Consider the following 57,268-nt stretch of genomic DNA (forward strand, 5'->3'; position numbering starts at 1 on the left):
AAATCATCGATGGGCGTGGGCACGGTCACGATGAAGACATTCGCCTTGCCCAGCTCGGCGCGGTCCGTCGTGTAGCTCAGGTGCTTGGCCTCGGCCAGCTCCTTGTCGTCCACTTCCAACGTATGGTCGCTGCCACGGCGCAATTCTTCGATGCGGCGCGTGTTGATGTCAAACCCGATGACGGGGCGCTTCTTGCCAAACTCCACCGCCAGCGGCAGACCGACATAGCCCAGGCCCACAATGGCCAGTTTCACATCTTGAATACGCAAGATAAATCTCCCAGTTACCGTACAACGGCTACGGAATCGATAAAAGGTTCAGGAAATCGTTTGGATGTGCCCGCCGCAGCCGCGGCGGGCGTCAACTCTTCAATGCGTGCGCAGCACCGAGGGCAGCAGCAGCCACCCTGGGCGGCGCCAGGACACCAGGCGCATATACAGCCAGGTATAGACCAGCGCGAAGACCAGCAGGCTGGCGCACAGCGCCCAGGCGTTGTCCCACCAGATCGTGGCCGGCACCAGCCCGATCAGGGCCAGCACCCACATATAGGGCGAGGCCAGGGCATTGCACAGGGCCGGCACCGCGTGCCGGCTGCGCCGGCTGAACGTGACGCGGACCAGGCGGCGGAACACCAGCTGATGCAGGTGCAGCGCGTCGGGCTGATCCACCGGCACGCCGCGCTTGAAGCGGCGGCGCCAGATCGAAAAGCCCGTCTCGAATACAGGGTAGAACAGCACGGCCAGCGCATAGAAAGGCGAGACGGAAGGATTGCGCACCACCAGGAGCACCGCCAGCTCGGCCAGCATGAAGCCCAGGAAGTAAGCGCCCCCGTCACCCAGGAAGACGCGGCCAAAGGGGAAGTTCCAGACCAGGAAACCCAGCGTCGCCGAAGCCAGCGCGGCGGCGATCATGAAAATAGGCATATCGCCCACTTGCAGCGCGACCAGGCTGATGGACACCGCCATCAGCGTGGCGACCATGCCGGCCAGGCCATTCATGCCGTCGACGATGTTCAGGGCGTGCGTGCAGCCGCCCACGGCGAACACGGTAAACAGCAAGGACACGGGCCAATAGGACAGCACCCAATCCACCGGCGCGATGCCCACGCGCGAGACGCCGCCCAGCAGCCACCACGCGATGGCGGCCGAGGCAAAGGCCGCGAGCAGGCGCTTGCTGGCGCCGATGTCCTTGGTGATGTCTTCGAGCAGGCCCGCCACGAAAACCGGCAAGGCCGCCACGAAGAGCGCGGGCCACAGCCAGGTCAGGGTCATGTTGCTGGGCCCCAGCACCAGCAGGCCCGCCAGCGAGCCGGCCAGCACGGCCAGGCCGCCCACGCGGGGCGTGGCGCGCGTATGGGACGCCTGGGGTTTGTTGAGGTCGCTGTCGCCAGTGAAGGCGCCATGCCAGCGTTCTGACGCGACGATGAGTCCCCCCACCATGAAAGCGACCACGCAGATATACAGCCAGGTCACAAGATCACCTTTGGTTGGTCTACCGAGACAGGTCCGCCATTATGTGCGGCACGTGTAACGCCCATATATGGGAGAGATATTCAAGTGCAAGTCGCAAGTACAGAAAGTAACGCCTGGGTCACAGGCCGCCGCCCTACCGGACCAAGATATGTCCGATACAAATTGATTGTAGAGCTTTCCTCTCGGCTACGCCGTGAAATTTAAGGGAAAACACTTAGCCCATTGTCCCAATTATTAACAATGGGGGACAGGACCGTTACAGACGCCACCCAAACGAAAAAAAAGCCCGAGATCTGACGATCTCGGGCTAAATCCACCAAAGGAGGAGGGTGGAGGAGACAACCGTGGCATGCCTGGGTAACCCTGGCGACCCGGGGAGCGCGGGAGGGGAAGTACCACTACCTCTTTGCTCTACCTGGGACCGCTACGCTAGGCGCTTGCACCATCGCGTTTCGGCATCCGTTGAATGAATAGTAGAGGATTCTTTTGTGCGTTGCAAGATTTTTTTTGGAATCCGCTTTCACGATGTGCAATTGTGGGGTTTGCGCCGCAAGCTCCCCGGAGAGCGAAGCCAGGCAAGGCTTTGGGCCGATTCGCCCTAATACGGCCCTATTTTTAAGCGGCGGCTCGCGGCGGGGAAACCCTTGGGTATTAACCCCAAGAAACATCGGCCCTGCCGCCCCCTTGCCGCCCCTGCGCGGCGGGCATTGCGGCAGCGCACCATCGCGGTTCAGAGATGGTAGGCCGTGCGGGTCATGACCTTGGACATGGCGCGCATCAGGCCGCGCACGGGCGCCGGCAGCGCGACGCCGCCGGCGCGTTCGGCACTCTCGCGGTGGCCGGCCTCGTCATCCTTCATCTGGCGCACGATTTCGCGCGAGCGCTCATCGTCGGGCGGCAGCGTATGCAGGTGCTCATCGAGGTGGGCTTCGACCTGGCGCTCGGTCTCGGCCATGAAGCCCAGGTTGCGCGGCACGCCGGCCACGCTGGCCGCCACGCCCAGCGCAAAGGATCCCGCATACCAGAAAGGGTTGAGCAGGCTGGGGCGGCTGCCCAGCTCCTTCAGGCGCTCATCGCACCAGGCCAGGTGATCCACCTCTTCGGCGGCCGCGTCGCGCAGCAGCGCCCGGGTGGCGTCATCGCGGCAGGCCGCGGCCTGTCCCCGGTACAGCGCCTGCGCGCAGACTTCGCCCACATGATTGACCCGCATCAGGCCGGCGGCGTGTCGTTTCTCGGCTTCGGTGAGGGTTTCGGCCGTCTCGGCGGCGCGGGCGGGGTAGGCGCGCCCGGCCACCGCCGAGCGGGACAGCACCTGCAAGGCGCGGTCCACCTCGACCAGCATGGCATCGAACGGGCCCCGGCGGCGAACGAGCGGGGTGGCGGAAATCATATGCGGCTCCTTCTGTGCGCCCCGCCCCTGAAAGCAGCCGGGGAACTCCAACGGGGATTGTAGCCAACGGGTATGATCGGCCTTTGACCGGGCGCAAGCGCCCTCTTCCCGCACAAGGATTTCCGCGATGGAATGCACGATCGACTGGGGCGGCCCCTCGGGCATGCTCTTCATGGCCACCACTGGCAGCGGCCACGTCACGGCCATGGACGGCGCCGTCGAGGGCGGCGGCCACAACCGCGCCCCGCGCCCGATGGAAATGCTGCTGGCCGGCACCGGCGGCTGCACGGCCTATGACGTGGTGCTCATCCTCAAGCGCGGCCGCCACGATGTCACCGGCTGCAGCGTCAAGCTTGAAGCCGACCGCGCCGACACCGATCCCAAGGTGTTCACGCGCATCCATTTCGCTTTCACGGTGACCGGCAACAAGCTGCCGCAGGCCGCCGTCGAGCGGGCGGTCCAGCTGTCGCACGAAAAATACTGCTCGGCCTCGGCCATGCTCGAAAAAACCGCCGAACTGACCTTCTCGGTCGAGATCGTCGACACGGCCGCCGCCTGACCCCTCTCCGTCTTGCCCCGGGCGCGCCGCGCCCGCCCACCCCGCGATGAAACAGTATCTCGACCTCGTCCAGTCCATTCTCGACCACGGCGCCTGGCAGGAAAACCGCACCGGCGTGCGCACCCTGTCCATGCCCGGCGCCATGCTGCGCTTTGACCTGCAGCAGGGCTTTCCGGCGGTCACCACCAAGAAGCTGGCCTTCAAATCGGCCATCGGCGAGCTGGTGGGCTTTATGCGGGGCGCGCGCAGCGCGGCCGATTTCCGCGCGCTGGGCTGCAAGGTCTGGGACCAGAACGCCAATGAAAACAGCCAGTGGCTGGCCAATCCCTACCGCGAAGGCCCCGACGACCTGGGCCCGGTCTATGGCGTGCAATGGCGCAACTGGCCGGCCTACAAGCTGCTGCCGGCGGCCCGTCTGGCGCAGATCGACGACGCGCTGGGCCGCGGCTATGCGCGCGTGGCCACCATCGACGAAAACGGCGTGCCCCATGTGCTGCTCTACAAGGCCGTGGACCAGCTGCGCCAGTGCCTGGACACTATTCAGCGCAATCCTTCGGACCGACGCATCCTCTTTCACGGCTGGAACTGGGCGCAGATCGAAGAGATGGCGCTGCCGCCCTGCCACCTGCTCTATCAGTTCCTGCCCAACGCCAGCACGCGCGAAATCTCGCTGTGCCTGTACATCCGCTCCAACGATGTGGGCCTGGGCACGCCCTTCAATCTCACCGAAGGCGCGGCCCTGCTGCATCTGGTGGGCCGCCTGACGGGCTACAAGCCGCGCTGGTTCACGTATTTCATCGGCGATGCGCACATTTACGAGAACCATCTCGACATGCTGCGCGAACAGCTCACGCGCCAGCCCTACGAGGCGCCGCGCCTGGTCCTGTCCGACCGTATCCCGGATTTCAGCCAGACCCAGCGCTATGAGCCCGAATGGCTGGAGCGCGTCGAGCCGGGCGATTTCGTGCTCGACGGCTATCAGCATCACGCGCCGCTGACCGCGCCCATGGCGGTATGAGCATGGCGCGCCTGATCCTCGTCGTCGCCTACGCCCGCAACCGCGTCATCGGCCGCGGCAACACCCTGCCCTGGCGCCTGCCAGGCGACCTGGCGCATTTCAAGCGCACCACGCTGGGCCATCCCATCGTGATGGGCCGCAATACCTGGGAATCGCTGGGCCGCCCGCTGCCCGGCCGCCAGAACATCGTGGTCAGCCGCAATCCGGCGTACCGCGCCGACGGCGCGCGGGTCGTGCCCGATCTGCAGGCCGCGCTGGACGCGGCCGAGGCCGAGGACGTCTACGTCATCGGCGGCGCGCAGATCTACGCCCAGGCCCTGCCCCTGGCCGACCGCATCATCGCCACCGAAATCCAGGCCGATGTGGACGGCGACGCTTGGTTTCCGCTGTTGCCCGGCTATGCCTGGAAGGAGACCTCGCGCCAGCCCCAGCCGGAAGAGAACGGCTACCGCTACGACTTCGTGGTCTATGACAGGGCCGCCGCCTGAGCGGCGCCTGAGCCGGTCTGCCCGCGCATGAAGCGCCACAAGGCAGGCTGGTCCGCATACGCGACATTGAAGCGCATCCACGGGATGTCGGCCTGGCCGGCGTCGAAGTAGCAGCCCGGCGCCAGCCAGATGCCATCGCGCAGCGCCGCCTCGGCCACGGCCAGCGCGCCCTGCCCGCGCCCTGGCAGCCGGGCCCACAGGAACAGCCCGGCCTGCGGACGCGCGGCGATCTCCAAACCGGAATCGTCCATATGCCGCATGACCTGGGCATGCGCCTGGGCCAGGCGCTCGCGCGTGCGCAGGATATGGGCCCGGAAGCGGCCCTCGCGGATGACCTGATGCACGACCCGCTCCATGATCTCGGGCGAGGTCAGGCCCACGGCCATCTTGGTGCGCGCGATATCGCGCGCCAGGTCGCGGTGAGCCACGACATAGCCCACGCGCACCGAGGGACTGATGATCTTGGAATAGCCTCCGAGATAGATCACGCGCTCGCCGCCGTCCAGCGCGGCCAGCAAGGGCGCCAGCCCCGGCTGCAGCTCGCGCGAGATATCGTCCTCGATGATCCAATAACCATGGCGCCCGGCCGATTGCAGCAGGCGGAAGGCATTGGCCATGGACAGGGACATGCCCGAAGGGTTCTGCAGCACGGTGTTGACGAAGAGCGCGCGCGGCCGGTGATCGCGCACCGCCGCCTCCAGCGCCTCGAGATCGAGCCCCTCTTCGCCGCGCGGCACGGCCAGCACGCGCATGCCCGCCAGGCGCAGCAGCTGCAGCAGGTTGGCATAACAGGGCTGCTCGACCAGCACCGTATCGCCCGGCCGCAGCACGCTGCGGATGACCATGTCCAGGCCGTGGGTCACGCCCTGGGTGAGCACCACCTGTTCGGGGCCGGCCTGCAGGCCGTGCTGGGCCAGCGCGGCGACTATGCTTTCGCGCAGCGGCGCATAGCCTTGCGGATGCCCGTAGCCGGAGATGCGCAGCGCGGGCACCCGCCCCATGTGCCGCAAAGCCAGATGCAGCCCCTCCTCGTTGAGCCACTCGCCCGGCAGCCAACCGCAGCCGGCCTTGATGGGAATGGAGTGGTCGGCATAGATATCCGACAGCAGCCAGTCGGTGTTGAGCCGGGGCGGCGCCCAGGCCGAGGGGCGGGCCGCGGGCGGGCGCGGCGGCGCCAGCACGCGATAGCCCGAACCCGGGCGCGCGGCCAGCCAGCCCTGGGCGACCAGCCGGTTGTAGGCGCTGGCGACGGTAAAGGTGCTCAGGCCGTGCTCGCGCGCGAACTCGCGCACCGAGGCTACGGGCATACCCGGACGCAGCACCTGCTGCTCGATGGCCCGGGCAAACGCCTGCACGACCTGTTCCACCAGGGTGGGCCCCTGTTTGCGCGAGCGCACGGGCTGAAATTCCATGGCTTTTCTATACGGTTTTAGGAAATTAATCTATACAGTTTAGGACTTTTGACCTGATTGTATATTTTCATTCCCCGTCCGGCGGCAGAGAATGCCCTGCATTCCCTATGAGCGCGGGCCGCGAGGCGCCGTGCAGATTTCTCCCCCTGGAGCTCCCCATGAACGCCCCCGCCGGCCTGCCCGACCTGTCCCATCTCTGGATGCCCTTTACGGCCAACCGCCAATTCAAGGCGCAGCCCCGCCTGCTGGCCGGCGCCAAAGGCATGTACTACACCTCGGTCGACGGCCGCCAGATCCTGGACGGCACGGCCGGCCTGTGGTGCGTGAACGCGGGCCACTGCCGCGAGGAAATCGTCAGCGCCATCGCCCGCCAGGCCGGCGAGATGGACTATGCCCCCGGCTTCCAGCTGGGCCATCCGGGCGCCTTCGAAGCCGCCACGGCCGTGGCGGCCTTCATGCCCGAAGGGCTGGACCGCATCTTCTTCACCAACTCCGGGTCGGAGTCGATCGATACCGCCCTGAAGATCGCGCTGGCCTATCACCGCTCGCGCGGCGAAGCCCAGCGCACCCGCCTGGTGGGCCGCGAGCGCGGCTATCACGGCGTGGGCTTCGGCGGCATCTCGGTGGGCGGCATTTCGCCCAACCGCAAGACCTTCTCGGGCGCGCTGCTGCCGGCCGTGGACCACCTGCCCCATACCCACAACCTCGACAAGAACGCCTTCACCCAGGGCCAGCCGGAATGGGGCGCCCACCTGGCCGACGACCTGGAGCGCATCATCGCCCTGCACGATGCCTCGACCATCGCCGCCGTGGTGGTCGAGCCCATGGCCGGCTCCACGGGCGTGCTGATTCCGCCCAAGGGCTATCTGGAGCGCCTGCGCGAGATCACGTCCCGCCATGGCATCCTGCTGATCTTCGACGAAGTCATCACGGCCTATGGCCGCCTGGGCTCGGCGACGGCCTCGGAATACTTCGGCGTCACGCCCGACATCATCACCATGGCCAAGGGCGTGAGCAATGCCGCCGTGCCGGCCGGCGCGGTCGCGGTGCGCCGCGACGTGCATGACGCCATCATCAACGGCGCGCAGGGCGGCATCGAGTTCTTCCATGGCTATACCTATTCGGCCCACCCGCTGGCCACGGCGGCCATCCTGGCCACGCTGGACATCTACCGCCGCGAACGCCTGTTCGAGCGCGCCCGCGAGCTCGCCCCCGCCTTCGAGCGCGCCGCCCACGGCCTGCGCGGCGCCAACCACGTCATCGACGTGCGCAACATCGGCCTGGTGGCGGGCATCGAACTGGCGCCGCGCGCCGGCGCGCCCGGCGCCCGCGCCGCCGAAGTCTTCCACAAGTGCTTCGACCGCGGCCTGATGGTGCGCTACACCGGCGACATCCTGGCCATCTCCCCGCCGCTCATCATCGACGAGGCCCAGATCGGCGAAATCTTCGATACGATCGGCAAGGTCCTCAAGGAAATCGCCTGAACACCCCGGGCGGGCCGCTGCCCGCCCACTTTTCTCCATCGCCCCATGAACAAGCTCACCCACTATATCAACGGCCAGCGGCACGAAGACCGCTCCGGCCGCTACACCGAAGGCTATAACCCGGCCACCGGCGAAGTCATCAGCGCCATCGCACTGGCCTCGGCCGAAGACGTCGGCGCCGCCGTGGCCGCCGCGCGCGCGGCCTATCCCGCCTGGTCCGAAACCCCGGCGCTCAAACGCGCCCGCATCCTGTTCAACTTCAAGGCCCTGCTGGACAAGCACCAGGACGAACTGGCCGCGCTCATCACGCGCGAGCACGGCAAGGTCTTCTCCGACGCCAAGGGCGAAGTCACCCGCGGCATCGAAGTGGTCGAGTTCGCCTGCGGCATCCCGCAATTGCTCAAGGGCCAATACAGCGACCAGATCGGCGGCGGCATCGACAACTGGAGCATGCGCCAGCCGCTGGGCGTGGTGGCCGGCATCACGCCGTTCAACTTCCCCATGATGGTGCCCTGCTGGATGTTCCCGGTGGCGCTGGCCTGCGGCAACACCTTCGTGCTCAAGCCCTCCGAGCGCGACCCCTCCGTCTCGCTCAGGCTGGCCGAACTGCTCAAGGAAGCCGGCCTGCCCGATGGCGTCTTCAACGTCGTGCAGGGCGACAAGATCGCCGTGGACGCCCTGATCGCCCATCCCGATGTCGAGGCCCTGTCCTTCGTGGGCTCCACCCCCATCGCCGAATACATCTATGCCGAAGGCACGCGCCGCGGCAAGCGCGTGCAGGCCCTGGGCGGCGCCAAGAACCACCTGGTGGTGATGCCCGACGCCGACCTCGACCAGGTCACCGACGCCCTCATGGGCGCGGCCTATGGCTCGGCCGGCGAACGCTGCATGGCGATCTCGGTGGCGGTGGCCGTGGGCGACGTGGCGGACAAGGTCATCGAGCGCCTGAAGCCGCGCGTGGCCACCCTGGTGGTCAAGGACGGCATGGAGCCGGACGCCGAAATGGGCCCCCTTGTCACGCCGCAGCACCGCAAGAAGGTGCTGGGCTATATCGAAGACGGCATCGCCGCCGGCGCCACGCTGGTGGCCGATGGCCGCGGCCTGACGGTGCCGGGCCGCGAGCAGGGTTTCTTCCTGGGCGGCACGCTGTTCGACCATGTCACGCCTCAGATGAACATCTACCGCGAAGAAATCTTCGGCCCAGTGCTGTGCGTGGTGCGCGTGCCCGATTTCGCCTCGGCGGTGGATCTCATCAACCGCCACGAGTTCGGCAACGGCGTATCCTGCTTCACCTCGGACGGCGGCGTCGCGCGCGCCTTCGCGCGTCAGATCAAGGTGGGCATGGTGGGCATCAACGTGCCCATTCCCGTGCCCATGGCCTGGCACTCCTTCGGCGGCTGGAAACGCTCGCTGTTCGGCGACCACCACGCCTACGGCGAAGAAGGCGTGCGCTTCTACTCGCGCTACAAGAGCGTGATGCAGCGCTGGCCCGACAGCATCGCCAAGGGCGCCGAGTTCACCATGCCGGTCGCGAAGTAACAAAGACCGCACAAGGCGGGCGCAAGCCCGCCTTTTTCTTTCAAGGAGGTCCCTGGCCAAAAAGCGCAACGCATGTAAATCTGCCTGCGATGATGTCGTTTCCCAGAAGAGGTCAATCAATGCGTATTGCCATAGGCGGCTTTCAGCACGAAACGAATACCTTCGCCCCGTCCCGGGCGGCGTGGGAAGACTTTGCCGATAAGGGCGGAGGCTGGCCCAAGCTGGTCAGCGGGCCGGCCATGTTCGAGACGGTCGCCGGCGCCAACATACCGATCGCCGGCTTTATCGAGGCCATGCCCGGCCACACGCTGATCCCGACGACCTGGACGGCGGCCAGCCCTTCCGGTCCGGTCACCCGCGACGCCTTCGAGCGCATCAGCGCCCTCATCCTCGATGGCCTGCGCCAGGCCATGCCGCTGGACGCGGTCTACCTCGACCTGCACGGCGCCATGGTCACCGAACACCTCGACGACGGCGAAGGCGAGATGCTGCGCCGGGTGCGCGACCTGATCGGCCCGGACATCCCGCTGGTCGCCAGCCTGGACCTGCACGCCAACGTCACGCGGGCCATGGTGCGCCACGCCGACGGCCTGGTCTGTTACCGCACCTATCCGCACGTGGACATGGCCGAGACCGGCGCGCGCGCCGCGCGCTTCCTGCAGAAACGGCTGGACGGCATGCCGCGCCCCCATGTGGCGCTGCGCTCGCTGCCCTACCTGATTTCGCTGTGCTGGCAGTCCACCGACATCGAGCCGGCGCGCAGCCTGTATCGCCTGCTCGACGACATCGAAGGACGCGAAGCCTTCAGCCTGTCTTTCGCCACCGGTTTCCCGGCCGCCGATTTCCCCGACTGCGCGCCCGCCGTCTGGGCCTATGGCGACAGCCAGCGCGCCGCGGACGCCGCCGCCGACGAAATGACGCGCGCCGTGCTCAACGCCGAGGCCGACTTCGGCGGCCGCCTCTACACCCCGGACGAAGCGGTCCAGGAAGCCATGCGCGTGGCCGCCACGGCCAGCAAGCCCGTGGTGATCGCCGACGCCCAGGACAACCCCGGCGCCGGCGGCAGCTCCGACACCACCGGCCTGCTGCGGGCCCTGATCCGCAACCGCGCCCGCCAGGCCGCCATCGGCCTGATCGTCGACCCCGACGCCGCGCTGGCCGCGCACCGGGCCGGCGTGGGCAAGACCGTGCGCATTGCACTGGGTGGACATTCGGGTATTCCCGATGACGAACCCCTGGCCGCCGACTTTATCGTGGAAAAAATCTCCGACGGCCGCTTCGACACGCATGGCGCCTTCTATCGCGGCTTCCACATGGATCTGGGGCCCAGCGCCTGCCTGCGCATCGACGATGTCCGCATCGTGCTGGCCTCCATCAAGGTGCAGATGGCCGACCAGGAGATGTTCCGCTTCGCCGGCATCGAACCCAGGCGCGCGGCCATCCTGGTGGTCAAGAGCACGGCGCATTTCCGCGCCGACTTCACCGATATCGCCGACCGCATCCTGGTCTGCGCGGCCCCGGGCTCCATGCTCATGGATGCGGCCAAACAACCATGGACACGGCTGCGGCGCGGCATCAGAATGGCACCCTGCGGGCCGGAATTCACCCACCCTACCGCATAGCGCCCTTATCGCCGCCACAGGCGGCTTGTTCACAACAAGGGCGGCCTATCCGCCGCCTGCTTGCAGAATCAGGGGAACATCCATGCTGAAGTTCGTTCGAGCGGCCTTTGTTGCCGGGGCAACACTGATGGCGGCGCACGGCGCTTATGCCGAGACCACCATCAAGGCCGTCATGCACTCGCCTTTGCGCCTGACCGACCCGCATGCCACCACGGCGTACATCACGACCTGGCACGGCTACATGATCTACGACACCCTGCTGGCGACTGACGCGGACAACAAGATCCAGCCGCAGATGCTCGACAAATGGGAGGTCTCGCCCGACGGCAAGACCTATACGATGACCTTGCGCGATGGCCTCAAGTGGCATGACGGCAAGCCGGTCACCGCCGATGACTGCGTGGCCTCGATCAAGCGCTGGGCCGCCGGCGACGGCATGGGCCGCACCCTGCTGAAGTTCACCGACAAGATCGAAACGGTGGACGACAAGCAATTCCGCATCGTCATGAAAGAGCCCACCGACCTGGCGCTGCGCGCCCTGTCCAAGCCCACGGGCACGGCGGCCTTCATGATGCCCAAGCGCATCGCCGAAATCCCCATCGGCCAGCCCATCACCGACATGACCGGCTCGGGCCCCTTCAAGGTGGCGGAGTTCAAGCCCGGCGTCAAAACGGTCTACGTCAAGAACGCCGACTACGTCGCGCGCAAGGAGCCGGCCAGCGCCCTGGCCGGCGGCAAGGTGGTCAATGTGGACCGCGTCGAATGGGATGTCATGCCCGATGCGCTCACCACGGCCAACTCCCTGCTCAATGGCGAGATCGATTTCGTCGAGCAGTTCCCGTATGACCTGCTGCCCATGGTGGAAGGCCACAAGGAGCTCAAGGAAGAAACCCTGAGCCCGGTCGGCTACTTCACCATGTACCGCTTCAACTTCAAGTACCCGCCCTTCAACAACAAGAAGATCCGCCAGGCCGCCATGTACGCCATCGGCCAGGAAGACGTCATGAAGGCCCTGGTGGGCAACCCCAAGTACTGGCAGACCTGCGCCTCGCTGTGGGGCTGCGGCACGCCTTTCCAAAGCGATATCGGCAAGGACATGACGGTGCCCGCCAATATCGACAAGGCCAAGGCGCTGCTGAAAGAGGCGGGCTACGACAACACGCCCATCCTCATCATGCACGCCACCGATGTCGGCACCCTGAGCGCCCAGCCGGTCGTGATGGCCCAGGCGCTGCGCAAGGCGGGCTTCAACGTCAACCTGCAAGCCATGGACTGGCAGAGCGTGGCCACCCGCCGCGCCTCCAAGGCCGCGCCGGCCGAGGGCGGCTGGAACATCCACAACACCAACTGGTATGCCACCGACATCATGGATCCGGTGCGCTCGGCTCCGGCGGGGGCCAATGGCGACAACGCCTGGTTCGGCTGGCCCGATTTCCCGCAGATCGAAGAACTGCGCACCAAGTTCGCGCTGAGCGCAGACCCGGCCGAACAGAAAAAAATCGCCGACGAGGCGCAGCGCATCGGCATCGACGAGGGCCTCTACGTGCCCCTGGGCCAGATGTCGGTGCCCACCGTGTACTCGACCAAGCTGAGCGGTCTGGTGCACGCGCCTGTCTTCGCATTCTGGAACGTGAAGAAGGCCCCCTGATCCACGCAACACGCGGCCCGCGCGCGCAGCGGCGCGCGGGCCGGCCGCCACGGCGGCGCTATCCACGGGGAAAAATATGCTGGCATTCGTATCACGCCGGCTACTGGCCACCATTCCAGTGCTCATCATGGTGGCGGTAGTCGTCTTTGCTATTCTGCGCTTGAGCCCGGGCGACCCGGCCATCATCATGGCCGGCGACGGCGCCACACCGGACCGTATCGAACAGATCCGCCAGGCCATGGGCCTGGACCAGCCGCTGCTCAAGCAGTTCTTCATCTGGGCCGGCCATCTCCTGCAAGGCGATATGGGCACCTCGCTGATGTCCGGCGTGCCGGTGCGGCAACTGATCGGCCAGCGCCTGGAGCCTTCCCTCAGCCTGGCGGCCATCACGCTGGTCTTCACCCTGATCATCGCCATTCCGCTGGGCGTGCTGGCCGCCTGGCGGCGCGGCAAGCTGCTGGACCGCGCCGTGATGGGGTTTTCGGTGATGGGCTTCTCGGTGCCCGTCTTCGTGACCGGCTACCTGCTCATTTGGGCCTTCGCCATCAAGCTGGGTTGGTTCAATGTTCAGGGCTACACCCCGCTGTCGCAGGGTTTCTGGCCCTATCTGCACCGCCTCATCCTGCCCTCGCTGGCCTTGTCCACGGTCTACATCGCCCTGATCGCCCGCATCACGCGCACCAGCGTCATCGAGGTCATGGGAGAGGACTTCATCCGCACCGCGCGGGCCAAGGGCCTGGGCGAGACCGGCGTCCTGCTGGGCCACGCCCTGCGCAACGCGGCCGTGCCCATCGCCACCGTGGTGGGCGTGGGCGTGGCGCTGCTGATCAGCGGCGTGGTGGTGACCGAATCGGTCTTCAACATCCCCGGCCTGGGCCGGCTGGTGGTCGAAGCCGTGCTGGCGCGCGACTATCCGGTCATCCAGGGCCTGACGCTGTTCTTCGCCTTCGTGTACGTCTTCATCAATCTGCTTGTCGATTGCGCCTACACGGTGTTCGACCCGCGCATCCGGTACTGAACATGCAGACAGACGCCATTACCGACGACGCCCTGCCCGGCAGCGGCAGCCCCAATGCCGGCGCCTGGCAGCGCCTGCGCCAGGAGCTGCGCAGCTGGCCCGTCCTGCTTTCGCTGGCCATCCTCGTGCTCGTGGCGGCCGGCGCCCTGTTCGCGCCCTGGATGGGCACGATCGATCCCACCGCCATCAATCCCGGCGCCCGCCTCAAGCCGCCTTTCGGCGACTTCCTGCTGGGCACCGACGCCTTTGGCCGCGACGTCTGGTCGCGCGTGGTCTATGGCGCCCGCGTGTCGCTGATCGCCGGCCTGGGCGCGGCCCTGATCAGCGTCGGCCTGGGACTGGTGATCGGTGTGCTGGCCGGGTGGTTCCGCAGCCTGGACGGCATCATCATGCGCACCATGGACGCCATCATGGCCATCCCCGGCATCCTGCTGGCCATCGCCCTGGTGTCGGTCAGCGGCGCGAGCCTGACGACCGTGCTGGTCGCCATCACCATCCCCGAGATCCCGCGCGTGGTGCGGCTGGTGCGCGGCCAGATCCTGAGCGTGCGCGAGGAACCCTATGTGGAGGCCGCGCTCGCCCTGGGCACGCCGCTGCCGCTGCTGCTGTGGCGGCATATGGTGCCCAGCACCATCGCGCCGCTCACGGTCCAGGGCACCTATGTCTTTGCCTCCGCCATGCTCACCGAGGCCATCCTGAGCTTCCTGGGCGCGGGCATACCGCCGGAGATCCCCTCCTGGGGCAACATCATGTCCGAAGGCCGCATGTATTTCCGCATGCTGCCCGGCCTGATTCTCTTCCCCGGCCTGTTCCTGTCGCTGACCGTGCTCTCGGTCAATATGCTGGGCGACGCCCTGCGCGACGCGCTGGATCCCAAAATGGCCCGACGGAGCTGAACATGCATCAACCCCATTCCTCCGACGCCGTGCTTTCCATCCAGAACCTCACCGTCGAGGTGCAGGGCGCCGGCAACCGCGTGGTGCGCGACTTCAGCCTGCAGGTGCGCCCCGGCGAAACCGTCTGCGTGGTCGGCGAGTCCGGCTCCGGCAAATCGGTGACGTCGCTGGCCGTCATGGGCCTGCTGCCGGCCGGCATCCTCAAGGTGCAGGGCGGCAGCATCATGGTCGAAGGCGAAGACGTCGTGCGCGCCACGCCGCGCCGCCTGCGCGAGATGCGGGCCACCCACATGGCCATGGTCTTCCAGGAGCCCATGACCGCGCTCAACCCCGTGCATACCGTGGGCCGCCAGGTCGACGAGGTGTTGCGCCTGCACCGCCGGCAGATGAGCCGGGCGCAGCGCCGCGAGAAAGTGCTGGAGATGTTCCGCTCCGTGCACCTGCCCGATGTCGAGCGCGTCTACGACTCCTACCCGCACCAGCTCTCGGGCGGCCAGCGCCAGCGCATTGTCATCGCCATGGCCCTCATCCTGGAGCCCAAGCTGCTGATCGCCGACGAGCCCACCACGGCGCTCGATGTCACCACGCAGAAGCAGATCCTGGCTCTGATCAAGGAGTTGCAGGAAAAGCAAGGCACGGCCGTGCTATTCATCACGCACGATTTCGGCGTGGTGGCCGAGATCGCCGACCGCATCGTCGTCATGAACCGCGGCGACCTGATCGAATCCGGCACGCGCGACGATATCCTGGCGCGACCCAAGGAAGCCTACACGCGCCGCCTGGTGTCCTCGGTGCCCAGCCTGGTTCCCATCGAGCGGGCGGCCCCCGACGGCATGCCGGTGCTGCATGTGCAGAAGCTGGGCCGCACCTATTCCAGCCGGCGCGGGCTCTTCGGCGCGGGCGGCCACTCGGTCGTGGCCGCGGCCGACGTCAATCTCATCCTGCGCCGCGGCGAGATCCTGGGCATCGTGGGCGAATCCGGCTCGGGCAAGTCCACGGTGGCGCGCTGCATCATGCGCCTGATCGAACCCACCGAGGGCACGCTATGCCTGGGTGGCGAGGACGTGGCGCGCGTGCGGGGCGCGGCGCTGCGCCCCCTGCGCCGGCGCATCCAGATCGTGTTCCAGGATCCCTACCGCTCGCTCAATCCGCGCCGGCCGGTGGGCGAATCCATCATCGAGGGGCTGCTCAATTTCGGCACGCCCCGCGCCGAGGCCGAACAGCGCGCCGGCGACATGCTGCGCGTGGTGGGCCTGAGCCCGGATGTCATGCAGCGCTATCCGCATCAGTTCTCGGGCGGCCAACGCCAGCGCATCTGCATCGCCCGGGCGCTGGTCATGGAACCTGAAGTGCTGGTGGCCGACGAAGCCGTCTCCGCGCTGGATGTCTCGGTGCAGGCGCAAGTGCTGGAACTGCTCGAAGAAGTGCGCCGCCGCACCGGCGTGGGCGTGCTCTTCATTACCCACGACCTGCGCGTGGCGGCCCAGATCTGCGACACCATCATGGTGATGCAGCGCGGCCAGGTCGTGGAGACCGGCAGCGCAGCCACCGTTCTCACCCAGCCCCAGCACGCCTACACGCGCGCCCTGATCGACGCCGCGCCGGGACGAGGCTGGGACTTCCGAAATTTCCGCCCCCTGCAGGCGGCTGCCTGAAGCCGCCCGCGGAGCATGGCCGCGCCACGGGCCGGCCCCACATGACAAGGAGCAGTAGATGCGTTGGCTGTTGGCAATGATCAAGCACGAGACCAATACTTTCTCTCCCGTGCCCACGCCGCTTGAGCGTTTTTTCCGCGGCAATCCGGAAATCCTGTCGGGCGAGCGCGCCATCCGCGCCTACGAAAACACCGACAGCGGCCTGGGCGGCTATATCGAGGTGGCGCGGCGCGAAGGCGCCGAGATCGTCGTGCCGGTGGCGGCCGAATCCTGGCCCAGCTCGCCGACCGACGCGGCCACCTATGAAAAGCTGTGCGGCCTCATCCTGGACGAAGTCCGCAAGGGCGGCTACGACGCCATCCTGCTGGACCTGCACGGCGCCATGGTCGCCGAGGGCGTGGAGGACGCCGAAGGCCAGCTCCTCAAGCGGCTGCGCGAAATCGACCCCAGCACCCCGGTGGGCGTGACGCTGGACATGCATGCCAACATCTACGACGACATCATCGCCAACGCCAATGTCGTCACCGGCTTTCATACCTATCCCCACGTCGACATCCGCGAAAGCGGCGTGCGCGCCGCCGACATCATTGTGCGCATGCTCAAGGGCGAGATCAAGCCCGTGATGCGCTGGGGCAATGTGCCCATGCTGCCCCACATCATGTGCCAGGGTACGCATGCCGATCCCAACAAGTCGCTGCAGGCGCGCTGCATCGAGCTTGAGCGCGGCGACGTGCTGGCCGCCTCGGTCTTCGTGGGTTTTCCGCACGCCGACATCCGCGAAGCCGGCTTGTCGGCCGTGGTCTGTACCGATGACAAGGTCCGCGCCGCCGAGCAGTACCGCGACGAATTGCTCGACACCGCCTGGACCCGCCGCGCGCAATGGGTTTTCCATCCCGAGCCCCTGGAGCCGACCATCGCGCATGCCAAGACGCTGACCGAAGGGCCGGTCATTCTCCTGGACCACTTCGACAACACCGGCTCGGGCGGCACCATGGACACCACGGCCGTTCTGGCCGAGGTCCTGCGTCAAGGCCTGGAGAACGTGGCCTTCTACGCCATCTGCGATCCGCGGGCGGCCGAAGAAGCGGCCGCCGCCGGCGTGGGCAAGACCCTCACGCTGACACTGGGCGGCAAGGTGCCCATGCCCGCCCTGAAAGTCCAGAGCGAGCCGCTCACGGTCACCGGGCGGGTCAAGCTGATCTTTGACGGCGTCTATCTCAACCGCGGCCCCATGTACCGCGGCGTGCGCAACGACACCGGCCTGACCGTGGTGCTGGACACCGGCAAGGTGGAGATCGTCATCGTGTCGCGCCACCAGGAGCCCTTCGACATCAACTGCCTGCTGTCGGCCGGCATCGACCCGCTGCAGAAGCGCTACGTGGTGCTGAAGTCGCGCGTGCACTGGCGCGCGGGCTTCTCCGAGATGGCGCGCGCCATCATCGAGTGCACCGGCGTGGGCGTGACGACCTCGGATTACAGCCAGATCGAGTTCAAGCATGTGAGGCGGCCCATCTATCCGCTGGATGCGATGTAGGCGCAAAACCCCGCGCTATACTCCCTCGGGTTTACCCTTGCCGCGGCGCGGCAAGGGGCCGGCGCGGCTGGCGCCATCAACACCGACGAGGAAAGACATGAAAAAAGGCGTGGCGATAGGCGCTGGCGTGGTCGTAGTGGTGGCGGCCGCCTGGCTGGGAGGCACCTGGTATACCGGCCAGCGCATCGCCGACGACAGCCAGGCGCGCCTGGAACAAGTCAATGCCTACCTGGCCGCCACCTATCCCGGCACCGGGCTGCATGTCGAACAGCTGTCTTTTGTTCGCGGCTTCTTCTCCACCCAGGCCCGTTATGGCCTGGCGGCCACGGCGCTGCCCGGCAGTCCCCTCAAACCGGGCGAGCGCCTGGAGTTCGACGCCCGCGTGGATCACGGGCCGCTGCCGGCCGGCGCCCTGGCCCGCGGCCATTTCCTGCCCGCCATGGCCTATGTGCACACCGAGATGGCCGACACCGAGGCGGCCCGGCCTTTCTTTGCCGCGGCCCAGGGCAAGAACCCCCTGCTCACCAATCTCGTGCTCCAGTACGGCGGCGGCGCCTCGGTGCAGGCCGAGGCCGCGCCGCTGCAATGGGCCGAACCCAAGGTGGATTTCGGCGGCGCGCGTTTCGAGGGCGATATCGGCAAGCACCTCGGCAGTCTCAAGGGCCAGCTGCAGGCCAAGCCCATTACCCTCCTGCTGCCCAAGGACGAAACGCTGCCCGCCACCCAGGTCAGGCTCGGCGACAGCGTGGCCGACTTCGACAGCAAGCTGGGCAAGGCCGGATATCAGGTCGGCACGAGCAGCCTGCGCATCGACCGCGTCGAGATCCAGCCGCAGGGCGATGGCGGATCCTGGCTGAGCGAAGACATCACCTACAAAGGCCTGGTGACCGAGGACGACCGCTTTCTCAATGGCCAGGTGGACATTTCGGCCGGCAAGCTCGCGCTCAATGGCGCCGCGCTGGGCAGCCAGCAGATCAGCATGAAGTTCACGCGCCTGGACGGCCAGAAGCTCAAGGCCGTCAACGAGGTCTATGTGCGCCTGGCCCAGCAAGCGGCCGAGCAGGGCCGCAAGCCCGGCGACTTCAGCGGCGAGCAGACGCGACAGCTGGCCGAAGCGGCCCTGCCGCTGCTGGCCGACAACCCCACCCTCACCCTTGATCCCTTTGCCTGGAAGAACGACAAGGGCGAAAGCCGCTTGAGCCTGGCGCTCACCCTGGCCCAGCCCGCCGACCGCCAGGCCAGGGGCGCCGACCTCACGCGCCAGCTGATCAAGAGCCTGGAGGCCCGGCTGGTGCTGAACAAACCCATGATGACGGCCATGGGCACGGCCATCCTCAAGCTGCAGGGCGCCAGCGAAGAAGAGGCCGCCCGGCAGGCCGCGCGCCAGGTCAACAATATCGCTGGTATGGCCATGATGCTCAACCTGGGCAAAGCGCAGGGAGACGACCTCATCGGCACCCTGCAATATGGCGATGGCAAGCTCAACCTCAATGGCCGCGACATGCCCACCGATGCCCTGATGGGCGCCCTGCCCCGCTGACGCTGTTCTTCCGCTCCTGATTCGCCGGCCGCTCGGCGCCAACCTCTTTGCAATTTGACATGGCTCGTAACCCGAGCCGCCACTGCCGGCCGCATGCCCTGGCTATACTCGCCGCGGGCCAGACCCCGGCCGCCTCGGCGTGCCGAGCGATTACTCAGGAACACGGAAAATGAAGAAAAGCGTTGCGATCACCGCGGGCGTGATCATTGTGGCGGCGGGCGCGTGGCTGGGCGCCACGTGGTATACGGGCAAGCGCATCGAAGCGCAAACCCAGCAGTATCTGGCCCAGGCCAATGAGAAACTCGCCAATGCCCTGCCCGGCGTGGGCATCCGCATCGAACAGGATCGCTACGAGCGCGGGTTCTTTGGCAGCCAGGCGCGCTACACCATCACCTTCACCACCGAGCGGACCGAAGAAGAAAAAACACCAGTCACCGTCGCGGTGGCCAGCCGGATCGAGCACGGCCCCTTCCCGGGCGGCGCGCTCAAGCGCGGCGCATGGCTGCCGCAACTGGCCTTCGTGCACTCCGAACTGGAGAACAGCGAATTGCTCAAGCCCGTTTTCGACATGACGCAAGGCAAGCCGCTGCTCTGGAGCGATGCCGTGGTGAGCTACAACGGCCAGGCCGACGGCGAAGGCGGCGTAGCCGCCTTGAGCCTGAAGGATGACGAGGGCTCCTTCAGTTTCAGCGGCGCCACTGTCCGCTCCCGCTACGATCACCGCGACCAGAGCATCAAGGGCCGCATCGAAGCCGATGCCTTCGTGCTCGATATCCATGAAGACGACGAGCCGGTCAAGGCCAGCGTCAAGGGCATCGGCGTGGATATCGATAGCCGCATGGGCAAGTTCGGGCTGTCGGTCGGCACCTCGGGCATGCTCGTCAAGTCGTTGGAGCTCGCCAGCCCCAACCTGGAATCGCCCCTGCGGGTCGACAACCTCGGCTACGCCATGGACATCACCGAAGACGACAGCGTCGTGGGCGGCAAGGCGGTCTACAAGATCGGCAAGGTGAGCCTGGGCAAGGAAGACTTCGGCGGCGGCGAGCTGGCCCTGTCGGCCGCCCATCTCAACGGTCAGAGCCTGAAGGCCTTCACCGAAACCTACCGGCAGATGATGCAAGGCCTCATGGCCGGAAACGAGGCCGACGACGGCCTGAAGGATGAGCAGATCGGCGCGCTGATCGAAAGCGGCGGCAAGCTGCTGGCCGGCAACCCCAGCATCGCCATCGACCAGCTGGTCTGGCGCAATGCCGCGGGCGAAAGCCGTTTCGATCTCAAGGTGGACCTGAGCAAGCCCCAGGGCGATGCCGGCAACGCCGATGACTTCATCCAGGGCGGCGCGGACTTCCTGCAAAAAGCGCTCAAGCGCATCGATGCCAACCTGCAGGTATCCAAGCCCATGGCCGCCGCGCTGGCCGAACAGATCCTGCGCCTGCGCGGCGCCAGCGCCGAGGACGCCAAGCGCGAAGCGCAGGAGTCCATCCAGGCCCTGGCCGGCATGGCCGAGATGATGAACCTGGGCCGCAATGACGGCGACAACCTCGTGAGCAAGTTCAGCTATGCCGATGGCCGCGGCGAACTCAACGGCAAGGAGGTGCCCGTCAAGGAGTGGCTGGCCGAACTCGCCGGCGGCGGCATGGATGAAGACGAGGCGGACTCGGCCATCGTCGATGAACTCGATCCGGAGATGGTGGCCGGCATCATCGACAGCGCGGGCTACGACTATGGCTACGATGAGAGCAAGAAAGTATTCACGCTCGACGCCGAAGAACTCTCGCCCACCGAAATCACCGTCGCCCTGGTCTGCGCGCCGGCTTGCGACACGCTGCGCATGGCCGCCGTCTATGGCGACCAGCCGGCGCCCTCGGCGGCCGCGATCAAACAATGGAACACCGAGTCTGGCGAATTCGGCCGCGCTTCGCTGAACAAGCAGGGCAAGGCCGTCCTGCAATATGACGTCGACGTCTCCGAGGGCGTGGCCCTGGACACCCTCCAGGCGCTGCTGCAGAGCTTCCTGTCGGTGGCCGACGACTTCCCGCGCGTGCCCGCCGAATCCTGATCGCCCAAAAATAAACGCGCCGTGACGGCGCGTTTATTTTTTTGAACGGCGGCGATCGCGGCTGTCGGGATCAGGCGTAGGCCTCGATGGGCAGGCAGGCGCACACGAGGTTGCGGTCGCCGTAGGCATTGTCCACGCGCGCCACGGGCGGCCAGTACTTGGTCTCGCGCAGCGAGGCCACCGGATAGGCCGCCTGCTGGCGCGGGTAGTCATGGTGCCATTCTTCGGCCAGCAGCATCTGGGCCGTATGCGGGGCGTTCTTCAGGACGTTGTCCTCGCGGTCGCGCTCGCCGCGCTCGATCTGGGCGATCTCGGCGCGGATGGCGATCATGGCGTCGATGAATCGCTCCAGCTCGTGCAGGCCTTCGGATTCGGTGGGCTCGACCATCAGCGTGCCGGCGACCGGGAAGCTCATGGTCGGGGCATGGAAGCCGTAGTCCATCAGGCGCTTGGCGATATCCTCGGCGCTCACCCCGCTCGTGTCCTTGAGCGGACGCACGTCCAGGATGCACTCGTGGGCCACGCGGCCATGGCGGCCGGCGTACAGCACGGGATAGTGCTCGCGCAGGCGGGCCGCCACATAGTTGGCGTTGAGGATGGCGACCTCGGTGGCGCGGCGCAGGCCTTCGGCGCCCATCAGCGCGATGTAGACAAAGGGGATGGCCAGGATGCCGGCCGAGCCGAAGGGCGCGGCCGATACCGGGCCCACCTTGGCCTGGCCGTCCAGCTTGCCCTGCTCGTTGACCACGCCGGGCAGATAGGGCGCCAGATGGGCGCGCACCGCCACCGGACCCACGCCCGGACCGCCGCCGCCGTGCGGGATGCAGAAGGTCTTGTGCAGGTTCAGGTGCGAGACGTCCGAGCCGAACTTGCCCGGCTTGGCCACGCCCACCATGGCGTTCATGTTGGCGCCGTCGAGATAGACCTGGCCGCCGGCGGCGTGCACCAGTTCGCAGATCTCGGTGACCGCCTCTTCGAATACGCCGTGGGTGGACGGATAGGTGATCATGAGCGCGGCCAGGCGATCGCCCACTTGCGCGATCTTGGCCCGCAGATCGGGCAGGTCGACGTTGCCGTCGGCGTCCGAGGCCACCACCACCACTTCCATGCCGGCCAGCTGGGCCGAGGCGGGATTGGTGCCATGCGCCGACGACGGGATCAGGCAGACATTGCGCTGGTGTTGGCCGCGGGCCTGGTGGTAGCCGCGGATGGCCAGCAGCCCGGCGTACTCGCCCTGGGCGCCCGAATTGGGCTGCAGGCTGATATTGTCGTAGCCGGTGATCTCGCACAGCGCGGCCGAGAGGCGGTCGATCAGTTCGCGGTAGCCGGCGGTCTGCGCGGCGGGCGCGAAAGGATGGATGAGGGCGAACTCGGGCCAGGTGATGGGGATCATCTCGGCCGTGGCGTTCAGTTTCATGGTGCACGAGCCCAGCGGGATCATGCTGCGGTCCAGGGCCAGGTCCTTGTCGGCCAGCTTGCGCAGATAGCGCAGCATATCGGTTTCGGACTGCACGCTGGAGAAGATGGGATGCGACAGGATGGGCGTGGTCCGCACGGTGCCCGCCGGCAGGCCCGCGCCGGCCTCGGCCGACAGCGACGCGGCATCCAGCGCGACCTCGGGCTTGCCCAGGCCGGCCGCGAACACATTGATGAGCGCCTGCAGATCCTGCGCCGTGACGGTTTCGTCCAGCGACACCGCCAGGCGGGCATCGTCCACGCGGCGCAGGTTGATCTGCGCGCGCTCGGCGGCCGCCAGGATGGCCGGCGCGGCAGCGCCGGCCTGGACCAGCAGGGTATCGAAATAGCTGTCGTTCTCGACCGTCAGGCCGAGCGCCTGCAGCTGTTCGCGCAGCGCGCCCGTGAAGCTGTGCACGCGGGTGGCGATGCGGCGGATGCCCGCCGGGCCATGCCAGACCGCGTACAGGCCGGCCATGACGGCCAGCAGCACCTGCGCGGTGCAGATGTTGGACGTGGCTTTCTCGCGGCGGATGTGCTGCTCGCGCGTCTGCAACGCCAGACGCAGGGCCGGGTTGCCTTGCGCATCCTTGGACACGCCCACCAGGCGGCCCGGCATATTGCGCTTGAAGGCATCGCGGCAGGCCATGAAACCGGCGTGCGGGCCGCCGAAACCGAAGGGCACACCAAAGCGCTGGGCCGAGCCGACGGCGATGTCGGCGCCCCACTCGCCCGGCGGCGTGAGCAGGGCCAGGGCCAGCAGATCGGTGGCGCAGGCCACCACCGCGCCCTGCGCGTGGGCCGCCTCGGCCAGGGCGCGGTAATCGACCACGCCGCCCAGGCTGTGCGGGTATTGCAGCAGCACGCCGAAGCACTCGGGCAGGCCCTGGCTTTCGTCGCCGATCACGATCTCGATGTCCAGCCCTTCGGCGCGCGTGCGCACCACCTCGATGGTCTGGGGATGGCAGTGGCGGGAGATGAAGAAGACCTGGCTCTTGGACTTGGCGCCGCGGCGGGCCAGCGTCATGGCCTCGGCCGCCGCCGTGCCCTCATCCAGCAGCGAGGCATTGGAGATGTCCAGGCCGGTCAGGTCGGCCACCATGGTCTGGTAGTTGAGCAAGGCCTCCAGGCGGCCTTGCGAAATCTCGGGCTGGTAAGGCGTGTAGGCCGTGTACCAGGCCGGGTTCTCGAGCACGTTGCGCAGCACCACATTGGGCGTGTGCGTGCCGTAATAGCCTTGCCCGATGTAGTTGCGGAACACCTTGTTGCGCGCGGCCACCTGCTTCAGTTCGGCCAGCACGTCCGGTTCGCTGCGCGAACCGGGCAGCGCCAGCGGCGCCTGGTTGCGGATGCGGGGCGGGACGACTTCCTCGATGAGGGCGTCCAGGCTGGCGCAGCCGATGACGGCCAGCATCTTGGCCTGGTCGGCCTCGGAGGGGCCGATATGGCGGGGAATGAAGTCGGAATGAGTGTCTAGGGCGCGCGACATGGTGTTCTCGAAAGTCGGAGTGAGCGCGGGCCGCGGCCCGCGCGGGGCGGTCAGCCGTTGGCGACCGCCTCGTAGCCGGCCGCATCCAGCAGCTTGTCGGCATCGGCGGCATTGGCCGGCTTGATCTTGAAGATCCAGGCCGTGTAGGCCGACTCGTTGATCAGATTGGGGTTGGCTTCGAGCGCGTCGTTGAACGCGACGATTTCGCCGTCGACCGGGGCGTAGATGTCGGAAGCCGCCTTGACGGACTCGACCACGCCGGCGGTTTCGCCGGCCTTCAGCGTGGCGCCGACGTTGACGTCGCCCACGAAGACCAGGTCGCCCAGCTGGTCCTGGGCATTGTCGGTGATGCCGACGACGAAGACGTCGCCTTCGGCCTTGACCCACTCATGGGAGGAGGTGTACTTGCGATCGGTAGGCAGACTCATGGGAACTCCTGGAGAAATCCGGTGATAGGGGTATGGAAAAAGGTAAGCGCGCCTTGCGCGCGGACAGGCCGCGCGCAAGCTTGGAGTTTACGAGTGTTCGACGGCTTTGCCGTTGCGCACGAAGGGCAGTTTGACCACGGTGGCCGGCACCCATTTGCCGCGGATGTCGACCTCGACCGCATCGCCCGGCTTGACGGCCAGGGGCAGGCGGGCAAAGGCGATGGACACGCCCAGGGTGGGCGACATGGTGCCGCTGGTGGTCTCGCCAAGGCCCTCGGCGGTGCGCACCGCCATGTGGGCGCGCATCACGCCGCGCTCGGCCAGCTTCAGGCCCAGGAAGGCGCGGGGGGTGGCGAATTGCTCGAGCGCCTCGCGGCCGATGAAGCGGCGCGACTCGTCCTTGAGCGACACCGTCCAGGACAGACCGGCCTGGTTGGGATGGATGAGTTCGTCCATGTCCTGGCCGTAGAGATTCATGCCGGCTTCCAGGCGCAGCGTGTCCCGCGCGCCCAGGCCGCAGGCCCGCACGCCCTGGGCCGCGAGGTCTTGCCAGAGGCCCGCGGCCGCGCCAGCCGGCAGCACGATCTCGAAGCCGTCCTCGCCGGTATAACCGGTGCGGGCCACCAGGACATCCTCGGGCAGGCGCGCCGCGGAAAACGGCGCGAGGCCTTCGGTTTCGGCCTGCCAGGCCGGACGGGCCGCCCAGACCTTGGCCCGGGCATTGGGGCCTTGCACGGCGATCATGGCCAGGTCGCGGCGCGGCGTGATGGCGACATCGAAGCGGCCCGCGGCCGCCACGCGCGCCATCCAGGCCATGTCCTTGTCGGCCGTGCCGGCGTTGACGACCACGCGCCAGCGGTCGGGCGCGAAGTAATAGATGATGAGATCGTCGATCACGCCGCCCTGCGGGTTGAGCATGCAGGAATACAGGGCCTTGCCCGGCGTGCTCAGGCGGGCGACGTCATTGGCCACCAGGCGGCGCAGGAAGGCCGTGGCGTCCGGGCCGGTGACATCGGCGTTGAGCATGTGCGAGACATCGAACATGCCGGCGTCCCGGCGCACCGCGTGATGCTCTTCCAGCTGCGAGCCATAGGCCAGCGGCATTTCCCAGCCGCCGAAATCGACCATGCGGGCGCCGGCGGCCAGATGGGTTTCGGCCAGGGGAGTACGTTTCAAAGAGGCGGACATGCGGGGCGCTCCAATGGCATAGAGGAATGCCGGCCCCAGGGATGCGGAAAGCGCCCGGTAGCCGGTCGGGTTTCCGCCCCTCTGTCCTTTTGCCTGAGAGTTGCCCCGCGCGCATGGCGGGTTTGCACCTTCGGCGCCTGGGCTGACCGCTAGGCGGCGCCAGGTCTCTCCAGAGTGCTGTTACGGTCAGCCGCCCAGCGGCTGGCCGTGCAATGCGCGGTATGGGTTACCTGAGCGATTCCGGGCGAATTGCGCCTTCGGCGGCGGACCTGGCGGCCCGCTCTCTCCCGCGGCATGCATGACAGCGTGCGAAGCATACAACGAAAGCACGGGCCGGCAAAACCCGGATTCGCCCGGTCAGGGCGTCATGATCATGCGTCCGACAATGCGGCCGGCTTCCAGGTCGCGCAAGGCCTGGCTCAGGGCGCCCATGCCGCAGGTCGAGACCGGGATCAGCTCCAGGCGTTCGCGCGCGACCAGGGCGACCAGCTCGCGCAATTCAGGGAGCGACCCCACATAGCTGCCCTGGATGGTCACCGACTTCATGGGGATGAGCGGCAGCGGCCAGGGCGCCGCGCCGCCGAACAGCCCGACCAGCACCAGGCGCCCGCCCTTGGTGAGCAGATCGAAACCCAGCCCCGCCGATTCCGGATTGGCCACCAAGTCCAGGACGGCCCGCACCGGGCCGCCCACGGCGTCGCGGATGGCCTGGGCGGCATCGGGCGCCTTGGGATCGATGGCGGCCAACGCCCCGGCCCGCAGGGCGGCCTCGCGCTTGGCCGCGTCGACCTCGACCACCACGGCGCCCGGCGCGCCCATGGCCTTGAGCAGCTGCAGGCTCATCAGCCCCAGGCCGCCCGCGCCCACCACCACGATGGGGCCGCGCCGCAGGACATCCTCGCCGATCTTGCGCAGGGCCGAAAAGCAGGTCAGCCCCGAGCAGGCCAGCGGCGCGGCGCGCACCGGGTCCAGCCCCTGCAGGTCGACCAGATGGCGCGGGTCGGGCACCAGGATATGGTCGGCGTAGCCGCCGGCCCGGTTGATGCCTATGGTGCGCGGCGTCAGGCAAAGATTCTCGCGTCCCTCCTGGCAGACCTCGCACTGCCCGCAGCCTATCCAGGGATAGACCAGGCGCACCGCGCCCAAGGGCACGTCGCCGGCGTCCTCGCCCACCGCCTCGACGATGCCCACGGTCTCGTGGCCCATGGTCAGCGGCAGGGTCACGCCGCGCTCCTTGAGCGACAGCGTGCGCCCATGCCCGAGGTCATAGCCGCCGTGCCAGAGGTGCAGATCCGTGTGGCAGACGCCGGCGGCGCGCACCCGCAGCAATACCTCGCGGCCGCGCGGCACAGGAGTGGGGGTGTCGGCCTGCGCCAGCGGCTGGCCGAATTCCGTGACTTGCATGCTTTTCATTGTGTGTCTCCCGCGCCAGGCGCGTAGCTATCGCCCGCGCGCTCGGCCGTCCCCCAGGCTTGCGCCTGCTCCAGGACGGCCCGCAGACGCGCCGGCGTGAGCGCCGGCAGCAGATGCCGGCTGTATTCCGTGGCGAGCGTGGCGTCGATCAGTCTTTGCCACTCGCCCCCCTCCAATTCCCGTCGCAGGCCCAGCGACCTCAGGCTGGCCGGCAGGCCGACCGCCCGCATCAGCGCCAGCACCGGCCCCACCTCGGCGGGCTCGCAAGCCATGGCCGCCATCTGCGCCAACGTGCCGAAGGCCACCAGTTCGCCATGCAGGCAGGCCGCCAGCTCGGGCACCGTGGTCAATCCGCGCACCAAGGCATGGGCCAGCGACAGGCCGCCGCTTTCGAAACCCAGCCCGGACAGCAGCACCGTGGCCTCGACCACGGCCTCGACGTCTTCTCCGCCCTGGCGGGCGCGCACGGCCCGCATGGCTCGCTCGCCATGGGCCAGCAGGATCTCCAGGCAGCCGTCGGCCAGCCGCAGCGCCGTGGCGGTGGCGCGATAGCCATAGGCATTGAGGCCGCCGGCCTGCACACAGGCCCTGGCCTCGAAGGCCTTGCTCAGGGCATCGCCGATGCCGGCGGCGAACAGGCGCGCCGGCGCGCGCACGATGACATCGGTGTCGACAAGCACGGCGTCGGGATTGCGCCGCAATTTATCCACGCCGGCCACGGCATGGCGCGCGTCATAGCGCACGATGAGGCGGCTGGTGGGCGCATCGCTGGACGCGGCGCTGGGGCAGACCACGATGGGCAGGCCGCGCTCGCGGGCCACGCCCTTGGCGCTGTCGATCGTCTTGCCGCCGCCAAAGGCCACCAGGCAGTCGATGCCGTCGGGCAGGCGGCCGGCCAGCCCGGCGATCTCCTCGCGCGTGCATTCGCCGCCGAAGACCAGCCGGGGCATGCCGGCCATGACCCTGGCCGCCAGGTCCGCGACGGCCGGATCCACCACGGCCAGCGGCCGCGAGCAGCCCAGTTCGGCCAGCAGGTCCGACAGGCCGGCCAGGGCGCCCGGGCCTTGCAGATAGCGTCCCGGGAAACCCATGCCCGCGATCATGACATCACCCAGCCGCCAGCCACATCCACCACCTGCCCGGTCACGAAGGAAGCCTGGGGCGAGGTCAGGTAGAGGCAGGCGTCGGCCACTTCGGACGGCAGCCCCAGCCGCCGCAAGGGCGTGCGGGCCACCACCTCGTCATTGACGCCATCGGCCACGCCGCGCACCAGCGGCGTATCGATGCGTCCCGGCGCCAGCGCGTTGACCGTGATGCCATGCGGGCCCAGTTCGCCAGCCAGATGCCGGGTCAGCCCCGCGATGCCGGCCTTGGTGGCGCTGTAGTGCGCGGCCACCATGTCCAGATAGACCTTGCCCGCCACCGAGGACATGAAGACCATCCGGCCGAAGCCGCGCGCGATCATGCCGCCGGCCAACAAATGCGAAAAATAGAAGGCGCTGTCGAGGTTGACCGAGACCACCCGGCGCCATTCGGCCGGGTCCATCTGCTGCACGGGCGCCGGCCGGCCCGCATGCTTGGGCGAGATGCCGGCATTGCAGACCAGCGTGTCCGGCGCGCCCAGGGCGTCGCCCAGGCTGCGCACGGCGCGCCGGCAGGCATCCAGGTCTCCCACATCGGCCGCCGCGAAGGCGGCGCGCGCGCCCAGCGCCCGCAGTTCGCGCGCCTGGCGCTGGCCGGCCTCCTCGTCCAGGTCGACCACGCCGACCGCCGCGCCGCGCGCCGCATAGGCCTGGACGATGGCCTGGCCGATACCGCGCAGGCCGCCCGTCACCAACACCACCCGGCCTTCGTGATCCCGCATGCTGGCCTCCGGTTCAGCGGATGAATTGCTTGATGTAGTCATCGGGCAGGCCCAGCGACTGGTAGTGGCGCCGCGCCGTCTCGATCTTGGTGAACACATCCTCATAGCCCTGGGCCACGCCCTCCGGATCGACGTAGGTGTAGCCGCCGGTGACGTGGAACCAGGTGATCATCTCGGGGACATCCTCCGGCACATAGAGCGTATGGGTCTCGCCGGCCGGCTCGAAGGCATAGCCGCCCTGTTCGGCGACCCAGTCATGCTCCAGGTAATACCAGCGGCCCTTGAGCACCATGGCATGCACCGGGCCGGTATGACGGTGGCGCGAGACCACGCCGCTGCCGCGCACGCGCAGCAGATTGATGTAATAGCCCTGGCTGGCGCACAGCAGCAAAGGCTTGAAAGACACCGTCGAGGACGACGGCACCCACAGCTTGTCGTCGGCCAGCCAATCGGTCGCCGCGCCGGGATGCACGAGATCGCGCATCATGTCCGGCGCCTGCGGCAGCCGGTAGGCAATGGCCTGTTCATCGGGACGATGGATGTTTCCGCTCATGATGCAATCCTCCTTGCGCTTGCGCAGTGTTCAATGGCCCAGGTACGCGCGTCGCACGTGCGGGCTGTTCAGCAACTCTTCGCCGCTGCCGGACAGGGCGATGCGCCCGTTCTCCAGCACATAACCGACGTCGGCCAGCTTGAGGGTGTGATAGACGTTCTGCTCGACCAGCAGCACGGTGATGCCCTGGCGCACGACGGTGCGTATCACGTCGAACATCTGTTCGACCAGCAACGGCGACAGGCCCAGCGAGGGCTCGTCGAAAATCAACAGCCGCGGGCAGGCCATCATGCCGCGCGCGATGGCCACCATCTGCTGCTCGCCGCCGGACAGCGAGCCGGCGAACTGGTCCAGCCGCTCGCGCACGCGCGGAAACAGGTCCAGCACCTCGCCCAGCCTTTGCTGCACGGCCGGCCGGGCGCTGCGCTTATAGGAACCCATCAGCAGGTTGTCGCGCACCGTCAGGAAGGGAAAGAGCTGGCGGCCTTCCGGAATCATGGTGATGCCGCGCTCGACGATGCGGTGCGGCGCCTCGCCGGCGATCTGCCGGCCTTCGAACTCGATGCTGCCCGCCGTGGGGCGGACCAGGCCGCACAGCGTCTTGAGCGTGGTGGTCTTGCCGGCGCCGTTGGCGCCGATCAGAGTCACCACCTTGCCTTCGGGGACATCCAGGCTGATGCCCCGCAAGACTTCGCTCTTGCCGTAGCCGGCCGACAAATCACGAATGTTGAGCATGCAGGTACTCCTTGCCGAGATAAGCCTCGATGACTTGCGGATCGTTGACGACCTCCTGCGGCGCGCCGCTGGTCAGCACCTGGCCCACATTGATGACCAGGATGCGGTCGGACAGGGCCATGGTGGCCTGCATGAGATGCTCGATGAGCAACACCGACACCCCGGCATCGCGCACGCGGCGCACCATGCGGATGGCGCGCTCCACATCGGTGGGGTTCAGGCCCGCCATCACTTCGTCCAACAGCAGGATGCGCGGCCGCGTGGCCAGGGCCCGCGCCACTTCGAGGCGCTTCAGTCCGCCGACGGTCAGGCTGCGCGCCTCGGCGTCCAGGCTGCCCGACAGCTCCGTCAGCTCGGCCACCTGGCGCGCGATGGCCTCGGCCTCACGGCGATCCGAGGTATGCAGGAAGGCGCCCAGCATGATGTTCTCCAGCACGCTCAGGCCCGAGAAGGGCTGGGCGATCTGGAAGGTGCGGCCCACGCCGGCGCGGGCGAAAGCCTGCGAATCGGCCGGCTGCTCCCAGCCCTTGGGGCCGCGCACGCTCACCGTGCCGCTGTCCGGGCGGATAAAGCCGGAGAGCTGGTTGAAGACCGTGGTCTTGCCGGCGCCATTGGGCCCGATCACGCCCAGGATCTCGCCTTCATGCAAGGTGAGCGACACATTGTTGGTGGCATGCAGGCCGCCAAAGTGCTTGTTCAGCGCTTCGGCCTTCAGGATGGGTTCGCCGCGCCCGCCGCCGGCCGCGGCAAGCGGCGCGGCCGGCGCCACGGGCGGCTCGCCCAAACCCGGCAGGCGGTCGATCCAGGACCGCAGGCGGGCGCCGAAGTGGCCCACGATGCCGCGCGGCATGGTCAGCACCACCACCACGAGAATGACGCCATAGATAAAACCGTGCATACCGCTGCCGAAGGCGCCCAGCCAGCCGCGCGCCAGTTCCGCGATGGGCACCACCAGCACCGTGCCGGCCAGCGGCCCGGCCACGCTGCCCAGGCCGCCGATCAGGGCGAACATCGCGATCTGGATGGACAGCTCCAGCGAGAAGGCCGCCGAAGGCTCGATGAAGGTCAGGTACATGGCATGGAAGGAACCCACCATGGCGGTCAACATGGCCGAGATCACGGCGGCGGCCAGCTTGACGCGCACCGTATCGATGCCCACGGCCGGGGCGGCGTATTCGCGCTCGCGCACGGCCACCAGGTAAAAGCCCAGCCGCGAATGGCGGATGCGCCAGGCCGCCCACAGGGTGACCAACAGGAGCAAGAAGGCCACCAGCAGATAGGCCCATTTCTCGCGGAAGATCATCCACGGCAGGCCGATATTGAGCGGCACGCTCAGGCCGGCCGCGCCGCCCGTCCAGCCGTCCTGGTGGACCACCAGCAGCTTGACCACTTCCAGCACGGCGATGGTGGCCAGCGCGAAGAAAGGACCGCGCAGGCGGAAGGTGGGGTAGGCGATCAGCAGCGCCACCAGCGCGGCCAGCGCCATGCCCACGAACATGCCCAGCCAGGGTGAGATGCCGAAATGGATGACCAGCAGCGTGGCGGCATAGCTGCCCACGCCGTAGAACACCGCGTGCCCGAGCGAGAGCTGGCCGGCATAGCCGCCGACAATGTTCCAGGCCGTCGCCAGCGCGCCGTACACGCAGATCAGCACGAACAGGTGATAGACGAAAGGCGATTGGATGGCAAAGGGAATGATCAGCAGCAGGGACAGCGCGAGCAGGCCCATGTAGACGCGCGGGCGTCGGATATCCGGAAACATGGCAGGCCCTCTTTATTCAGATCCGCGGCCCAGGCCGAACAGGCCGGTGGGGCGCAACACCAGGATGAGCAGGAAGATCGCGAAATAGACGATTTCCTTGAGGTCCGGCGCGATGTAATAACCCGCCAGGCTGTCGACCAGGCCGATCAGCATGGACCCCAGCAAGGCGCCCAGCAGGCTGCCCATGCCGCCCAGCACGACGATGACGAAGGCGGTCAGCACGAAGTACGTGCCTATGGTCGGAAAGGCCGGATATTGCGGCGTCAGGAGCGCCGCGGCCACGCCCACGAAGGCCGAGCCGATGGCGAAGGCCAGCACATAGATGCCGCGCACATTCACCCCCATCAGGGCGGCGGCATTGCGATGCTGGGCCACGGCGCGGAAGGCGCGGCCCAGGTAGGTGCGCGTCATGAACAGATGCAGGCCGCCGGCCAGCAGCAGCGCCACCGCCAGGGTGATCACCTGTCCGCTCACCACGCTCAGGCCGCCGAACGCCAGGATGCCGGTGCCGGCTTCGACTTGCGTGGCGCGCACATCGGCGCCGAAGACCAGCAGGGCGAGATTCATCAGGGCCGTTGAGACCCCCACGGTGGCGAAGATCTGGATATGACCGTCGGCATCGAGCAGCGGCTGGATGATGAAGCGCTGCATCGCCGCGCCGACGGCGAACAGCAGCAGGGCCACCGGAGCCACCGACACATAGGGATGCCAGCCCAGTTTCATGGCCAGCAGATAGGTGGCGTACATGCCCACCATCAGAAACTCGCCGTGGGCGAAGTTGACGACGCGCACCACGCCGAAGATCAGCGTCAAGCCGATGCTGATGATGGCGTAGGCGCCACCGAGCAGCAGACCGTTGACGATCAATTGCAGAAGAATGTCCATCTCGGGATGTCCTGGGCGGGGCGGGCGGCCCGCGCCGCCCGCCCGCCGGATAATGCGGGATCAGCGATTGACGATGGGCTTGGCCACGGCGGCGGCCTCGGGCCAGACGGTGACCAGCTTGCCGTCCTGCCACTGCATCAGCGTGGTGGTCGCGGCGCGGTTCTGGCCGTTGTCGCCGAAATCAAAGCCCCAGCCGGCGGCGTTGCTGCCCACGGGCTGCTTGTAGGCCAGCACGGCGGCGCGGACCTTGTCCTTGTCCAGCGAACCGGCTTTCTCGATCGCGTCCAGGAAAGCGCGCGCGCCCACGTAGTTCACCAGGCTGTGGCCCGAACGCGGCTCGCCATTGAAACGCTTCTTGTAGGCGGAGACGAAGTCCGACAGGCCGGGCGCGCCCTTCTCGTTCATCGCGAACTGCGGAAAGTCGATGTCGAAGGCGCCGTCCATATCGCCGTTGAGGGCCTTGGCCGTGTCGGACAGCGAATAGCCGCCGCCGGCGCCGATGACGGCGCGCGGCTTGTAGCCCGCCGACTTGGCCTGGCGGAAGTACAGCATGGTGTCGTTCTGATACGACGTCTGCAGCACCACGTCGGCCTGGGCGCCGCGCAGGCGCAGGATCAGCGAGGACAGATCCACCGCCTTGGCCGAGTAAGGCAGGACCTGCACCACATTCAGGCCCAGGGCCTTGGCGCGTTCTTGCTGGAAGCCGGCGATGGTTTTACCGTACAGGCCGTCCTCGTGGATGATGGCCAGCTTCAGCGACTTGGGATCCACGCCAAGCGCCGGCGCCACCACGTTGACCACGCCCTCGATGGTGCCGTTGGCGAAATCGCGCGCGGTGGAATTGCTGCGGAACACATACTTGAAGCCGCGGTCGGTCACGCTGTCGGAGACGGCGCCCAGCTCGAAGAAGGGCACGCCGGCCAGCTCGGTGACCTGGGTGGCGGCAAAAGACAGCGCCGAGGAAAAGCTGCCGAACACGGCCGAGACATTCTCCACCGAGGTCAGGCGGCGGGCCTCGCCCACGGCCTGGTTGGCGTCCACGGCGTCAGCCTTGACCAGGGCAATCTTGCGGCCCAGCAGCCCGCCCTGGGCATTGCGCTCCTCCACCGCCAATTGCAGGCCGCGATAGCTCTCGTCGCCCAGCTGGGCCAGCGCGCCGCTGAAGGGAAACAGCGCGCCCATCTTGATGTCATCGGCCGCCAACGCGGTCGCCGTCACACCCAGCGCCACGGACACGCCCGCCAGCCAGCGCGCGCAAACCTTTGCCACTTCCATGTCTTGTCTCCTGTCGTCGTTGGACCCATGGCGCGCCGCCCCGGAAGCAATTGAAGCGCTTCAATTACGGGATCAAAAAAAAGCCAAATCATTGGTAATGCCGGCCTTTATTGCGCTTATTGGGTGTCTCAGTATTTTTGAAACGCTTCAATTTTGGGGTCGTTTATGGCAAGCTGTCAATCCACGCACGCTGGACTTCGCGTTTTCCCCAAGAGGCGTCTTGGTTACACTTGCCGCTTGGCTGCCCATCCCATGAAACCCTCGATCCGCCGCCCCACTCTTGCCGACGTCGCCAAGCTGGCGGGCGTGTCGCTGGGCAGCGCCTCGCGGGCCCTGTCGGTGCCCAAGGAGGTCAAGCCGGCGACGCTGGAGCGCGTCAACCGCGCGGTCGCGCAACTGGGCTATATCCGCGACGGCGCCGCCGCCGCGCTGGCGTCGCGCCGCACCCGCACGGTGGGCGCGGTCTACCCCACGCTCAACAATCCCATCTTTGCCCACTCCACGCACTCCATGCAGCAAACGCTGTGGGAGATGGGCTATCAGCTGCTCATCGCCAGCCATGAGTACCACGACGACGACGAGGCCGCCGTGCTGCGCGCCACGGTCGAGCGCGGCGTGGACGGCATCATCATGGTGGGCACGGACCACAGCGACGAGGTCTTTGCCCTGCTGCATCAGCGCGCCCTGCCCTATGTGCTGACCTGGTCGGTGGACGACAGCCACTACCCCCATTGCGTGGGCATCTCCAACTACGACGCCTCCTATGACCTGGCGCGCTGCGTGCTGGCAAGAGGCCATACCCGCATCGGCGTGTGCGGCGGCCCCATCGCCCGCAACGAGCGCGCCCGCGGGCGCCGCAACGGCGTGCTGGCGGCGCTGCGCGAGCACGGCCTGTCCGTGCCGCCGGAGTGGATCATCGAACAGCCCTTCTCCTTCGAGGGCGGGCGCCAGGCCATCCGCGACTACTGGGCGCTGCCCGAACGGCCCACGGTGATTTTCTTCGGCACCGATCTGCTGGCCATGGGCGCCCTGCACGAATGCCGCCGCCTCGGCATCGCCGTGCCCGGCGAACTGTCCATCGTGGGTTTCGACGGCATCGACGAGACCGAGATGATGCAGCCGGAGCTCACCACGGTGAGCATCCCGGCGCAGGAAATCGGCCGCCGCGCGGCGCGCCACATCGTCGATCTGATCGAAAAGCGCGAGCCGCCGCCAGCCGGCCCGCTGGCGCATGTGGTGCTGGAGCGCGGCAGCCTGGGGCCGCCGCCTGCGCGCCCACGCCGCGCGCGCCGCGCCTAGGCTTCAGAGCGCCCGGCCGCAGGCCACGGCCGACGCCCAGGCCCACTGGAAGTTGTAGCCGCCCAGCCAACCCGTCACATCCACGGCCTCGCCGATGAAATACAGGCCCGGCACGGCGCGCGCCTGCATGGACTTCTGGTCCAGGCCGCGGGTATCGACGCCGCCGCGCATGACCTCGGCCTTTTTGTATCCGGCCGTCCCGGTGGGCGTCAGCGACCAGCAATGGATGCGGGCAGCCAGCTCGCGCAGCTTGCGGTCGGGCACGTCGGCCAGCCGCGCCTGCGCCAGGCCGGCATCGCCCGACTGCGCCAGCCAGGCGTCGGCCAGGCGCTTGGGCCACAAGCCGGCCAGCACGGTGTGCATCTGCTGGCGCGCGCCAGATTTGGCCTCGCGCAATTCCGTGCCCAGGTCGCGTCCGGGCGCCAGATCGATGTCGATGGCGGTCCCCGGCTTCCAGTAGCTGGAAATCTGCAGGATGGCCGGGCCGGACAGGCCCCGGTGGGTGAAGAGCAGGTCTTCCAGGAAGGTCCCCCGGGCCTTGCCCTGTCCGGTGCCCAGGCTGACCTCCAGCGCCACGCCGGAAAGCTCGGCAAAGGGCTGCCACTGCTGCGCATCGAAGGTCAGCGGCACGAGGGCGGGCCGCGGATCGATCACCTTCAGGCCGAACTGGCGCGCCACTTTCAAGCCGAAATCGGTCGCCCCCAGCTGCGGAATGGCCATGCCGCCGGTGGCGATGACCAGGCGCGAGGCGCGCAGCGCGCCGCCGTCGGTGGCCAGCGCCCAGCCCTCGCCTTCGCGCGCGATGCCTTCGACCGCGCAGGGCATGCGCCAGGACACGCGGCCGCGGCCGCACTCGCGGCGCAGCATTTCGATGATGTCCTCGCTGCTGTCATCGCAGAACAGCTGGCCGCGATGCTTTTCATGCCAGGCGATGCGGTGCTCGCGCATCAGCGCCAGGAAATCCTGCGGCGTATAGCCGGCCAGCGCCGAGCGGCAGAAATGCGGATTCTCGGACAGGAACTGGGCGGGGCTGGCGCCCAGGTTGGTGAAGTTGCAGCGCCCGCCGCCGGAGATGCGGATTTTTTCGGCCAGGCGGCTGGCGTGGTCGATCAGCACCACCGACAGTCCGCGCTGGCCGGCGACGGCCGCGCACATCATGCCGGCCGCGCCGGCGCCTATGATCGCGACGTCAAACATGCCGCAGGACAGCCTCAGGCATCGTTCTCTTTGAGGCAGTCCACGTAGTAGCGCTTGGCGCCGTCCGGCCCCACATCCTGGGCCAGGCCATGGATATAGGTTTCAAAGCCCGGGAAGCGCTCATTGAACTCGCGCGCGAATTGCAGGTACTGGACGATGGTGCGGTTAAAGCGCTCGCCCGGGATGAGGAGCGGGATGCCCGGCGGATAAGGCGTGAGCAGCACGCCGGTGACGCGGCCTTCGAGCTGGTCGATCTCCACGCGCTCGACCTGGCGGTGCGCCATGCGCGCAAAGGCGTCCGAGGGCTTGAGCGCCGGCACCATGTCGCTCAGGTACATTTCGGTGGTCAGGCGCGCCACATCGCGCTCGCGATAGGCTTCGTGGATCACCTGGCACAGATCGCGCAGGCCCATGCGCTCATACTGCCGGTGCTCGCGGCAGAAATCCGGCAGGATGCGCCACAGAGGCTGGTTGCGGTCGTAGTCGTCCTTGAACTGCTGCAAGGCGGTCAGCAGCGTATTCCAGCGGCCCTTGGTGATGCCGATGGTAAAGAGGATGAAGAAGGAATACAGCCCCGTCTTCTCGACCACCACGCCGTGTTCGGTCAGGTACTTGGACACCAGGGCGGCCGGAATGCCGGTTTCGCCGAAGCTGCCCGACATATCCAGGCCCGGGGTGATGATGGTGGCCTTGATCGGGTCCAGCATGTTGAAGCCTTCGGCCAGTTCGCCGAAGCCATGCCAGTGATCATTGGCCTCCAGGACCCACTCATTGCGGTTGCCGATGCCCTCGGACACCAGGCGGTTGGGCCCCCAGACTTTGAACCACCAGTCGTTCTTGCCGTACTCGGATTCCACCTTGCGCATGGCGCGGCGGAAGTCCAGGGCCTCACGGATGCTTTCTTCGACCAGGGCGGTGCCGCCCGGCGGCTCCATCATGGCCGCGGCCACATCGCAGGACGCGATGATGGCGTACTGCGGCGAGGTCGAGGTGTGCATCAGATAGGCTTCGTTGAACACATTGCGGTCCAGCTTGCGCGACTCCGACTCCTGCACGATGATCTGCGAGGCCTGCGAAATGCCCGCCAGCAGCTTGTGCGTGGAGTGGGTGGCGAAGACCATGGCGTCCTTGCTGCGCGGACGGTCCAGCCCGATGGCGTGCATGTCCTGGTAGTACTCGTGGAAAGCCGCATGCGGCAGCCACGCCTCGTCGAAATGCAGCGTGTCCACATAGCTGCCCAGCTTTTCCTTGATCATTTCGACGTTGTAGATCACGCCGTCATAGGTGCTCTGCGTCAGCGTCAGGATGCGCGGATTCTTGTTGACGGCCTCGCGCGCGAAAGGATTGGCCTCGATCTTCTTGCGGATGTTCTCCGGATCGAACTCTTCCAGCGGGATGGGGCCGATGATGCCCAGGTGATTGCGCGTCGGGCGCAGAAACACCGGGATGGCCCCGGTCATCGTGATGGCATGCAGGATGGACTTATGGCAATTGCGGTCCACCACCACCACGTCGCCAGCGGCCACGTTGGCGTGCCAGACGACCTTGTTCGAGGTGGAGGTGCCGTTGGTCACGAAGAAGCAATGATCGGCATGGAAGATGCGCGCGGCATTGATTTCCGACTCGGCCACCGGGCCCGTGTGATCGAGCAGCTGGCCCAGCTCGTCCACCGCGTTGCACACGTCGGCGCGCAGCATGTTCTCGCCGAAGAACTGGTGGAACATCTGGCCCACGGGGCTCTTGAGAAAGGCCACGCCGCCCGAGTGTCCCGGGCAGTGCCAGGAGTACGAACCGTCCTGGGCGTACTTGACCAACTCGCGGAAAAACGGCGGCGGCAGGCTGTCCACATAGCTGCGCGCTTCGCGGATGATGTGGCGCGCCACGAACTCCGGCGTGTCCTCGAACATGTGGATGAAACCGTGCAGCTCGCGCAGGATGTCGTTGGGGATGTGCTCCGAGGTGCGCGTCTCGCCGTACAGATAGATGGGGATATCGGCGTTGCGGAAGCGCAGTTCGCCGATGAAGGTCCGCAGATTCTTGATGGCGCTGGCCACGTCCTCGGGTGAATCGACGTCGAACTCCTCGTCATCGATCGACAGGATGAAAGCGCTCGCGCGGCTTTGCTGCTGGGCAAAGGAGCTCAGGTCGCCGTAGCTGGTCACGCCGATGACTTCCACGCCCTCGGCCTCGATGGCCGACGCCAAGGCGCGAATCCCCAGGCCCGAGGCATTCTCGGAGCGGAAGTCTTCGTCGATGATGAATATGGGGAAGCGAAATTTCATGCGGGCGCTCCTGGGGCGGGCAAGGCAAAACGGACGCGAGTGTACTTCGGGACGCCTGCCTGACATCATCAGGCGGGCGCGAGGCCGGCGATTCGGGGGGGATTGTAGGACGGATTTTTAGCCCTGCGGATGACAGACGCCGAAATTGCCGGGGGCCGGAGACCCCGTTCAGCGCAGGATGGCCGGCCGGGCGGCCGCCACGGCGGCCTCGAAACGGCCGAAAAACGCCGCCAGGGGCTCGTCCACCTTGCCTTCCAGGGTGCGCTCGACCCGCGAAATGCCGCACAGACAGACGTCGAAGGCCGGCTGGCCGGTCACCAGGACCGCCGGATCGTCGTTGTCGCAGACCTCGTACTGCCCGCCGTGGCTGCGCCGCGCGACCTCGTACAGATAGGCCGCCATGCCCACGCGCTGCATGGGCGTGAGCGTCAGCGCGCCGGCGCGCACCTGTGCGGCCACCTTGTCGAGCAGCGCCACGCTGCCCGGCCGGTAATCGAACCCGGCGGTGTCGGGCAGGGCCTGCAGAAAATCGGCGGCGGCGGCATTCACGCGCTCGATGAACTCGGCCTCCACCTGCGGATCGGCCCGCTGGACCTGGACTTTCTTCTTGAAGAAACCAAACATCGGCGGCTCCTGCGTTCAGGTATCTTCCATTATAGGAAGCCGCAAGGCCGTCATGGCCAGCGGCCGCAAAAAGGATCGTCGATGCAAGCTATCAGCATACGCCCGCTGGGGCCCCAAGATGCTTCACAATTCCAGTCGCTGCGGCTCGCGGCCCTGCGCGATGCGCCGCGGGCCTTCGGGTCGAGTTACGAAGAGGAGCACCTTGTCACGCCGCAAGAATGGGCCCGCAGGCTGGAGCCATCGCCAGCGCGCGCCGTCTTCGGCGCCTGGGATGGCGAGCGCCTGGTGGGCTGCGCCGGGTTGTTGCGCATGGCGCCGCTGAAACAATTGCACAAGGCGGCGATCTGGGGGGTATACGTTGCGCCCACGCAACGCGGCAGCGGCCTGGGCCGGCGCCTCATGGCCGCCGTGCTCGAAGAAGCGGGCCGTTGGCCGGACCTGCGCCAGGTGCTGCTGACCGTGGCGCAGGACAATCCGGCCGCGCAACGCCTGTATGAAAGCCTGGGCTTCGTCGCCTATGGGCGCGAACCCGCCGCGCTGCGGGTGGCCGGCCGCTATCTCGACGAAACCCTGATGATCAGGACGCTGTGATCAGGTGCGGGGCAGCGTGACGCCGCGCTGGCCCTGGTACTTGCCGCCGCGATCGCGATAGGAGGTCTCGCAGACCTCGTCGCTTTCCAGGAAGAGCATTTGCGCGCAGCCCTCGCCGGCGTAGATCTTGGCCGGCAGCGGCGTGGTGTTGGAGAACTCCAGCGTCACATGGCCTTCCCATTCGGGCTCCAGCGGCGTGACGTTGACGATGATGCCGCAGCGCGCATAGGTGCTCTTGCCCAGGCAGATGGTCAGCACGCTGCGCGGGATGCGGAAATACTCCACCGTGCGCGCCAGCGCGAAGGAATTCGGCGGGATGATGCAGACATCGCCCTTGAAGTCCACGAAGGACCCCTCGTCGAAGTTCTTGGGGTCGACGATGGTGGAATTGATGTTGGTGAAGATCTTGAATTCGTCGGCGCAGCGCACGTCGTAGCCGTAGCTGCTCGTGCCATAGCTGACGATGCGTCCGCCGTTCGCGGTGCGCACCTGGCCAGCCTCGAACGGTTCTATCATGCCGCCCTCGGCCGCGCGGCGGATCCAGCGGTCGCTCTTGATGCTCATGAATGGGTACCCCTATGCAATAGGCGGTATTTTATCTCGTCGCCGCCAGGACCCGGCAGGGGCCCTGGCTTATTGGCCGACCAGCCAGCGGTAGACCAGTTCGATGCCGTTGATCGAGCCGCCCTTGAGGTCCAGGGACAGGCCGCGCGCCAGCCGGTAGCTGGCCCGGCCCACGGTCTCGCTGCCGGCCATGGCCTGCTCCACGCTCAGGGTGATGCCGTTGGCGAAATTCTTGCTGGCCACCAGGAATTGCGTGGCCAGGTCGGCGTCGGCGTCGCGGTTGACCGAGCTGGCCACCGTGCGGTCCGGCAAGAGGCTGCCCGAGCTGCCGATGGCGCCCGTGCGCACGCTGACATCGTCCAGGCCGAACTGCTTGTACAGCGGCTGGCCGCCGCCCAGCAGCGCCGTGCCGATGGACAGCAGCAGGGCCGTGTCGCCGCCGCCGGCGTCCGGCCCGCGGCCCAGCACCAGCCAGGACAGTTTTTCGACATCGCTGACATCAGGATAGGAAACCAGGTCGATGCGCGGACGCTGGGCCGTGCCGGCCACCCGCACCCCCGCCTCGACCGCCTCGCCGGTGCGCAAGGCCTCGATGTCGAGGATGGGATTGTCCAAGCGGCCCTGGAAAGTGAGCGTGCCCCGCCGCAGGCGCAGCTTCTGGCCATAGGCCTCGATGCCCCCGGCCCGGGTATGCAGGGCGCCCATGCCCGTCAGTCGGCCGCCCTGCATCACGATCTGGATATTGCCGACCAGGCCGGCGTCCAGCCCCATGCCGGTGATATAGAAGCGCGGCCCCATGTCGACCTTCAGATTGATGCCGACCTGGATGGGAGGCCCGGCCTTCTGGTCGTCGCCCGGCCTGACCACCCGGACGTCATCGTCCAGCGACGGCACCCCTTGCAGAATCTCCAGGCTGACCCAGCCGGCGTCGGCCGTGATCGAGCCGTCGATGCTGATGCGCGGCAGGGCGATGTCGATGTCCACGCGGCCGCTGACCATGGCGTAGCGGTCGGAGCGCTGCAGCGCCGGGAAGCGGTGCAGGGTCACGCCGATGCGGCCGGCCATATCGGTCAGGTTCCACTCGCCCCGGGCCTCGGCGTAGCCGTCCTTGGCCTCGGGATTGGTGGTGATCCATTCCTTGGTGCGCCATTCATCGGGCATCACGCGCAGCACCGCCGGAAAGCGCAGGGAATCCAGCACCAGCCGGTCGCCGGCCAGGCGGGCGCGCAGCGTGCCGTCCATCAGGCGCACGCCATCGTCGATGCGCACCACGCGCAATTTGTCGCCCTCGATGACGCCGTTGGCCTGCCAGCCGCTGGCCAGCGAGCCGTCGATGCGCGCATTGGCGCGCAGCGACCCGCCGACTTCCAGCGTATCGCCCACGAACAGACCCATCCATGCCAAGTCGGCGATGTCAGCATTGAGCTCGGCGCGCACCGGCTGGCGCGGTTCCAGCGCCAGCCCCTTGAGCTGGGTGGTGGCGGAGGCCTTCACGCGGCCCATTTTTTCGGTGTCGACATCGAGCGCCGCATCAAGCCGGCTGACGCCGCCCTGGCCGGCGCTGGCGGTGAGTTCCAGCTGCAGGGTCTTCAGGCCCAGCGCGATGGGCGGGTCGCCCGGTATGCGCAGATCGCCGCTGCGCCGCGCCAGCCGGGCCCGTCCGGAGAGCGCGCCGGCATATTTCAGGTCCCAGGAGAAATCCAGCGCGATGCGGCGCTGCTCATCCGAGACCATGGCATTGACGCGGCCGCCCGGGTTCTGTTTGTTTTCCTGGCCCAGGGCCGTCATCAGCTGGCGCAGCATGGCGGCGCGCAATTCGAAATTCTCGGCCCGGCCCGCGGTCTCCCAGCGCCCCGGCCCGCCGCGCGAACCGCCATGCGACAGCGACAGCCGCTGCTTGTCCGGAAAGCTGGCCTGGATGTCGGCCGCGCCCACCTGCCACTGCCAGGCAGGCGCCTGCGCCTGCGGCAGATAGGCCAGCGTGACCGCCCCCGGGATGGCGACCGTAAAGCCCGCGCTTTGGACCGACAGGCCGGACAGCCGGCCGCGCCAGCCCGCCAGGCCGTCCTGCTCGGCCCATCCGCCCTCGAAGGCCAGGAGGGCCTCGACGGGCGCGCTGCCCAGACGCTTGGGCTGGGACTGAGGCGGGGTGTAACGGGCCTGCACCTTGCCCTGGTGGCGGCTGGCCTGGCCATCGACATCCCCCTTGAGCGTCACACCCCCGGGCAGGTCCGGCCAGAAAGCCGCCAGCTCGGGGGCCTGGACATCCAGCGCCAGCCTGGCCTGGACATCCTGCAAAGCCCCTTGGGCGCGCAGGTGGTTCTTGCCCAGGGTGAGATCGAGATCCAGGCGCGGCAGGCGCAGGCCCGCGGGCAGGCCCGGGGCCAGCGCGGCGCCGCCGTCCTGGGTGCGCAACTCGGCCGCCAGGGAACCGGCCAGCGGCTGCTTGTTCCAGCGGCTGCCGGGCGCAAAACGCAGCTGCACATCGGCCGAGCGCAGCTCGCTCAGGTCAAGGACTTCCGCCTTGACCTCGGCCTGGGCGCTCAGGACGGCCGGCGGCAGCCAGTCGCCCAACAGGCGCTTGAGATCCAGGCGGTCGGCGGCCAGTTGGGCCAGGACCTGGTCGGGCTGGCCTGGCTCGCTGGCCGCCTGCCAGTCCAGCGCGGCGGTCAGCCCCGAACCGTCATCGCGCTTGAGATTCAACAAGGCATCGCGCAGCGGAAACGCCGCCAGGGGCGCCAGATCGGCGCGCGCATCGAGCACCAGGCCCGCGCCGCTGCCCTCAAGCGTGAGCGCCAGTTGCTCCAGCGAACCTTCGGCCCGGGCCGACAGCGACACCGGGCAGAGCTGGCGCGCGGCCTCGCGCCAGCGCTCGCGCCGCAAATCCGCCTCGCCCGCATCGGGCGCCTGACCGCCCAGGGTGCTGGCCGCCTCCTCGAGGACCTCGGGGCGAGTCACCAGGTAGGCGCCCTGCTCGCCGGCGCGCGCGGCGCCCTCCTGGCGTTTCTGCTCCGGGCGCACGCCGCCCAGTTCCGTGCAGACGGTGGAATCCGGCCGGGTGGCGGCGATGCGCGCCTCCAGGCGCGCCGACAGCGGCCAGGGCGCGGCCAGCCGCCGCACATCCAGAAGCCCGTTCAGGCGCAAGCGCCCATCCTCGTGATCGACGCGCAGGCTCTGAATCTCCAGCCGGGCGGCCGCCTCGCGCTGCGCATGCAGCGCCAGCGCGATATCGTGCAGCGCGACCGGCAAGGGCTGCCCGTCGCGGCTCAGGGCAAGCTCGCCCACGGCCAGCCGGTCCACATCGATGGAGACCGGCAGGGACAGCGAATCAGGCAATCCGCCGGCCTGCTCGCCGGCCTGCTCCGCGGGCTCGGCCGGCGGCAGGCTGACGGCCAGACGGTCGGCCGTCAGCGCGCGCACATGCGCGCGGCGATGACCCAGCTCGCTCCAGTCCACGTCCAGCCAGAGATTGCCAGCCTCGATGCGCGCGCCGGCCACGGTGACGTCCAGCCGGCCGACCCGCAGGCCCAGCAGCACCGATCCCTCGATGCTCTCGACCTCGCCGCCCAGCATCTGCACAGCCGAGCTCACCAGCAGGCGGCTGCCGTTCTGCGAGGCCACCAGCCAGAACACGAAGGAGGCCGCCAGGGCCGCCAACATGGCCAGGCCCGGCAGCCACCAGATGAGCAAATGCCGCAAGACGGCGCGCAGCTTGGTCAAAACGCGATCCCCAGCGAAAAATGCAGGCGCAGGTCGCGATCGCGCTGGCCATAGGCCAGGTCGAGAAAGAGCGGGCCGGCCGGCGTGCGCATGCGCGCGCCCACGCCATAGCCCAGGGCGACGTCCATGGACCCGAAGGACTCGGCCGCGTCGCCCGCGTCGACGAAAACGCCCACGCCCCAGCGCTCGTTGAAATAGTGGTCGTACTCCACGCTGGCGACCGCCAGCGTGGGCGCGCCCACCGTGGCGTCATTCTGCTTCAAACCTATGCTTTGGTAGCGATAGCCGCGGATGGAGCGCGCCCCGCCCGTGCGGAAACCGAAGTCATCCGGCACCCGGGTCCTGCTGTTGGACCATACGCGGCCAACCTCGCCGCGCAGGGTCAGCACATCGCGCTTGCCCACCGGCCACCACTTCTGGCCGCGCAGCCGCAGGCGGAAATACGGGTCTCCGCTGTCGAGCACGGCCCCCACGCCGCCGCCCACGGCGATCAGGTTGCCCTCGCGCGGATCGTATTTGCTGTCCACGTCGCGCCGCAGCCAATCGGCCGTCAGCGTGGCCGTGGGCAGGTTGTAGGTATCGCCCCCATCGATCTTGACATGGTCGTGGGCCAGCAGCGCCCCCCAGCGGGTCTCGTACTCCACCCGGCTGTCGCCGGCGCCCTTGCGCTCCTGCGTGCGCGTAAAGCCCAAGGCATAGCGGGTGACGTCCAGGCCCTGGATGTCCGAATGCTGCGCCAGCACGCCAACGGCATCGCGCCGTCCCCGCGCATCCGGCGGCAGGGTGAAGTCCGCATAGGCGCGCTGCTGCAGGCGATCCACGCCCACGCCGGTTTCCAGCGTGACCGGCTGGCCGAAGACGATATTCTGGCGGTAGATGGTTTCGAAACGGACGCCGGCCGTGTCGTCGACACCCACGGCCACGGCGGCCCGCTTGGGCGGCGCCTCGACCACGCGCACGTCGACCGGCAAGGTCACCTCGCCATCGGGCTCATAGACCGCGGGCGGCGCCGCGCCCGGCGCGCCCGAAACCTTGGCGTCGCCGGCGGGCTGGGCCGCGGCCAGCCCGCCGGCGCCCGGCGCGCGGGCCTTGACGTCGCCATCCGGCTGGATCGCCGCCGGCGCTTCGGCCAGCTGCCCATCCGAACGGCGCAGCGACACGAAGGCGCCGCGGAAAAACGCGGTCGATTGCAATGCCTGCTGCCAGTCGTCGAGCTTGTCCTGGTCATAGGCGTCGCCCTCGTTGTAGCGGACGTAGCGGGTGATCAGGCTTTCGGGCACGCGCTGCAGGCCCTGGGTGTGCAATTCGCCCAGGCGCACCAGGGGCCCGCTGTCGATCTGCACGGACAGATCCACCATGGCGCTTTCGGCATGCACCTCGGCCTGCGACTCGGTCATGGTGGCCAGCAGGAAGTCGCGCGAGGACACGCTGTCCAGCAAGGCGGACTTGGCCTTGTTCCATTCGCCGTTGATAAAGGGCTGGCCGGGCTTCAGGCCCCAGGCCTCGCGCCACTGCGTGATGCGGGCGGCGTATTCGGGCCGCTGCACCCGGCCGGTAAAGCGCAGATCGACCGAGCGGATGAGCGCCCGGGGCCCGGACTGGATGGAGATATCCCAGGTATCGCCGCCCACGTCGGTGCCGGGGGCCAGCGTGACCGTGGGCGTGAAATAGCCCTGGGTGGCCAGGGCGGCCACGGTCGCATCGCGCGCGCGGCGGCGCAGGCGGGTGATTTCGCCGCCGTCCTGGTCTTCGGCCAGGCGCGCAATGGCATTGACGGCCTCGGTGATGACCGTCAGGGACTGGGGCGTGACGCCGCCGGGATCAATGATGATCTCGGGCCGCTCGGCACGCGCCTGCACGGACCACGCCAGGACTGCCAGGGCAAGAGCGGCGCGATACCTCCGCATGCCTTAGGAGGGCCGTTGCTGCTGAACCACGACGCCAGGCATCTTGCCCGCCATGTCCTTGGGCAGCGCGGCCACCTGCGCGGCGACCTTGCGCGCGATGGCGCGGTACAGCCCGGCGGCCTCGCCTTGCGGATCGGCCACGACCGTGGGCCTGCCCGAATCGGTCTGCTCGCGGATGGCCAGCGTCAGCGGCAGGCTGCCCAGCCAGGGCACCTCGTATTGCGCCGCCATGCGCTGCCCGCCGCCTTCGCCGAAGATGTGCTCGGCGTGCCCGCACTGCGCACAGATGTGGATGGCCATGTTCTCGACCACGCCCAGGATGGGGACCTCGACCTTCTGGAACATGCGCAGACCCTTGCGGGCATCCAGCAGCGCGATGTCCTGCGGGGTCGTGACGATGACCGCGCCGACCACCGGCACTTTCTGGGCCAGGGTGAGGGCCACGTCCCCGGTGCCCGGCGGCATGTCGACGATCAGGTAGTCCAGGTCGCGCCAATTGGTCTGGCGCAGCAACTGCTCCAGCGCCTGGGTGACCATGGGGCCGCGCCAGATGGCCGGCGAATCGGCGTCGATCAGGAAACCGATGGAATTGGCCTGGATGCCATGGCCCACCAGGGGCTCCATGGACTTGTTGTCCAGGCTCTCGGGACGGCCCGAGATGCCCAGCATGGTCGGGATGCTCGGGCCATAGATATCGGCGTCGAGCACGCCCACGCTGGCGCCTTCGGCGGCCAGGGCCAGGGCCAGGTTGACCGAGGTGGTGCTCTTGCCCACCCCGCCCTTGCCCGAGGCCACGGCGATGATGTTGCGCACATTGGGCAGGGGCTTGAGGCCGCGCTGCACGGCGTGCGGCTGCACCCGCACGGCCACCGAGATCTCGGCGCTGGCCACGCCCGCCGCGGCCAGCGCGCCGCGCGCCAGTTCGGCCAGCTGCGCCTGCGCCTCGCGGCCGGGATAGCCCTGCTCGATCAGGACCCGGACCAGGCCGCCGTCGATCTGGATGTCACGATCTTTTACAGATGCGCCCAGGGGCAAACCGGTATTCGGGTCGGAAACGCCGCGCAACGCGCCACGGATTTGGTCTATCGTTATACTCATGTCAATATGATTTCAGAGGCGCTGCGGGAAATACGTCAGCCATTACCCACAAGGATAGCGGAAGCGACGGAACCTTTTGCCCTGTTTTTACATCCTATCTACATGACCGACGCTCTCATCCGCTTTCTTCGCGCCATTCCCGTCATCGTGCTGGGCCTGATCGGCATGCTGATGGCGCTGGTCTTCATGGCCTCGACCGCCATCGCCCTGGGCATCCTCTACGTGGTGGCCAAGGTGCGCGGCAAGCCCTTTGGCGTGCGCGCCTACTGGAGCCAGCGCCAATCCGGCCGCCCCTTCCAGGGCCAGTCGCCCTTTGCCGCGGCTCCGGCCCGCGGCGCCGACGTCATCGACGTCGAGGCCCGCGAAGTCCGCTAGGCGCTCCGCCGGGCCCCGCCCGGCCCTTCCGTTTAATATGTCCCTTTTGGCGGCAGGCCCCACGGGTCTGGCCGCCCGCCCGTGCCGGCGCCGCCTGGCTCTAAAATAGCCAGCTTCCATCCGGCGGGTGCGCCCGCCTTCCTCCCTCCGTCAAATCCGTCATGTCACGCACGCTATTTGTCACTACTGCCCTGCCCTACGCCAACGGCTCCTTCCATATCGGCCACATCATGGAGTACATCCAGGCCGACATCTGGGTCCGTTCGATGCGCATGGCGGGTCATACCGTGCATTTCGTGGGCGCGGACGACGCGCACGGCGCGCCCATCATGCTCAAGGCCGAAAAGGAAGGCATCACCCCGCAGCAGCTGGTGGCCCGCTACGCGGCCGAGCGTCCGCGCTATCTGGACGGCTTTCATATCCGCTTTGACCACTGGCACACCACCGACTCGCCCGAGAACGTGGCGCTGTCGCACGAGATCTATGCCGCGCTGAAGGCGGCCGGCCTGATCGAGACGCGCTCCATCGAGCAGTTCTTCGACCCGGTCAAGGGCATGTTCCTGGCCGATCGCTATATCAAGGGCGAATGCCCGCGCTGCCACGCCAAGGACCAGTACGGCGACTCCTGCGAGGTCTGCGGCGCCGTATACGCGCCCACCGAACTGATCAACCCCTATTCGGCCCTGACCGGCGCCACCCCGGTGCTCAAGCGCTCGGACCACTTCTTCTTCAAGCTCTCCGATCCGCGCTGCGTGGAATTCCTGCAGCAATGGACCACAGGCAGCAACCGCAACGGCGTCAAGCACCTGCAATCCGAAGTCCAGGCCAAGACCCGCGAGTGGCTGGGCACGGACGACGGCCAGGCCAAGCTGGGCGACTGGGACATCTCGCGCGATGCGCCGTATTTCGGCATCGAGATTCCCGATGCGCCGGGCAAGTACTTCTATGTCTGGCTGGACGCGCCGGTGGGCTACCTGGCTTCGCTGAAGTCCTACTGTGCCAAGACCGGCATGGACTTCGACGCCCTGCTCGACCCGGCCGGCCCCACCGAACAGATCCACTTCATCGGCAAGGACATCATCTATTTCCATGCCCTGTTCTGGCCCGCGATGCTCAAGTTCGCCGGCCGCAAGACGCCCGACGCGCTGAACGTGCATGGCTTCATCACCGTCAGCGGCGAAAAAATGTCCAAGAGCCGCGGCACCGGCATCTCGCCGCTGCGCTACCTCGAAGTGGGCATGGACGCCGAGTGGCTGCGCTACTACATGGCGGCCAAGCTGAACGCGCGCGTCGAGGACATGGACTTCAATCCCGAGGACTTCATCGCCCGCGTCAACAGCGACCTGGTCGGCAAGTACGTCAACATCGCCAGCCGCGCGGCCAACTTCATCACGCGCTACTTCGACGGCAAGCTCGCCTACCAGGGTGACACCGCCGCGCTGTCGGCCGAGTTCGCGCGCCAGGCCGAGTCCATCCGCGCCGCCCTCGAAGGCCGCGAATACAACCGCGCCATCCGCGAAATCATGGCCTACGCCGACAGCATCAACCAGGCCTTCGACGCGGCCCAGCCCTGGGTGCTGGCCAAGAACTACGCCGAGGCCGATCCGGCCCGCCGCGGCCAGCTGCAGGACGTCTGCTCGCGCGCGCTGGCCGGCTTCAAGGCCCTGTCGGTCATGCTCGCGCCGGTGCTGCCCGCCCTGTCCTCGCGCGTGGCGCGCGAACTCTTCGGCGCCCAGCGTGACTTCATCTGGAGCGACGCCGCCGAACTGCCCACCCAGGTCGCGCCTTTCAAGCATCTGATGCAGCGCGTCGATCCCAAGATGCTCGACGCCCTGTTCGAAGCCCCGGCGCCGACGGCCGAAGCCGCCCCCGCCCCGGGCGGCGAACCGCTGGCCGAGACCATCTCCATCGACGACTTCGCCAAGGTGGACCTGCGCATCGCCAAGATCGTCAATTGCGAAGCCGTCGAAGGCTCGACCAAGCTGCTGCGCCTGACCCTGGACGTGGGCGAAGGCCGCCACCGCAACGTCTTCTCCGGCATCAAGTCGGCCTACAAACCCGAAGACCTCATCGGCAAGCTCACCGTGCTGGTGGCCAACCTGGCGCCGCGCAAGATGAAATTCGGCGTCTCCGAAGGCATGGTCCTGGCCGCCAGCCATGCCGACGAAAAAGTCGATGCCGGCATCTACGTGCTCGAACCCTGGCCGGGCGCCCAGCCCGGGATGCGCATCCACTGATGCCGGAACGCCGCGCAAGCGGCGTTTTTTTGGTATCAGGCACCTGGCGACAATCCCTCAGGCCTCGACACGGTCTTCCTCGGTGTCTGACACCTCGGCAAGCGCAGCCACCGGCTTGAGCGCGGGGTCCAGCGCCACGCGCTCGTCGAAGACAAAGCAGGCGCCGTCGTAGCCCGGGCCGCCGGTTTCCTCGAAATACTTCAGAATGCCGCCTTCGAGCTGGTAAACATGGCCGATGCCCAGCTCGCCCATGAAGATCGCGGCCTTTTCGCAGCGGATGCCGCCGGTGCAGAAGCTCACGACCGTTTTGCCCTCGAGTTCGGCGCGGTGCTCGCGCACGGCGTCCGGGAACTGGGTAAAGCGCTCGATGCGCCAGTCGATGGCATTGCGGAAGGTGCCGACATCGACTTCGAAGGCGTTGCGGGTATCGAGCATGACCACTTCACGCCCCTCGTCATCGCGCCCTTGCTCCAGCCAGCGGGCCAGGGTACGAGCGTCCACGCTGGGCGCGCGGCCGGCCTCGGGGCGGATGGCGGGGTGATTCATGCGGATGATCTCGCGCTTGAGCCGCACCCGCATCTTGCCGAAAGGCACGGTATCCGAAACGCTGTACTTGGCTTGCAGGTCGGCAAAGCGGCTGTCCTTGCGCAGATCGGCGAGAAAGTCCTCGACGGCCTGGCCGGCCCCGGCCAGAAAGAGGTTGATGCCTTCGGGAGCCAGCAGAATGGTGCCCTTGAGGGCCAGCGCGTCGGCGCGCGCCTGCAGCGGCTCGCGCAATGCGGCGGTGTCGGGCAGGCTGACGAACTTATAGGCGGCGATATTGACGATGGACATGAAAACAAACAGAAAGACGCGCGGGCGGGCCGGATTATCGGCGGGCGAAGTCCAGCACGTCGCCCGAGGACAGCGTGAGGGTCATGCGGCTGGGGCGGGCGACATCGTCGAGCCGCGTGGCCGTGATGCGGGTCAGGCCCGCGAGGTAATCCTGCTCCAGCTGCATATTGGCCGAGGGGCAGGACATGCGGGTCGAGACCGGCGGGTATTGCAGGATCAGCAAGCCGTTGGCGACCACGTACTGGCCCGAGTAGCTGTTGCAGCCCGAGAAGCCCGACAGCCGAGCCTGCCCCTGTTCATGATTGAACGCCAGGATGATCGGACGCTCCTTGCCATGCGCATGCGGCACCGGGCGCAGCGCGCCGCCCGGCTTGGTCCAGCGGGCCAGCTCCCAGGTGGTCTGCGCCAGGACATCCGATTGCTGTCCGGGTTGCTGCCCCACCACGGGGGGCACGGGCGGCCGGCTGGCGCAGGCCGCAAGGCCCAGCACGAGCGTCAAGGGCCACAAAGGGCGTAAGGTAACGGGCATGGCTGCCTCCTGGAGTACTGGCCGGCAAGACCGGCTGGAGGCGGTATTTTAGGCCCGCGGACGCCTCAGGGCGTAGGTGGATCCTGGCGGCGGGTGAAATCCAGCACATCGCCGGTCGCCACATTGAAGGTCAGGTGGCGCGGCGCGCCGCTGGCATCCAGCGTGAACGAACGGATGTCCGCCAGGGCCCGCAGGTAGTCGAGCTCCAGCTGGGCGCGGCGGGGGTCCGGGCAGGCCATGCGCGTGGACGCCGGCGCCGTGATGCTCAGTTTGCCCGCCTCAAGCCGGTAGGTGCCGTTGTAGCGGTTGCAGCCCGAAAAGCCCCGCACGGCATAACGCTTGCCGTCGGCCAGAAAGGTCAGCGAGATCGGCTCGCCGTTGTCGCCATGCGGAATATTGCGCCGATTGCCCAGCGCGTCGACCCAGCCGGTCAACTCCCAGCGGGTCTGGGCCAGCGAATCGGCGCTGGTCGTGGCGCGCGCGGCCGCCGCTCCCTCGGGACGCGCCTGGCCTGTCTGCGTGGCGCAACCCGCCAGCGCGGCCAACAGCCCTGCGCACAAGACCGCCCGGGGAAGGGAATTCAAAAACATCGCACTCTCTCCGTCTAAAGGACTCCGGTTTACTGTAACCGGGTGACCGTATTCAGACCAGCGTGAATGCAACAGGGAGCGACCGCATCCCGGGCCTAGGCGTTTCGGCCGGCGATATAGGCGGCCAGCACTTGCTCCAACTGACGCTTCTCCCGCTGGGTCAGCGCCAGATAGGATGCGTAGGGCACGCTATCAAAGGGCCAGGCCACGTCCTCGGGCCCGCCTTCGCCCCGCATCGGCCCTTCGCCCGAACTCAGCCACTGCGCCGTGACACGCAAGGCGCGGGTGAGCTTGATCAGGGAGGCTCCGCTGGGCCGGGTGCGCAGCCCGCTTTCGTAATTGCCTATGGCGCTTTGGGAGAGCTGGCAAGCCGCCGCCAGGTCTTTCTGCGTCCATCCCCGGAGTACACGCGCGCTGCGCAGACGATGGCCGAAAGTTTCCACTCATTAGACTCGGATTAGTGATTTCAGGTGGCTGCCGGGATTAAAGCATTGTCCCCCCCGCCAGAAACACGGGGAGAAAACCCGAATCACGGGGCCGGATCCATAAGTTGTTATATCGGTCGGCGCCGTCGCCGCTTGCCATGCAGATACATATAGAAAATAATGTATCGTATTTATACAAATGGCCCGCCCAAACCCTTGGAGATCATGGCAGGAATCGCGCAGCATTCCACGTTTCCACTGAAATAGAAACTTCTATTCACAAATAATCACAATCGTGTTTAAATCGAACACAGGCGTAGCATGACATGGCGCAGGCCGTGCCCAGCCGCCATCCCGGATTCCCCATGCGCCACAGAAATACCGTGACACCAGCGGGACGGGCTGGAGCTGCCGCCCATGCACTCGGGGGAATGAATGAACAGCACGCTGGATGTCATCTTTTTAACCAAAGACGATGCCGCGCATAAGGAACAGTTGGACAGCCTGGGCCATCTCGGCTTCAGGGTGCGCTTGTGCCCCGATCTGGTCAGCCTCTATGAATACTACGGGAAGCAATCCTGCCCCCTGCTGGTACTGAGCGCCCCGCTGGCCGACATCCACATCGCCGCCGTGCGCATGCGCGCCATGGACCGCAGCGTGGGCATCATTGCCCTGGCCCACTTCACCGATAGCGAAGCCCGGGTGCGGACCCTGCTATGCGGCGCCGACGCCTGCCTGGACCGCAACGCCAGCGGGCTGGAGCTGGCCGCCATCCTGCAATCGCTGCTGCGCCGTATCGCGAGCCTGAACGCGCCGGCCGTCGAGCTGGGCGAGCGCATCGATCCCCCTTTGGACCCCCTGCCCGAAGAACCCGCCCTGCCGGCCTGGCCCGGCGCGGCCGCCAAATGGCGCCTGGCCAACCGGGGCTGGACCCTGGTGAGCCCGACCGGACGCGCGCTGGGCCTGACCACCGGGGAGCGCGCGTTTCTGTCGCGCCTGATGACGGCTCCCGAACGCAAACTCAGCCGCGATGCGCTGCTGCCCGAAGAACTCGGCGCGGAAGCGGGCGCGCAGCGCAGCCGTTTCGTGGACGTCATGATCAGCCGCCTGCGGCGCAAGGCCTCGCATCACCAGATGGCCCTGCCCATCCGGGCCGTGCATGGCTGGGGCTATATGTTCGCGGCCGAAGTGGCCCACGACCATGACGCGGCCGAAGCGGCCTGAGTCCGCGCACGGCGCGGGATAAATCTTATTCACCCACCGCTGGATGCCCTCGGCGGACAGGGATTGCGCCGATTTTGCAGACGTTTCTTATGAAGCCGCCTCGTCATACTGAGCGCTCTTCATCAAGAAGATAGCAATACGAAATGACTGCAATACCCCATCCGCAATCCGCAATTGAATGCGTAAAAACCGCCACCGCCTCCCTGATGCTGGCGGGCATGATGGCCGCTCCCGCGCATGCCGTGGACGGCACCATCACCATCGCCGGCGAGATCACCGACCAGACCTGCAAGATCAATGGCGCCGCGCCGCCGCACAACCTGCTTGTCACGCTGCCCAAGATCAGCACTTCGGCCCTCAAAAACGTCAATGACACGGCGGGCGCCACGCTGTTCCAGATCAAGCTCACCGAGTGCCCCGACGCGCTCAACACCAAGACGCTCACGGCCTATTTCGAGCCTGGCCTCACCACCGACTACGCCACCGGCAACCTGGTCGCCTATTCCACCAACGCCGCCGTCAACGCGGTCGCGGCGATCCCGTCGTCGCCCGGCAACGTCTTCAAGAATGTGCAGATCCAGCTGGCCAATCTCAATGGCACGGCGATCAAGGTCGGCGTGGATGCCGCGACCCAGGCCGCGCAAGGCGCCGTGGTCACCAACAAGGCCACGACTCTGAGCTACCTGGCGCGCTATGTCAGGACCAGCGCCGACGCCATCACGGCCGGCAAGCTGGTGAGTTATGTGCAGTATTCCATCGTCTATCCCTGACGCCGGATCAAGGTCGATTTGCCGAACAGGCTTTCGACCAATTCAGCCGCGACGATGGCTGTCTTGTTGCGCACATCCAGCGCCGGATTGAGTTCAACAATGTCCAGCGAAGCCATGAGGCCGGTATCGGCGATCATCTCCATGCACAGCTGGGCTTCGCGATAGGTGGGGCCGCCAGGCACGGTCGTCCCCACGCCCGGCGCGACGTCGGGATCCAGAAAATCCACATCAAAACTGACATGCAGATGCGTGTCGTCATCGAGATCGACCAGGGCGGCCTGCATGGTGGCGCGCATGCCCGCCTCGTCGAGATAGCGCATATCGAAGACATCCAGCCCGGCCTCGTGGACCAGGCCGCGCTCGCCTTCGTCGACGCTGCGTATCCCGATCTGGCGCACCCAGGCCGGCTGCAAGGCAGGCACGGCGCCGGACAGGCGGATCAGCGCCTCGGGGCCGGCCCCGCACAGGCAGGCCACGGGCATGCCATGGATGTTGCCCGTGGGCGTGAGCACCTGGGTATTGAAGTCGGAGTGCGCATCGAGCCAAAGCACGCGCAGGCGCTTGCCGGTTTCGCGGCAATGGCGCGCCACCGCGCTGATCGAACCGATGGCCAGGCTGTGATCGCCGCCCAGCATGATGGGGAAATGCCCGGCCCGCAATTCGGCGTGCACGGCGTCATGCACCTGTTGGTTCCAGGCGATGACCTCGTCCAGATGCCGATAGCCATTGACGGGACGCCGCCAGGGATTGGGCGGGCCGGCCAGGTTGCCGCGATCGTGCACGCGCATGCCGCGGCCCAGCAGTCTTTCGATCAGGCCGGCCACGCGCAAGGCCTCGGGCCCCATCGACGCGCCGCGGGTGCTGGCCCCGACATCGGTCGGGACGCCGATCAAACTGATATCCCTGGCTTGCATGGCATCTCCTTGGTGCGCGGCCCCATCTTGGGCCAGGACAGGGGGTTAGGGCAAGTCAAGCAGGCGCCATGGTAGAGCGAATTGAATCTAGCGGATAGATAGAAAACTGCCTCGTTATGCCATAAAACTGATCAATATGACATCCAAGATGGCGATTTGACCATTGTCGACTATGATGGCGGCTCTCTAGCCGCCCGCCAGGCCCATCATGCTGCTCGATCCGCTGGACCGCCGCCTCATCGCCCTGCTGCGCACCGACGCGCGCCTGCCCACGGCCGCGCTGGCCAAGCAATTAGGAGTCTCGCGCGGCACGGTCCAGAACCGCATGCAGCGCCTGGAGCGCGAGGGCGTCATCACGGGCTACACCGTGCGCATGGCCGAGCATGAGGACGAGGCCGGCGTGCAGGCCATCACGCTCATCGAAGTGCATGGCGCGGCGACCGACCGGGTCATCGCGGCGCTGCGCCGCCTGCCCGAAGCCACGCGGGTGCATTCGACCAATGGCCGCTGGGATCTGGTCGTTCATGTGCACGCGGCCGACCTCAGCGCCTTTGACCGCGTGCTCAGGGAAGTGCGCAGCATCAGCGGCGTCTCCAACTCCGAGAGCCATCTGCTGCTGGCCGCCCACCGCTAGGCCATCCCCGGCGCTGCGCCGCCCTGTCCCAGGAAGTGGTTGGGCCGGCGCAGGGCCGGATCGAAGGGATTGACCTGCGCGCCGATCTGCCCGGCCTCCTTGCGCAGCATTTGCACAATCATGGGCAGGCGCTCGGCGCTCATGCGTTCGGACGGCGCGGCCACGCTGAGCGCGGCCACCACGGCACCGTTGCGGTCGGTAATGGGAACCGCCAGGCCCATGGTCCCCGGATACAGCGCGGGCCCCGTCGACAGCGCGTAATCCTGCGCCAGGCATTCGTTCAGGCGCACCCGCACCGAGATCTCGTCCATGAAGCCCAGGTGCCGCAGGCGCGGAATATTGAAGCGGATGATTTCTTCGCGCTCGGCTTCGGGCAAGCGCGCCAGCAGGATCAGGCCCGCCTGACCCAGGCCCAGCGGCACTTTGCCGCCGATATCGCCCGTGTGCGAGCGCACGGGAAAAGGGCCGTCGATACGGTCCAGGCAGACCGCGTCAAAACCATGGCGCACCAGCAGGAAGACCGTGTCATTGAGCATGCCCGATAAACGCAGCAAGGCCGGCCGGCTGATTTCACGCAGCGTGGAATGACGGTTGCCGGCGCTGGCCGCCAGGGCAAAGAAGGCGACGCTGAGCTGATAGGCCTTGCTTTGGGGCGGCTGCTCGACCATGTCTTCCTGGATGAGGGCCTGCAGCACGCGATGCGCGGTGGCCGGCGCCTGGCCGGTGCGCGCGGCGATGTCGGTCAGGCGCAAGCGCTCTCCCTGGGCCTCGGCCAGCACCCGCAGCACGCCGAAAGCCCTGCTCAACACCCCCTGGCCGGCGCCCTCGTCCTTGTCATCAGCCTTCATGACTTTCCTTTTTTGCGGAATGTTCTATCTACATTCATCACTTTAATTCCAATTAACGGAATTTTCTAAATAAAAATTCTCTTATACGGAAAAACACCAATGGCCGGTGGATTTGGCGGACTCCTAGACTGGGCTGCGTTCTCATTGGCGCCGGCCAGCCCTGAGCGGCCTGCGCCCCCCCAACGCCGCGGCACGCGGATACGAGGCGGACATGGCATTCCTGCG

At 67.3% G+C, this 57,268-nt stretch carries 48 protein-coding genes, 1 pseudogene and 2 riboswitches (1 of these 51 cut by a window edge); of the genes and pseudogenes, 21 read left to right on the top strand and 28 right to left on the bottom strand.

Annotated elements, in window-relative coordinates:
- The 3 genes and pseudogenes from L540_RS15345 to coq7 all read right to left on the bottom strand — a co-directional run.
- Positions 1-269, bottom strand: a pseudogene (locus L540_RS15345) (Vi polysaccharide biosynthesis UDP-N-acetylglucosamine C-6 dehydrogenase TviB); the annotation flags it as partial.
- Positions 270-368: 99 nt separating this feature from the next.
- Positions 369-1,472: an MraY family glycosyltransferase gene (locus L540_RS15350; protein ID WP_043214150.1), complete on the bottom strand. Its 1,104-nt coding sequence runs from the start codon at positions 1,470-1,472 to the stop codon at positions 369-371.
- A 730-nt stretch (positions 1,473-2,202) separates the two neighbouring features.
- Complete coding sequence (gene coq7, locus L540_RS15355; RefSeq protein WP_043214148.1) at positions 2,203-2,862, bottom strand: 2-polyprenyl-3-methyl-6-methoxy-1,4-benzoquinone monooxygenase; 660 nt, start codon at positions 2,860-2,862, stop codon at positions 2,203-2,205.
- 127 nt (positions 2,863-2,989) lie between these two features.
- On the opposite strand from coq7, the gene L540_RS15360 reads away from it, so the two are divergent.
- The 3 genes from L540_RS15360 to L540_RS15370 are packed head-to-tail and all read left to right on the top strand — an operon-like array spanning position 2,990 to position 4,927.
- The gene (locus L540_RS15360) at positions 2,990-3,421 is read left to right on the top strand and encodes an OsmC family protein (protein ID WP_043214146.1); all 432 of its coding nucleotides are present in this window, start codon (positions 2,990-2,992) and stop codon (positions 3,419-3,421) included.
- 46 nt (positions 3,422-3,467) lie between these two features.
- Positions 3,468-4,439 carry a thymidylate synthase gene (locus tag L540_RS15365; protein WP_043214144.1) on the top strand — a complete coding sequence of 324 codons (972 nt, stop codon included), beginning with the start codon at positions 3,468-3,470 and terminating at the stop codon, positions 4,437-4,439.
- Positions 4,436-4,927 carry a dihydrofolate reductase gene (locus L540_RS15370; protein WP_043214142.1) on the top strand — a complete coding sequence of 164 codons (492 nt, stop codon included), beginning with the start codon at positions 4,436-4,438 and terminating at the stop codon, positions 4,925-4,927. Before L540_RS15365 ends, L540_RS15370 begins: the two co-directional genes overlap by 4 nt.
- Here L540_RS15370 and L540_RS15375 read toward each other — a convergent pair.
- On the bottom strand, positions 4,906-6,339 hold the full coding sequence (locus tag L540_RS15375; protein WP_043214139.1) for an aminotransferase-like domain-containing protein: 1,434 nt from the start codon (positions 6,337-6,339) through the stop codon (positions 4,906-4,908). The two genes, L540_RS15370 and L540_RS15375, sit on opposite strands and share 22 nt — an antisense overlap.
- Before the next feature lie 158 nt (positions 6,340-6,497).
- On the opposite strand from L540_RS15375, the gene aptA reads away from it, so the two are divergent.
- The 10 genes from aptA to L540_RS15425 all read left to right on the top strand — a co-directional run bounded on the left by aptA (position 6,498) and on the right by L540_RS15425 (position 21,334).
- A complete protein-coding gene (gene aptA / locus L540_RS15380; protein ID WP_043214137.1) occupies positions 6,498-7,823 on the top strand; it encodes an omega-aminotransferase AptA in 1,326 nt (441 codons plus the stop codon).
- A 45-nt stretch (positions 7,824-7,868) separates the two neighbouring features.
- Complete coding sequence (locus tag L540_RS15385) at positions 7,869-9,362, top strand: CoA-acylating methylmalonate-semialdehyde dehydrogenase (RefSeq protein ID WP_043214134.1); 1,494 nt, start codon at positions 7,869-7,871, stop codon at positions 9,360-9,362.
- Between the two features lie 119 nt (positions 9,363-9,481).
- Positions 9,482-10,984, top strand: coding sequence for a M81 family metallopeptidase (locus tag L540_RS15390; protein WP_043214130.1), 1,503 nt, complete (start codon positions 9,482-9,484; stop codon positions 10,982-10,984).
- An 82-nt stretch (positions 10,985-11,066) separates the two neighbouring features.
- Positions 11,067-12,632 (top strand): ABC transporter substrate-binding protein, encoded by a 1,566-nt coding sequence (locus L540_RS15395; RefSeq protein ID WP_043214128.1) that lies wholly within the window; start codon positions 11,067-11,069, stop codon positions 12,630-12,632.
- Between the two features lie 76 nt (positions 12,633-12,708).
- Positions 12,709-13,650, top strand: coding sequence for an ABC transporter permease (locus L540_RS15400; RefSeq protein ID WP_029578285.1), 942 nt, complete (start codon positions 12,709-12,711; stop codon positions 13,648-13,650).
- Positions 13,651-13,652: 2 nt separating this feature from the next.
- Positions 13,653-14,546, top strand: coding sequence for an ABC transporter permease (locus L540_RS15405; RefSeq protein WP_043214126.1), 894 nt, complete (start codon positions 13,653-13,655; stop codon positions 14,544-14,546).
- A gap of 2 nt (positions 14,547-14,548) precedes the next feature.
- A complete protein-coding gene (locus tag L540_RS15410) occupies positions 14,549-16,201 on the top strand; it encodes an ABC transporter ATP-binding protein (protein ID WP_043214124.1) in 1,653 nt (550 codons plus the stop codon).
- A 58-nt stretch (positions 16,202-16,259) separates the two neighbouring features.
- The gene (locus L540_RS15415) at positions 16,260-17,735 is read left to right on the top strand and encodes a M81 family metallopeptidase (RefSeq protein WP_043214122.1); all 1,476 of its coding nucleotides are present in this window, start codon (positions 16,260-16,262) and stop codon (positions 17,733-17,735) included.
- 97 nt (positions 17,736-17,832) lie between these two features.
- Positions 17,833-19,275 carry a YdgA family protein gene (locus L540_RS15420; protein ID WP_043214120.1) on the top strand — a complete coding sequence of 481 codons (1,443 nt, stop codon included), beginning with the start codon at positions 17,833-17,835 and terminating at the stop codon, positions 19,273-19,275.
- A 169-nt stretch (positions 19,276-19,444) separates the two neighbouring features.
- Positions 19,445-21,334, top strand: coding sequence for a DUF945 family protein (locus tag L540_RS15425; RefSeq protein ID WP_043214118.1), 1,890 nt, complete (start codon positions 19,445-19,447; stop codon positions 21,332-21,334).
- Between the two features lie 70 nt (positions 21,335-21,404).
- Here the strand turns inward: L540_RS15425 and gcvP are convergent, their stop codons facing one another.
- The 11 genes from gcvP to L540_RS15480 form a co-directional block, all read right to left on the bottom strand.
- Positions 21,405-24,278 (bottom strand): aminomethyl-transferring glycine dehydrogenase, encoded by a 2,874-nt coding sequence (gene gcvP, locus L540_RS15430; protein WP_043214115.1) that lies wholly within the window; start codon positions 24,276-24,278, stop codon positions 21,405-21,407.
- Between the two features lie 50 nt (positions 24,279-24,328).
- Positions 24,329-24,706: a glycine cleavage system protein GcvH gene (gcvH, locus tag L540_RS15435; RefSeq protein ID WP_043214113.1), complete on the bottom strand. Its 378-nt coding sequence runs from the start codon at positions 24,704-24,706 to the stop codon at positions 24,329-24,331.
- A gap of 87 nt (positions 24,707-24,793) precedes the next feature.
- On the bottom strand, positions 24,794-25,894 hold the full coding sequence (gcvT, locus tag L540_RS15440) for a glycine cleavage system aminomethyltransferase GcvT (protein WP_043214111.1): 1,101 nt from the start codon (positions 25,892-25,894) through the stop codon (positions 24,794-24,796).
- A gap of 71 nt (positions 25,895-25,965) precedes the next feature.
- A riboswitch (glycine riboswitch) is annotated at positions 25,966-26,077 on the bottom strand.
- Between the two features lie 24 nt (positions 26,078-26,101).
- A riboswitch (glycine riboswitch) is annotated at positions 26,102-26,194 on the bottom strand.
- A 57-nt stretch (positions 26,195-26,251) separates the two neighbouring features.
- Positions 26,252-27,307 (bottom strand): alcohol dehydrogenase, encoded by a 1,056-nt coding sequence (locus L540_RS15445; protein ID WP_043214109.1) that lies wholly within the window; start codon positions 27,305-27,307, stop codon positions 26,252-26,254.
- On the bottom strand, positions 27,304-28,410 hold the full coding sequence (locus L540_RS15450; RefSeq protein ID WP_048026505.1) for a glycerol dehydrogenase: 1,107 nt from the start codon (positions 28,408-28,410) through the stop codon (positions 27,304-27,306). The genes L540_RS15445 and L540_RS15450 overlap by 4 nt, the downstream gene beginning before the upstream one ends.
- Positions 28,407-29,171 carry an SDR family oxidoreductase gene (locus tag L540_RS15455; protein WP_043214106.1) on the bottom strand — a complete coding sequence of 255 codons (765 nt, stop codon included), beginning with the start codon at positions 29,169-29,171 and terminating at the stop codon, positions 28,407-28,409. Before L540_RS15455 ends, L540_RS15450 begins: the two co-directional genes overlap by 4 nt.
- Before the next feature lie 13 nt (positions 29,172-29,184).
- Complete coding sequence (locus L540_RS15460) at positions 29,185-29,724, bottom strand: 2,4'-dihydroxyacetophenone dioxygenase family protein (protein ID WP_043214104.1); 540 nt, start codon at positions 29,722-29,724, stop codon at positions 29,185-29,187.
- Between the two features lie 30 nt (positions 29,725-29,754).
- Positions 29,755-30,459, bottom strand: coding sequence for an ABC transporter ATP-binding protein (locus L540_RS15465; protein ID WP_043214102.1), 705 nt, complete (start codon positions 30,457-30,459; stop codon positions 29,755-29,757).
- Positions 30,443-32,221, bottom strand: a complete 1,779-nt coding sequence (locus L540_RS15470) for a branched-chain amino acid ABC transporter ATP-binding protein/permease (protein WP_043214100.1) — start codon at positions 32,219-32,221, stop codon at positions 30,443-30,445. The genes L540_RS15465 and L540_RS15470 overlap by 17 nt, the downstream gene beginning before the upstream one ends.
- A 12-nt stretch (positions 32,222-32,233) precedes the next feature.
- Positions 32,234-33,106, bottom strand: a complete 873-nt coding sequence (locus L540_RS15475; RefSeq protein ID WP_043214098.1) for a branched-chain amino acid ABC transporter permease — start codon at positions 33,104-33,106, stop codon at positions 32,234-32,236.
- Between the two features lie 60 nt (positions 33,107-33,166).
- Positions 33,167-34,381: an ABC transporter substrate-binding protein gene (locus L540_RS15480; RefSeq protein ID WP_048026507.1), complete on the bottom strand. Its 1,215-nt coding sequence runs from the start codon at positions 34,379-34,381 to the stop codon at positions 33,167-33,169.
- A gap of 252 nt (positions 34,382-34,633) precedes the next feature.
- Here L540_RS15480 and L540_RS15485 point away from each other — a divergent pair, with 252 nt between their 5' ends.
- On the top strand, positions 34,634-35,680 hold the full coding sequence (locus tag L540_RS15485) for a LacI family DNA-binding transcriptional regulator (RefSeq protein WP_043214096.1): 1,047 nt from the start codon (positions 34,634-34,636) through the stop codon (positions 35,678-35,680).
- A 3-nt stretch (positions 35,681-35,683) separates the two neighbouring features.
- On the opposite strand, the gene L540_RS15490 is transcribed toward L540_RS15485, so the two are convergent.
- From L540_RS15490 to L540_RS15500, 3 genes are all read right to left on the bottom strand, one after another.
- A complete protein-coding gene (locus tag L540_RS15490; RefSeq protein WP_082149653.1) occupies positions 35,684-36,877 on the bottom strand; it encodes a BaiN/RdsA family NAD(P)/FAD-dependent oxidoreductase in 1,194 nt (397 codons plus the stop codon).
- A gap of 14 nt (positions 36,878-36,891) precedes the next feature.
- The gene (locus L540_RS15495) at positions 36,892-39,159 is read right to left on the bottom strand and encodes an arginine/lysine/ornithine decarboxylase (protein WP_043214095.1); all 2,268 of its coding nucleotides are present in this window, start codon (positions 39,157-39,159) and stop codon (positions 36,892-36,894) included.
- A gap of 168 nt (positions 39,160-39,327) precedes the next feature.
- Entirely contained in the window at positions 39,328-39,783 is a 456-nt protein-coding gene (locus tag L540_RS15500) for a hypothetical protein (RefSeq protein ID WP_043214093.1), read from the bottom strand.
- Positions 39,784-39,864: 81 nt separating this feature from the next.
- On the opposite strand from L540_RS15500, the gene L540_RS15505 reads away from it, so the two are divergent.
- Positions 39,865-40,374 carry a GNAT family N-acetyltransferase gene (locus L540_RS15505; RefSeq protein ID WP_043214091.1) on the top strand — a complete coding sequence of 170 codons (510 nt, stop codon included), beginning with the start codon at positions 39,865-39,867 and terminating at the stop codon, positions 40,372-40,374.
- Here L540_RS15505 and dcd read toward each other — a convergent pair whose 3' ends face one another.
- From dcd to apbC, 4 genes are all read right to left on the bottom strand, one after another.
- Positions 40,375-40,938: a dCTP deaminase gene (dcd, locus tag L540_RS15510; RefSeq protein WP_029578263.1), complete on the bottom strand. Its 564-nt coding sequence runs from the start codon at positions 40,936-40,938 to the stop codon at positions 40,375-40,377.
- Between the two features lie 69 nt (positions 40,939-41,007).
- The gene (locus L540_RS15515) at positions 41,008-44,658 is read right to left on the bottom strand and encodes a translocation/assembly module TamB domain-containing protein (RefSeq protein WP_043214088.1); all 3,651 of its coding nucleotides are present in this window, start codon (positions 44,656-44,658) and stop codon (positions 41,008-41,010) included.
- Positions 44,655-46,565 carry an autotransporter assembly complex protein TamA gene (locus tag L540_RS15520; RefSeq protein ID WP_043214086.1) on the bottom strand — a complete coding sequence of 637 codons (1,911 nt, stop codon included), beginning with the start codon at positions 46,563-46,565 and terminating at the stop codon, positions 44,655-44,657. Before L540_RS15520 ends, L540_RS15515 begins: the two co-directional genes overlap by 4 nt.
- 3 nt (positions 46,566-46,568) lie before the next feature.
- Positions 46,569-47,663, bottom strand: a complete 1,095-nt coding sequence (apbC, locus tag L540_RS15525; RefSeq protein WP_043214084.1) for an iron-sulfur cluster carrier protein ApbC — start codon at positions 47,661-47,663, stop codon at positions 46,569-46,571.
- Between the two features lie 102 nt (positions 47,664-47,765).
- Here apbC and L540_RS15530 point away from each other — a divergent pair, with 102 nt between their 5' ends.
- A complete protein-coding gene (locus L540_RS15530) occupies positions 47,766-48,038 on the top strand; it encodes a hypothetical protein (RefSeq protein WP_043214081.1) in 273 nt (90 codons plus the stop codon).
- A 161-nt stretch (positions 48,039-48,199) separates the two neighbouring features.
- On the top strand, positions 48,200-50,275 hold the full coding sequence (gene metG / locus L540_RS15535; protein WP_043214079.1) for a methionine--tRNA ligase: 2,076 nt from the start codon (positions 48,200-48,202) through the stop codon (positions 50,273-50,275).
- Positions 50,276-50,332: 57 nt separating this feature from the next.
- Here metG and L540_RS15540 read toward each other — a convergent pair whose 3' ends face one another.
- The 4 genes from L540_RS15540 to L540_RS15555 all read right to left on the bottom strand — a co-directional run bounded on the left by L540_RS15540 (position 50,333) and on the right by L540_RS15555 (position 52,671).
- Positions 50,333-51,109: a sulfurtransferase gene (locus L540_RS15540; RefSeq protein ID WP_048026509.1), complete on the bottom strand. Its 777-nt coding sequence runs from the start codon at positions 51,107-51,109 to the stop codon at positions 50,333-50,335.
- 34 nt (positions 51,110-51,143) lie between these two features.
- Positions 51,144-51,638, bottom strand: coding sequence for an META domain-containing protein (locus L540_RS15545; protein ID WP_043214076.1), 495 nt, complete (start codon positions 51,636-51,638; stop codon positions 51,144-51,146).
- A 65-nt stretch (positions 51,639-51,703) separates the two neighbouring features.
- Entirely contained in the window at positions 51,704-52,228 is a 525-nt protein-coding gene (locus tag L540_RS15550) for an META domain-containing protein (protein ID WP_043214075.1), read from the bottom strand.
- 95 nt (positions 52,229-52,323) lie between these two features.
- Positions 52,324-52,671 (bottom strand): helix-turn-helix domain-containing protein, encoded by a 348-nt coding sequence (locus tag L540_RS15555; protein ID WP_268902915.1) that lies wholly within the window; start codon positions 52,669-52,671, stop codon positions 52,324-52,326.
- 417 nt (positions 52,672-53,088) lie between these two features.
- Here L540_RS15555 and L540_RS15560 point away from each other — a divergent pair, with 417 nt between their 5' ends.
- Both L540_RS15560 and L540_RS15565 read left to right on the top strand, forming a co-directional pair.
- Positions 53,089-53,877, top strand: a complete 789-nt coding sequence (locus L540_RS15560) for a response regulator transcription factor (protein WP_043214073.1) — start codon at positions 53,089-53,091, stop codon at positions 53,875-53,877.
- A 143-nt stretch (positions 53,878-54,020) separates the two neighbouring features.
- Positions 54,021-54,647 (top strand): fimbrial protein, encoded by a 627-nt coding sequence (locus L540_RS15565; RefSeq protein WP_131726046.1) that lies wholly within the window; start codon positions 54,021-54,023, stop codon positions 54,645-54,647.
- Here the strand turns inward: L540_RS15565 and rocF are convergent.
- Positions 54,638-55,561, bottom strand: coding sequence for an arginase (rocF, locus tag L540_RS15570; RefSeq protein ID WP_043214069.1), 924 nt, complete (start codon positions 55,559-55,561; stop codon positions 54,638-54,640). The two genes, L540_RS15565 and rocF, sit on opposite strands and share 10 nt — an antisense overlap.
- Before the next feature lie 208 nt (positions 55,562-55,769).
- Between rocF and L540_RS15575 the strand changes: the two genes are divergently transcribed.
- Entirely contained in the window at positions 55,770-56,195 is a 426-nt protein-coding gene (locus tag L540_RS15575) for an Lrp/AsnC family transcriptional regulator (RefSeq protein ID WP_082149654.1), read from the top strand.
- On the opposite strand, the gene L540_RS15580 is transcribed toward L540_RS15575, so the two are convergent.
- Positions 56,192-57,043: an IclR family transcriptional regulator gene (locus L540_RS15580; protein ID WP_043214065.1), complete on the bottom strand. Its 852-nt coding sequence runs from the start codon at positions 57,041-57,043 to the stop codon at positions 56,192-56,194. The genes L540_RS15575 and L540_RS15580 overlap by 4 nt on opposite strands.
- Before the next feature lie 211 nt (positions 57,044-57,254).
- Here L540_RS15580 and L540_RS15585 point away from each other — a divergent pair, with 211 nt between their 5' ends.
- A protein-coding gene (locus L540_RS15585) for an ABC transporter ATP-binding protein (protein ID WP_043214062.1) crosses the window boundary here: on the top strand, positions 57,255-57,268 show its start. The gene runs 1,048 nt beyond the window's last position; only the first 14 of its 1,062 coding nucleotides appear in the window; the start codon lies at positions 57,255-57,257; the stop codon falls past the right edge of the window.

Source organism: Bordetella pseudohinzii (assembly GCF_000657795.2).
Classification (GTDB): domain Bacteria; phylum Pseudomonadota; class Gammaproteobacteria; order Burkholderiales; family Burkholderiaceae_B; genus Bordetella; species Bordetella pseudohinzii.

What these genes read in the sequence shown, in the direction of transcription:
- L540_RS15405 (WP_043214126.1), top strand. Translation starts at nt 13,653, where the DNA reads ATGCAGACAGACGCCATTACCGACGACGCCCTGCCCGGCAGCGGCAGC.
- L540_RS15495 (WP_043214095.1), bottom strand. Translation starts at nt 39,159, where the DNA reads ATGAAATTTCGCTTCCCCATATTCATCATCGACGAAGACTTCCGCTCC.
- L540_RS15425 (WP_043214118.1), top strand. Translation starts at nt 19,445, where the DNA reads ATGAAGAAAAGCGTTGCGATCACCGCGGGCGTGATCATTGTGGCGGCG.
- L540_RS15460 (WP_043214104.1), bottom strand. Translation starts at nt 29,724, where the DNA reads ATGAGCGGAAACATCCATCGTCCCGATGAACAGGCCATTGCCTACCGG.
- L540_RS15370 (WP_043214142.1), top strand. Translation starts at nt 4,436, where the DNA reads ATGAGCATGGCGCGCCTGATCCTCGTCGTCGCCTACGCCCGCAACCGC.
- L540_RS15360 (WP_043214146.1), top strand. Translation starts at nt 2,990, where the DNA reads ATGGAATGCACGATCGACTGGGGCGGCCCCTCGGGCATGCTCTTCATG.
- L540_RS15390 (WP_043214130.1), top strand. Translation starts at nt 9,482, where the DNA reads ATGCGTATTGCCATAGGCGGCTTTCAGCACGAAACGAATACCTTCGCC.
- L540_RS15365 (WP_043214144.1), top strand. Translation starts at nt 3,468, where the DNA reads ATGAAACAGTATCTCGACCTCGTCCAGTCCATTCTCGACCACGGCGCC.
- rocF (WP_043214069.1), bottom strand. Translation starts at nt 55,561, where the DNA reads ATGCAAGCCAGGGATATCAGTTTGATCGGCGTCCCGACCGATGTCGGG.
- L540_RS15575 (WP_082149654.1), top strand. Translation starts at nt 55,770, where the DNA reads ATGCTGCTCGATCCGCTGGACCGCCGCCTCATCGCCCTGCTGCGCACC.
- L540_RS15455 (WP_043214106.1), bottom strand. Translation starts at nt 29,171, where the DNA reads ATGCGGGATCACGAAGGCCGGGTGGTGTTGGTGACGGGCGGCCTGCGC.
- metG (WP_043214079.1), top strand. Translation starts at nt 48,200, where the DNA reads ATGTCACGCACGCTATTTGTCACTACTGCCCTGCCCTACGCCAACGGC.
- L540_RS15375 (WP_043214139.1), bottom strand. Translation starts at nt 6,339, where the DNA reads ATGGAATTTCAGCCCGTGCGCTCGCGCAAACAGGGGCCCACCCTGGTG.
- L540_RS15395 (WP_043214128.1), top strand. Translation starts at nt 11,067, where the DNA reads ATGCTGAAGTTCGTTCGAGCGGCCTTTGTTGCCGGGGCAACACTGATG.
- L540_RS15445 (WP_043214109.1), bottom strand. Translation starts at nt 27,307, where the DNA reads ATGAAAAGCATGCAAGTCACGGAATTCGGCCAGCCGCTGGCGCAGGCC.
- L540_RS15520 (WP_043214086.1), bottom strand. Translation starts at nt 46,565, where the DNA reads ATGCGGAGGTATCGCGCCGCTCTTGCCCTGGCAGTCCTGGCGTGGTCC.
- L540_RS15450 (WP_048026505.1), bottom strand. Translation starts at nt 28,410, where the DNA reads ATGATCGCGGGCATGGGTTTCCCGGGACGCTATCTGCAAGGCCCGGGC.
- L540_RS15400 (WP_029578285.1), top strand. Translation starts at nt 12,709, where the DNA reads ATGCTGGCATTCGTATCACGCCGGCTACTGGCCACCATTCCAGTGCTC.
- L540_RS15475 (WP_043214098.1), bottom strand. Translation starts at nt 33,106, where the DNA reads ATGGACATTCTTCTGCAATTGATCGTCAACGGTCTGCTGCTCGGTGGC.
- aptA (WP_043214137.1), top strand. Translation starts at nt 6,498, where the DNA reads ATGAACGCCCCCGCCGGCCTGCCCGACCTGTCCCATCTCTGGATGCCC.
- L540_RS15550 (WP_043214075.1), bottom strand. Translation starts at nt 52,228, where the DNA reads ATGTTTTTGAATTCCCTTCCCCGGGCGGTCTTGTGCGCAGGGCTGTTG.
- L540_RS15580 (WP_043214065.1), bottom strand. Translation starts at nt 57,043, where the DNA reads ATGAAGGCTGATGACAAGGACGAGGGCGCCGGCCAGGGGGTGTTGAGC.
- coq7 (WP_043214148.1), bottom strand. Translation starts at nt 2,862, where the DNA reads ATGATTTCCGCCACCCCGCTCGTTCGCCGCCGGGGCCCGTTCGATGCC.
- L540_RS15420 (WP_043214120.1), top strand. Translation starts at nt 17,833, where the DNA reads ATGAAAAAAGGCGTGGCGATAGGCGCTGGCGTGGTCGTAGTGGTGGCG.
- L540_RS15540 (WP_048026509.1), bottom strand. Translation starts at nt 51,109, where the DNA reads ATGTCCATCGTCAATATCGCCGCCTATAAGTTCGTCAGCCTGCCCGAC.
- gcvH (WP_043214113.1), bottom strand. Translation starts at nt 24,706, where the DNA reads ATGAGTCTGCCTACCGATCGCAAGTACACCTCCTCCCATGAGTGGGTC.
- L540_RS15560 (WP_043214073.1), top strand. Translation starts at nt 53,089, where the DNA reads ATGAACAGCACGCTGGATGTCATCTTTTTAACCAAAGACGATGCCGCG.
- L540_RS15415 (WP_043214122.1), top strand. Translation starts at nt 16,260, where the DNA reads ATGCGTTGGCTGTTGGCAATGATCAAGCACGAGACCAATACTTTCTCT.
- L540_RS15490 (WP_082149653.1), bottom strand. Translation starts at nt 36,877, where the DNA reads ATGTTTGACGTCGCGATCATAGGCGCCGGCGCGGCCGGCATGATGTGC.
- gcvP (WP_043214115.1), bottom strand. Translation starts at nt 24,278, where the DNA reads ATGTCGCGCGCCCTAGACACTCATTCCGACTTCATTCCCCGCCATATC.
- L540_RS15385 (WP_043214134.1), top strand. Translation starts at nt 7,869, where the DNA reads ATGAACAAGCTCACCCACTATATCAACGGCCAGCGGCACGAAGACCGC.
- L540_RS15505 (WP_043214091.1), top strand. Translation starts at nt 39,865, where the DNA reads ATGCAAGCTATCAGCATACGCCCGCTGGGGCCCCAAGATGCTTCACAA.
- L540_RS15470 (WP_043214100.1), bottom strand. Translation starts at nt 32,221, where the DNA reads ATGTTTCCGGATATCCGACGCCCGCGCGTCTACATGGGCCTGCTCGCG.
- L540_RS15530 (WP_043214081.1), top strand. Translation starts at nt 47,766, where the DNA reads ATGACCGACGCTCTCATCCGCTTTCTTCGCGCCATTCCCGTCATCGTG.
- dcd (WP_029578263.1), bottom strand. Translation starts at nt 40,938, where the DNA reads ATGAGCATCAAGAGCGACCGCTGGATCCGCCGCGCGGCCGAGGGCGGC.
- L540_RS15565 (WP_131726046.1), top strand. Translation starts at nt 54,021, where the DNA reads ATGACTGCAATACCCCATCCGCAATCCGCAATTGAATGCGTAAAAACC.
- L540_RS15485 (WP_043214096.1), top strand. Translation starts at nt 34,634, where the DNA reads ATGAAACCCTCGATCCGCCGCCCCACTCTTGCCGACGTCGCCAAGCTG.
- gcvT (WP_043214111.1), bottom strand. Translation starts at nt 25,894, where the DNA reads ATGTCCGCCTCTTTGAAACGTACTCCCCTGGCCGAAACCCATCTGGCC.
- L540_RS15410 (WP_043214124.1), top strand. Translation starts at nt 14,549, where the DNA reads ATGCATCAACCCCATTCCTCCGACGCCGTGCTTTCCATCCAGAACCTC.
- L540_RS15480 (WP_048026507.1), bottom strand. Translation starts at nt 34,381, where the DNA reads ATGGAAGTGGCAAAGGTTTGCGCGCGCTGGCTGGCGGGCGTGTCCGTG.
- apbC (WP_043214084.1), bottom strand. Translation starts at nt 47,663, where the DNA reads ATGAGTATAACGATAGACCAAATCCGTGGCGCGTTGCGCGGCGTTTCC.
- L540_RS15545 (WP_043214076.1), bottom strand. Translation starts at nt 51,638, where the DNA reads ATGCCCGTTACCTTACGCCCTTTGTGGCCCTTGACGCTCGTGCTGGGC.
- L540_RS15465 (WP_043214102.1), bottom strand. Translation starts at nt 30,459, where the DNA reads ATGCTCAACATTCGTGATTTGTCGGCCGGCTACGGCAAGAGCGAAGTC.
- L540_RS15500 (WP_043214093.1), bottom strand. Translation starts at nt 39,783, where the DNA reads ATGTTTGGTTTCTTCAAGAAGAAAGTCCAGGTCCAGCGGGCCGATCCG.